Source organism: Vannielia litorea (assembly GCF_019801175.1).
Taxonomy (GTDB): domain Bacteria; phylum Pseudomonadota; class Alphaproteobacteria; order Rhodobacterales; family Rhodobacteraceae; genus Vannielia; species Vannielia litorea_B.
Genome location: NZ_JAHVJR010000001.1, coordinates 558,285 through 610,076, shown reverse-complemented (window position 1 = coordinate 610,076; position 51,792 = coordinate 558,285). Strand labels below are relative to the sequence as shown.

The following is a 51,792-nucleotide window of genomic DNA, read 5'->3' as shown; positions in this document are numbered from 1 at the left end:
AATCTGTGTGACCGCGCTTGTCATGCGTATTTGCATGAATGGTGAACGAAAACGGGGAATTCTATGCGGTCTCCGCATGGCCTATCTCGGGGTCAACGCAACCTCAGCCCTCGGGAGCCGCCCCATGCAAACCTCGATCCAACGCACCACAGGCGCTCTTTACCTCGGCGTCATCGCCCTTGGCCTCACCGCCGAGTTCGCCATCCGCATGCCATTGATATCATGGAGTGATCCCGCCGCGACATGGCAGGCCATCGCCGCCAACACCGGCCTCTTCCGCGCCGGGCTGCTGGCCGACAGCGCAATGATCGCGCTCGATATCGCCCTCGCCGTGCTGTTCTTCAGCCTGCTGCGCCGCGTCCAGCCCGAGTTGGCCCTCACCGCGATGGTTCTGCGCCTGATGCAAGCCGCCGTGATCGGCGCCAGCCTGCTGGCCAGCGTCGCGGCGCTCTCGCTGGTCAGCACCGGACCCGAGGCCCCCGAGGCGCTGATGGTCCTGCTGACCACCCACTCCATTGGCTATGACGTGGGCCTGCTCTTCTTCGGCGCCAACACGCTGATCACCGTATGGCTCCTCGCCCGCGCCGCGCTCGTGCCCCGCTGGCTGCCGCCCCTGCTGGGTCTGGCGGGCCTTACCTACCTCGCAGGCTCGCTCACCCGCCTCGCCGCACCGGAGCTTAATGCGCTGATGCAACCGGCCTACGGCGTCACGATCCTCGCGGAGTTGAGCCTTGCGCTGGTGTTCCTGCTCCGCCCGCAGCGGAGCGCTGCAACCGCCTGATGTCAGGCCGAAAAGCTGCCACCGAGCGCCGCAAGAAGCGCCCCCATGTCATCCGGCATGGGGGCGGCAAAATCCATCTCGGTGCCTTCCACCGGATGGGCAAAACCCAGCGAAGCCGCATGCAGCGCCTGCCGTGAAAACGCCCGCACCGCCTCCGCCGCCTCGGCCCCCACCGCACGCTCCGAGAGCTTGCGCCGCCCACCGTAAACCGGATCACCGATCAACCCGTGCCCGATGTGAGACATATGTGCCCGGATCTGATGCGTGCGCCCGGTTTCCAGCCGGCATTGCACCAGAGCCGCAACCTCCTGCAATCGCTCCACAACCTGCACCCGCGTCACCGCGTGGCGTCCGCCTGTGAAGCACACCGCCTGGCGCTGCCGGTCGGTCTTGTGGCGGGCGAGCTGGGTGGTGATCCGCAGCGTGCCGTCCGGCTCGAAATGGGTGCCCTTGATCCCGCGCAGCCGTGGCTCCGAGCCATCAGGGATTCCGTAGCAGAGCGCGAGGTAATGCCGCCGCGCGGTATGCGCCTCGAACTGTTCGGCCAGCCCGTGATGCGCGGCGTCGGACTTGGCGACCACCAGCAACCCACTGGTATCCTTGTCGATCCGGTGCACGATGCCCGGCCGTTTCTCGCCGCCCACGCCCGAAAGCTCGCCGCCAAAATGATGCAGCAAAGCATTCACCAGCGTGCCGCGCGGGCTGCCCGGCGCGGGGTGCACCACCATGCCCGCAGGCTTGTTGACCACCACGAGGTGCTCATCCTCGAAGGCGATCTCCAGCGGGATATCCTCGGCCACCATCTCCACCTCGGCGGCCTCGGGCACGGCGATTTCCACCTCGTCGCCCTCCGCCACCTTGGCCTTGGCGTCGGTCACCACTGCGCCGTTCACCCGCACCGCGCCCTCGGCCAGCAGACGCACCAAGCGTGAACGGCTCAGGCTCGCCTCGTCTGGCACATCGCGCGAAAGCGCCTTATCAATGCGCGGCGGCGGCGTGGGGCCGAGGGTGAATGTCACGAGAGAGGCGGCCATGGCGGCTCCGGATGAAAATGAACTGCCGGTGGACCTGAAGTGGCTCAAGCGGCTGGTGACAGGGCTGACGCTCACGATGATCGCAGGGATCGCCGTAATCGCCGCCCTGCTTATCATCCGCCTCTCCGGCCCGCAAAGCCCCTCTTTTCCTGAAGAAATAGCCTTGCCCCCGGGCGCGGAGGTGCAGGCCTACACCGCCGGACCGGGCTGGCACGCCGTGGTCACCACCGACGGGCGCATCCTGATCTACGCCGCAGACGGCACGCTACGGCAGGAGATTGAGGTCACGCCCTGAAGGGGTGCGGCGCTAGAGCCGGGTGAGATAGGTCTGAGAGACATAGCCCGTCATCGTCGGCGTCCGGTCCAACGCAACCTCGCACCAGCGCGTGCCGCCGATGCGCGAGCACTCCTTCACCCGCACCACCGTGCCATTGGGCAGCCCCGCCTTAATGGTGTAGCCGGTGCCCGGCCCCGCACGGAGCTTCAGCATATCGCCCTCTTCCACGCCCGATACCTCGTAACGCGCCTGCCCAACGGCGATCGGCCCCGCGCTTTCGCACGCCGCAAGCGTGCCTGCCACAAGGGCGCAGACCATGATTCTCAGCATGTTTTTCTCCTGCTTCTGCCTCGGCGCCCAGCTTAGGCGGCGGGCAGCAAAAGCGCCAGTTTACACGGGCGCGGAATGCCGGATCGGCGGGCATTTTCAACGGGTCTGAGGGAGTGGTACCACCTCCCCGGCTCGAACGGGGGACCTCCTGATCCACAATCAGGCGCTCTAACCAACTGAGCTAAGGCGGCACTCGGGGGTCGTTTAGCGCCCGTCCCGCACGATTGCAAGAGCCTCAGAGGTCAATCCTGTAGTCAACAACCACGGTATCCTGCCCGAATTCACGCTCCGGCCGGCTGCCCAGCTTTTCAAAGCCGGCACGTTCATAAAGACGGCAGGCCGCCTCGTGAGACTCGTGGGTCCAGAGCACCAGTTCGCGGTAGCCCTTGTCGCGGGCAAAATTCAGGCAGGCTTCCAGCAGCTTGCGCCCCAGCCCCAACCCGCGCGCCTCCGGCTCCAGAACGAACAGCCGCAACTGAGCAGTCTCCGCCCCGCGCGAGACGCAAAACACAGAGCCGAGCCTTCGCCCGTCGCCCCATGCGATCCAGCCGCGTTCACGGGCCGGGTCGTGGGTGCGGATGAACTCGGCCATGACCTCCGCCACCAGCGCCTCGAACGTCGCATCATAGCCCTCGTCGCGGGCATAGAGCGCACCGTGGCGCTCCACGATCCATCCTGCGTCCCCCGGTGCGAGGTCTTTCAATTCAACATGTTCCGCCGGTTGAAAGGCCTGCCGCACACGGGCCAATCCCTCGCCCAGCAAGGCGCGGGCATCGGGCTCCATCCGGCCCAGAAAGGCGCCAACGGCAGCGCGCGAGGCCTTGTCATGGCTGGCGGCCAGCGCCTGCCCTTCGGCGGTCAGTTCCAGAGTGCGGCGCCGTGCATCCTGCGGGTCGGGCTTGCGGGCAATCCAACCCTTCTTCTCAAAGCCTGCGAGCAGGCGCGAGAGGTAGCCCTCGTCGAGCCCCAGCAATTCTGCGATTTCGCGGGCGGTCGACAGCTCGCCATTGGCCAGTTCCCAGAGCACCCGCACCTCGGTGACCCCGAGCCCGGAGCCGAGGTAGCTCTGCCCCAGCAGTCCGAGGCGCTGGGTGTAGAACCGCGAGAAGCCGCGTAGCTGTTCGATGTCGTCCATATCCGACCCTCCGCCACAGAATTTCCGGCAGTTGCTTGCGTGGGTCAAGGATTATCCCCCCTTGCCTCACCCCGAGGTGCAGGCTAGCTGACGGACCACCGCAGCCGGAGAGACACCCATGGGCATCAACAGCGAGAGCGACTTCGCCGCCAACCTTCAGATCGGGCCGACCGATCAGGGCATGGTGCGGATCTACATTCAGGGCGACGGCGTGGATATCCCGATGGACTTCGACCCCGAAGAGGCCCTCGAGATCGCCGAAGAGCTGAAAAGCGCGGCCCAGCGCGCAGCGGCCATGGTCGCGGGCGGCAAGAAGAAGCGTTAAAGCAGCCCCGAGGGGCGTGGGTCGCGCAGGGCCTGAAGCCGCAGCGCGGCGTGGCGGGCGAACTTTTGCAGCATCACCTTGCGCCGGGCGGCGGCCAGCTTGGTCTCCGGCCCCATGCGGATGATCTCTGCATCGTAAGGGTCCGCAATGATCAGGCCCGTCTCCACAGGCAGCAGCTCGGTCGGAAAATCCTGATCCACCGCCCAGAAGAAGCGGTCACACCACTCCAGATAGCCCTGCCACTTGTGATCGGCCATGTAGTCGGCCCGGCTCGACTTGCACTCGATCACCCAGACCTCTCCCTTCGGCCCGAGCGCCATTACGTCCACCCGCAATCCGCCCGTGGGCACCAGTTCTTCAACCGTCACGAACCCGTGGCTGAGCATGTGGCGGCACACCCCTCGGGCGAGCAACTGGCCGGGTTGCAACTCGGGCGTGGGCGATTCTGGTGAGAGCTCCATGTCACAAACATGAACAAACCAGAAACATCCTTCAAGCCCCCGGCGCAGCTTCACAATTTAAAACAAAAATTTGCCTCGATCTTGCCTCAAAACCCCGGCAGCCGGGCACTGATCGCCGCCGCAGGCCGCCATTGTTGACGCATCGCAAACAGTCGCCCGGTGATCGGGATGACAGGCCGCCACCGCTGCCCTAGTTTCGACACATGGGGCGCATTTCTATCATAACCATGTTCATCGCACTCGCTGCCGCGATCGCCATTCCGGCGCATGCGGCCAACGACGGTCTGGCCGACAAGTTCTGGAGCTGGCTCTTTTCCGAGGAAGCCCCGGCGGAAGTTGAGGCCACCGCCTCGGGCCGCCCGAAAGTGTGGACTTTGCACCCCTCCGACCGCACACGGCACCCCGAAGAGAGCTTTCGCGGCTCCAAGTGGAAGGGGCATCGCTACTTCCCCTTCCAGCGTGACTACGTGGTCTATGGCGGCGGCCCGTCCCGTGGCCTCTCGATTGGCACTACCACGCCCAATGGCGCGATCATCCGCCAAGGGCGCCCCTCGCTCTCGCGCGGGATCAAGCGCTCCTCGGTCAAGAGCAAGGTGCGCCGCGCCTTCCGCTGAAGGCCGTGCGCATCGAATTCACCGCACCCCCTTGCCAGCGCCCTGCCCCGGGCCTATCTCCGCTCGTGGCGGATCTGCTCTTCTCGTGTCGAGGCCCAATTCCAGTGGCCTTAAGCAATTCCATGGGAGTTGGCTCTGTCCGGGCCCTGGTCCGGTTACCCGACGCCCACCTGTATTTACAGGTCCCCGGGAATTCGAACGCCTTGCCGGTCGCTGCGGTCCCCGCCACCCATTCTTCTCATAACGGCCAAGTGAAGCGCCCCGCGCTTCCCCCCGGGCGCGGCGTGCCTATACTCCCCGGGTCACGGTGGAGGGTGCGATGAGCCGGAAGATAAGCAGGAGCGAGGCCCGCGGCCTTGCCTATTCCAAGGAACTTGAGGGCCACCTCGGCGCGCTCGACAGCTTCACGCCGACCGCGCTCGGCGTTCTCGCCACCGCCTCGGGCATCTACACCTACCTCGGCGTCTCTTCGCTGCTGGATAACAACGGTGCGATGACCTTCTTCGCTGCCGTGGCCTATTCCATCGCCGTCTCGGTCGGCATCTTCGTGTTCTGGTCCTTCCTCATGCGGCTGCTCCCGGCGGTGCGCACCGCCTCGGCGCGGATCGGGCTGCTGCTCTCGATGGGTCTTGGTTCGCTGGCCATCGTGGCCATGTCGTCCTGGCTTAACGCGGCGGCGCTTGCGGGCGCGGCGGCGGTGGAACAGCACCTCGCCAAGACGGTGCAGGATTATCAGGGCTCGCTGGAGCGCAGTTACCAGATCGCCACCGCAGGCCAAGGGCTGGAGCGCGATGTCGCCCGCGTGCGCCAGAGTTTTACCGACCTTTCCGAACAGGAGGCCACCGGCAACCTCTCGGGCCTCGCCGGTCGCGGTGCGGTGTTTCGGGTGCTGAACCAGAAGGCCGACGAGCTGAGCGGGCTGGAAGCCCAGATCGCCAGCCAGACCCCGCTGGTGGAAGAGCGATTTGCGCAGGGCAACGTAATCCTCAGCCGGATGCGGGCACTGACAGTCGAGACCGGGCCGGTCGAGGCACGCTCGGTCGAATTCTCCGAAGAGGCCGTGCGGCTGGCCGGGATCATCACCGAGCTGCGCCAGCTTTCGGTCGCGCCACTGGTGCAGCGCGCGGCACAGGATCTGTCACAATCGGTGGTGCTGCCCCAGCTCGATGGCCGCACCGAAGAAGATCGCATCGGCCAGGCCTCAACGCTGGAATCGGTGCTCGGCGTGCTCGGCCAGCGCGCTGAAACGCTGCGTTTGGCGGCCGAGGGCGTCATGGGCATGACCCCGCCCGCCGAGGTGGCCTATACCCCCGTCTCCGCCGCCGATGCGGTGATCCTCTACGCCGAGAACTTCGTGCCCAGCTGGGCCGGAGCCATCGCCATCGACCTGCTGCCTGCGGTGCTGGTGCTGATCCTCATGGTGGTGCAGGCCGCCATCCGCGCGGGCCGCGACCCGGTGGACCTTGGCGACCGTCTCACCATGGCAGAGCTGCGCGCCGCCCTCGTTGCCGCGCGGGACGTTGAGAACGCGATGGACGAGCGAGACGATGCGCCCGAGACGGAGGACGAAGAAGACGAGCCGCGCGCCGAAAACGTCGAGCCGCTGGAGAAACCGGCCAAGGGCTCCGGCCCACGGTCTGTCTGAGGGCTCGGCGATGGCGTTCACGGCAAAAACCGGCCTCAAGGCGATATTCGGGCTGCAGATCGGCATCGCGGTCGTGCTTCTGGGGCAGGACTTCTCGCTTGTCGCGCCGCAGATCCGCTGGCCCACCTCCGCCCCTGCCGTCTCCGACCCAGTGGCGCCCGGCGACCAGACCCGGCGGTTCGACCCCGATGAGGTGCGCCGCCCGACAATGCCCGGCATCCCAATGGAGGGCGCCGCGAACATGCCCAAGCGGCTGTTCTTCGAGGACCGGCCCGAGGGCGGCACGCGGATTGTCGGCGCGATCAAGGAGGGCGACGGGCCGCGATTTGCCGAATGGCTGGAGCGCCAGCCTGACCTGCCCGAAACGCTGTGGCTCCACTCCCCCGGCGGCTCGGTGGGCGATGCGCTGCAAATCGGGCGGTTGATCCGGGAGAAGGGGATCAACACCGCGATGGACGCGGGCGCCGTCTGCCTCTCCGCCTGCCCCTACATGCTGATGGCCGGCCCCGAGCGTCGGGTGCATGCCGAGGCCAAGGTGGGCGTGCATCAAAGCTACTATGGCCAGAGCACCGTGCTGCCCGCCTTTCTCGCAGTGGAAGACATCCAGCACAGCCAGGCCGAGGTGATCCGCTACCTGGGCGAGATGGGCATCGGGCTGGGGGTGATGGAACACGCGCTCTCGACCCCGCCGGATGAGATTTACATCCTGCTGCCGGAAGAGTTGGAAGAGTTCTCGATCGCGACCGAGATCACCGAAGGCTAGTGCCTAGCTGAAATCGTCGAACCCGCGCTGACGCGGGACTTCTCGCGGCTCTGGGCGCACCTGCACCGCCACGGTTTGCGGTTGCACGGCCATTCGCTTGCCGCCGCCCCTGCCTCGATCTTCCGGCTCAGCCATGCGCATGATTGCGATGCCGAACTGCACGCCCGAAAAGACGATGCCATTGAACATGAACAGCAGAAACACCGCCAAAGGCCCGGCGGAGGTGTGGGTGACGAGGTGCCAGAGGTTGCCCACGTTCAGCCAGAGCAGCCCTACCACGAAGAGCGCGGCGAGGGCAAAGCCGATCAGGACATGGCGGACATAGAGCGATACGAGCTTGGGCATTGGCAGGGCCTCCGGGGCGACGCGCGTCACATTCAAGATAACGCAACTGTGCCTAACAGCCAGTTAATTCCGCCCGGCCAGAATTCGCCCGTCCGCGTCAGAACTCCTCGGGCTTTGCCTCGCGGGCCATGTGGTCGAGCACCGCGTTCACGAACTTCGGCTCGCGGCCTTCGGGAAAGAAGGCCTTGGCGATATCCACGAACTCGACGATCACCACCTTGGGCGGCGTGTCGCTTTCAACCAGCTCGGCTCCGGCGGCGCGGAACAGCGCGCGCAGGGTCGGGTCGATCCGGTTGATCGGCCATTTGGCTACCAGCGCCCGGTCGGTCATCTGGTCGATCTTCGCCTGATGATTCACCGCATCGCCGACGAGCTTGCGGAACAGCGAAGGGTCGCCTTCCACCATCTCTTCGCCCTCAAAATACTCGGTGCCGAAGCGGTGATCCTCGAACTCGGTCTCCACCGCCTCGGCGGTTTGGCCGGAGGCTTCCATCTGAAAGAGCGCCTGCACGGCGTAGAGGCGTGCGGCGGATTTTTTCGTGCGTTTGTCGCTCATGCGGTCTTGGGTCCTCCGCCGTCACCGGCCAGCAGGATTTCGTTTTCAAGCGGCGAGCGGAAGCCCACGCCCCGCTCCGGCTTGCCAAAGCGGCGGGTCAGCGCGATCAGGTGCAGCGCGGCGGCAGCAGCCCCACCCCCTTTGTTCTGCCCCTCGACCTCGGCCCGCACCTCGGCCTGTTTGCGGTTTTCGACCGTCAGGATGCCATTGCCAATACAGGCCCCTTCCAGCCCCAGCAGCGTGATGGCGCGGGAGCTGTCGTTGCAGACGGTCTCGTAATGGGTCGTCTCGCCACGGATCACGCAGCCAAGCGCCACGAAGCCATCGAAGTTGCTCTGCCGGTGGGCGATGCGAATGGCGGTGGGCACCTCGAGCGCGCCGGGCACTTCGGCGATCTCGTGAAAGGCGCCGCAGGCCTCCAGCTCGGCTACGGCGCCGGCAACGAGGTTGTCGGCGATGTCCTTGTAGTAAGGCGCAACGACGATCAGCACCTTGGGCGCCACTTCAAACTCAGGCCGCGGCAAAACGTAATGGCTCTCGCTCCCGGCCATCAGCCTGCCTCCTCAATCCGGCGGGTGCCAACGATCTCCAGCCCGTAGGCATCGAGGCCAACGATCTTGGGCGTGGGGGAGTTGGTGAGCAGCTCCAGCTTGTGGATCCCCAGCGACGAAAGGATCTGCGCACCGAGGCCGTATTGCCGCAGCGTCTGCGGCGAGGCCTCCTCGGCGGCGGCGATCTTCATAGTCAGGTCGCGCAGCAGCACCACAACGCCCCGGCCCTCGGCGGCCACGGCCTCCATTGCTGCGCCAAACTCATGCGCCCGGCCTGCACCGGCGGTGCCGACCACATCGAGCATCGGGTCGAGCGCGTGCATCCGGGTGAGCACCGGTGCATCGCCGGAGATATCGCCCTTCACCAGCACGATATGTTCAGCACCCTGCACCTGGTCGGTGTAGATCTTCATCTGCCACTCGCCGCCGAAGGCAGAAGTGATGGTCTCTTCCTTCTTCACGGCAACGAGATTGTCGTGGCGGCGGCGGTAGGCGATGAGGTCCGAGATCGTGCCAATCTTCAGCCCGTGCCGCTGGGCAAAGCTGACCAGATCGGGCAGGCGCGACATGGTGCCATCTTCGTTCATGATCTCGCAGATCACGCCGGAGGGGTTGAGCCCCGCAAGGCGGCTCACATCCACCGCGGCCTCGGTATGACCGGCCCGCACAAGCACCCCGCCCTCGCGGGCGCGAAGCGGAAAGACGTGGCCCGGCGTGGCGATATCCTGCGCGCTTTTGGCGCTGTCGATGGCCACGGCCACGGTGCGGGCACGGTCGCCTGCGCTGATGCCGGTCGTCACGCCCTCGCGGGCTTCGATGCTGACGGTGAAGGCGGTCTCGTGCCGCGAGGAGTTCTGCGAGGCCATCAGCGGCAGGCCGAGCGCATCGATCCGGGGGCCGGGCAACGCAAGGCAGATCAGCCCGCGCCCGTGGGTCGCCATGAAGTTGATCGCATCGGGCGTGGCCATCTGCGCGGGGATCACGAGATCGCCCTCGTTCTCACGGTCTTCATGATCCACGAGGATGAACATCCGCCCGTTGCGGGCATCCTCAATGATCTCCTCAACCGAGGAGATCGCGTCTGTATAGTTGGTCGAAAGGTCGTTCATCGGGCCGCCCGTCTGGTTTGCGGCTCCATCTAGCCCGGTTGGGCCGGGTTGGAAAGAGTGGAAGGCCGGGGCGAGACGCGAGGTCGCGGGGGGTCAGGGGCCGAAGTATTGATCGGCAGAGACATGGCCTGCGAGGTTGGCAGTGGGGGCCCAATCTGCCTCCAGCGGGGTGTCGCCCACCAGAACCACCGCACCGGGCAGCAGGCCCGCGCCGTTCAGCATGCTGCGGATGCGGGCGCGGGTCTGGCCCCATGTCTCGCGCAGATCGGGCGCGGTTGCTGCCGGATCGAAATGTATCGCGTGCTCCGCCTCGATGCGCATGGCCAGCACCGCCGGGTCTTGTGGCGCATGAGCCAGCAACCCCCTGCCACAGCGGGCCAGATCCCGCAGTTTGGCCGCGCGCGCCTCGGGCATCTGCTGGCCCTCGCGGATCATCCTGAGTGCGTTGTTGGAGAACAGGATCGCCACGATGTCGCGGCCCGCCGAATGGTGCACGCGGGCGTAGGTTTTGAAATCCAGCCCAAGCTCGCCCGCCCGCTTCAGCCTGCGCTGGATCACCGGGAGCGGCAGGGAGGGCAGCAGTTCCGCCCGCGCCCGCTTCCAGGCATAGCCGCGCCAGCCCGCGCCCGGCTCCATCGTCGGGCCACCGTTGTGGCCGGGGCCGTAAATCGGGCGATCCGCCATCAACCAGCCTCCTGCAGCCGGGCCACATAACGCGCCATCGTGTCGACCTCGAGGTTCACCTCGTCGCCCTTGGCAACATCGCCCCATGTGGTCACGTCACGCGTGTGCGGGATGAGGTTGATGCCAAACTCCGCGCCCTCCACCTCGTTCACCGTCAGCGAGGTGCCGTTGAGCGCAACCGACCCTTTGGGCGCGATGAACTTCGCCAGCGCCTCGGGCGCGCGGAAGGTCAGGCGCAGGCTGTCGCCCTCATCGGCCATGCCCACCACCTCGGCCACGCCGTCCACATGGCCCGAAACGATATGCCCGCCCAGTTCGTCCCCCACCTTCAGCGCCCGCTCCAGATTGAGCCGCTTTCCCACCGGCCAGCCATTGGCCGGGATCGAGGTTTTCGAGACCGTCTCGGCCGAGACATCCACCTCGAACCAATCCGGCCCAAGCGCCACGACCGTCAGGCAGACACCGTCGCAGGCAATGCTGGCGCCAATGTCGATGCCGCCGGTGTCGTAGCTGGTGCCGATGCGCGCCCGCATGTCGCCGCGCATCTCCACTTTTTCCACCCGCCCGATGTCGGTGACGATGCCGGTAAACATGCCTCAATCCTTCTTCTTTTGACCCGAGTGCGCCTGCGCCCGGACATTCCGGTCTTAATTCTGCCGCAGGAATGGGTTAGGCCACAAGCAAGACCTGAGGAGATCGCGCCGCCGATGAGCGCCCTTGCCGCAGAAGATCGCCGCTTCCTGTTTCTTCAGGGGCCGCACGGGCCGTTCTTCCATCGGCTCGGCAAGATGCTGCGCGCGGCGGGCTGCGAGGTCTGGCGCGTGGGCTTCAACAAGGGGGATGAGGCCTTCTGGTTTCATTCCCGCAGCTTCATCCCCTATCGCGGCACCCCCGAAGATTGGCCTGCCCGCTTTGCCGAACTTTGCGATGAAAAGGGCATCACCGATATCGCGCTCTACGGCGACACCCGCGGCATCCACGCCGAGGCGGTGCGCATCGCCAAGGAACGAGCGATCACCGTGCATGTCTTCGAGGAGGGCTACCTGCGGCCCTATTGGGTGAGCTACGAGCGCGGCGGCTCGAACGGCCACTCGCGGCTGATGGACTTCTCGATCGAAGACATGCGCGCCGCACTGGCGATGTCGGATATCGACCTGCCCGATGCGCCCGCCAAATGGGGCGACATGCGCCACCATATCTTCTACGGCTTTCTCTACCACTACTTCGTGCTGCTCTGGAACCGGCCCTACCGCAACTTCCGCCCGCACCGCTCGCTGACGGTGGCGCAGGAATTCGGGCTTTATCTCAAGCGCTTGCTGCTTATGCCGGTGTTCTGGGCCGACCGGGTGCAGGCCACCTTCCGGATCAAGCACGGCGGCTTCCCCTATCACCTCGCGATCCTGCAACTGGAGCATGACGCCAGCTTTCAGAAGCACTCGCCGTTCAAGACAATGACCGAGTTTCTCGCGGTCACCATCGAAGGCTTTGCCGCAGGGGCACCGCGCCACCATCACCTCGTGTTCAAGGCCCATCCGCTGGAGGACGGCCGCGTGCCGATGCGGCGAGAGATCCGCAGGCTGGCAAAGGTGCATGGGGTGGCGGGCCGGGTGCATTACGTGCGTGGCGGCAAGCTGGCGCAGCTTCTCAACCACGCCCGCTCTGCGGTGACCGTCAACTCCACCGCCGCGCAGCAGGTGCTCTGGCGCGGGTTGCCACTGAAGGTCTTTGGCGATGCGGTCTACGCCAAGCCCGAGTTCGTCTCGGTCCAGCCTTTGCTTGAGTTTTTCTCGGCCCCGACACGGCCCGACAGCAAGGCCTATCGCGACTATCGCAGCTTTCTGCTGGAGACCTCGCAGATCGCCGGGGGCTTCTACTCGTCGCGCGGGCGCAGGCAGCTCTTGCGGCAGGTGGTGGACATGATGCTGGCTCCGGAAGACCCTTATGACGCGCTCGCACAAGGCAAAGCCGGACCGCGCCTTCAACTCCGGCTCGTGACCTGACGCAGCCCTTGAGGGTCGCTCGACCCACTTCCACTACATCTGCCAAATAGCCGGGATTCCTTGGAGAATCCGGTTCAGGGCTGAGCGCCAAAATCGCGACACATCGGCAACACACCCTTGCCCTTCGGCACAACCCCGCCGCCACCGTCCTTCCTTTTGACCCGCCCCGTCAGTAGGCTCGGCGCAAAACTTGAGGCAGAAATCCGTAAAGGAGCCCGAGCAGTGATACTCAAGACCTCCCCGCTGGCCCGCGCCGCGGCCGCTTTGGCCATGGTTGCCCTTGTCGCGTCCTGCGGCCTCCCCCGCAGCGGCCCGAACAAGCGCGAAATCTTCGCAGGCTCCGTGCTGAATGAGGGCGATGCGTTCGTGGTCGCGGTGAACAGCCGCGTCACCGCCGCGACCTCCGTGACCCCGGTGCTGGGCTTCTCCAAGGCCTTCCTCAACGCCGGTCGCATCGGCTCCGACACCATCCGCCCCGGCGATGTGCTCGGCCTCACGATCTGGGAAAACGTCGATGACGGGCTGCTGGCCAACGAGGGCCAGTCTGCGACCGTGCTCGAGGAAGTTCAGGTCGACAGTGCAGGTTTCATCTTTGTGCCCTACGCGGGCCGGATCAAGGCCTCCGGCAACACCCCGGAGCGCATCCGCCAGCTCATCACCGAAAAGCTCGACACCCAAACGCCCGATCCGCAAGTTATCGTCCGCCGTCTCGCCGGTGACGGGGCTGCCGTGTCGGTCGTGGGCGGCGTCAGCGCTCAGGGCGTCTACCCCATCGAGCGGCCCACCCGCACCCTTTCGGCCATGCTGGCCGCGGCGGGTGGCATTGCCATCGAGCAGGACGTGGCCCAGATCACCGTGATCCGCGGCAAGCACAAATGCACCATCTGGTGGGCGGATCTGTTCGAGAACCCCAAGTTCGACATCGCCCTGCGCGACGGCGACCGCATCCTCGTGGAAGAAGATACTCGGGCCTTCACCGCCCTCGGCGCAACCGGCACGCAAAACCGTATCCCCTTCACCACGCAGACTCTTTCGGCCATTGAAGCGATTGCCCAGGTGGGCGGCCTCAGCAGCAACCTTGCAGACCCGACCGGCGTGTTCGTGTTCCGCAACGAGCCCGAGGAAATTGCCCGGCAGGTGCTTGGCCGCACCGATATCACCGGCACCCAGCGCATGGTCTACGTGCTCGATCTGACCGAGCCGAACGGCATGTTCGAGGCGCGGGACTTCGTGATCCGCAATGACGATACTGTCTACGTCACCGAGGCGCCCTACGTGCAGTGGCAAAAGACCCTTTCGGCACTGACCGGGGCCGTGGGCACCGCCAACCAGCTCAACACCGCCGCTGGCAACTGACGGGGTCGGCATGGCCCCCGCGCCAGACGAAACCCAAGCCGCCGGAGCCTCTGCGCCCCGGCGGCTTTTCGTTTACTCGGGCGGGTTCGTCTTTCAGCGCCGCGTGAGGCGCATTCTGGAGTTGGCCGGCTGGGAGGTGAAGCTCGGCCTGCCCGGCGCGGATGACAGGATCGGCGTGTGGGGCCGCTCGCCCTATGCCGTCCGTGGCGAGGCGATGGCGGAAAAGACCGGGGCCGCGCTGGTGCGGATCGAGGATGCGCTGTTGCGGTCGATCCATCCCGGACGCGCGGATGGTGAGCCGCCCATTGGACTTTTGATTGACGAACATGGCGTGCATTTCGACAGTGCCACGCCCTCGGGGCTGGAACGGCTGCTTGCCACCCACCCGCTCGACGATGGGGCGCTGATGGCCCGCGCGCGGCTGGCGATGGACCGGTTGAAGCAGGAACACCTCAGCAAATACAATGCCTTTGATCCTGACGCGGAGGTGCCGGCGCCGGGTTATGTGCTGGTCATCGACCAGACCCGGGGTGACGCCTCCATCGCCCATGGCAACGCCACAGAGGCGACCTTCCGCGAGATGCTCGCCTTTGCACAAATCGAACATCCGGGCGCCCGCATCCTGATCAAGACCCACCCCGAAACGGTTGCCGGGGCGCGCGAGGGGCATTTCGGGCCGGAGCAGGAGGATGACCGCACCAGGCTCTATTCCGATCCGGTCTCGCCTTGGGCGCTGCTGGAGGGGGCGGTGGCGGTCTATACCGTGACCTCCGGCATGGGGTTCGAGGCGATCATCGCAGGGCACAAGCCGCGCGTGTTCGGCCAGCCCTTCTATGGCGGATGGGAGCTGACCGCCGACGAGGCCCCCTGCCCGCGCCGCGAACGCAAGCTCACCCGCGCCCAGCTTTTTGCCGCGGCGATGATCCTTTACCCCACGTGGTACGACCCGTGGCGCGACCGTCTGGCCACGCTGGAGGAAGTGATGGACGGCCTCGGCGCACGCGCCCGCGCGTGGCGGGAAGACCGGCAGGGCGGCGTTGCCTACGGGATGCGGCTGTGGAAGCGCAAGCCGCTTCAGCGCATCTTTGGCGCGGAGAAGCCCTTGATCTTTAATGACAAACCCGAGGAGGCCGCCGCCCGCGCCAAGACGCTTGGCGCTCCGGTTCTGGCCTGGGCCGGGCGGGTGGACGAGGCGCTGGAGGCCGCGACGGCGCGGCAGCATGTGCCGCTGATCCGGGTCGAAGACGGGTTTCTTCGCTCGCGCGGGCTGGGGGCCGAGCTGGTGCCGCCCCTGAGCCTCGTGCGCGACGATCTGGGCATCTACTACGATCCCCGCACGCCCTCGCGGCTGGAGCATCTCATTGCCCGCGCGGCGCGGCAGGAGGCGCACCCCCGTGCGGCGGCGCTCATAGGGCGGCTGAAGGCGAAGGGGGTGAGCAAGTACAATCTTGGCTCCGCAGAGGTGCCCGAGTTGCCTGCAGGCCATCGGATACTTGTGCCGGGACAGGTGGAGGATGATGCCTCGATCCGCTTCGGCACCGGGGAAATCAATACCAACTTCAAACTCTTGCAGGCCACGCGTGAGGCAAACCCCGAAGCGGTGATCCTCTACAAGCCGCACCCGGACGTGGAGGCCGGGCTGCGTGCGGGACGGGTGGAAAGCCCGCTGGAGTTTGCCGACATTGTGCTGCCCGGCACCGACCCTGCGGCCCTGATCGAACGGGTCGACACTGTTTGGACGATGACCTCGGGCCTCGGGTTCGAGGCGTTGATCCGGGGCGTGCCGGTCACCACGCTGGGTGCGCCGTTCTATGCCGGATGGGGCCTCACTGAAGACAGGGGCAGCCCGCCCGAGCGGCGCGAGGCGCGGCCGTCGCTGGAGGCGATCGTTCAGGCCGTTCTTATTGATTATCCTCGGTATTTTGACCCGGTAACCGGCAGGGCCTGCCCGGTGGAAGTGGTGCTGGATCGGCTTGAAAGCGGCAATCTCCCCGGCCCCGGCTTTGGCAACAGGCTGCTCTCTAAATTGCAGGGATGGCTCGCGGGTTACGCGCACCTGTGGCGGTGACCTAGCGCTGCCGCGCCCAGATCGCGAGCAAGTCCGGCCCGATTTTGCGCGCCTCTTCAAGTACGTAGCGCCGCGCTTCACTTAGCGTGGCAAGGCCCAGCGGCCCGACGGAAGGCTGCCCCTCGGCCCCAAGCGCAAGCCCGGCGGTGAAGCCGGCGAGCCGATCGGCGAGGCCCGCCGAGATCAGCGAGGCCGCCAGCATGCCGCCGCCCTCGCACAGCACCCGTGTCAGCCCGCGATCACCGAGCGCCCGCAGCATTGCGGCGGGCTCGGGGTGCCGATCAAGCCCGAGCGGCACCTCGATCAGCTCCGCGCCGAGCGCCGCCCATGCGGCCTTGCGCGGCTCGGGCGCATCGGGGCCGTGGCAGAGCCAGACCGGCACCTCGCGGGCGGTACGGGCAAGCTGACCCTCGGTGGGCAACTCCAACCGGCGCGAGACGACGACGCGCACGGGCGGACGCCGCTGACCATAGCCGCGAAGGGTTAACGCCGGATCGTCGGCACGGGCGGTGCCTGCGCCGACGAGCACCGCATCGTGGCTGGCGCGCAGGCCCTGCACCGCTTGGCGGGCGGCGGGGCCGGTGATCCACTTGCTTTCGCCCGAGGCAGTGGCGATGCGGCCATCGAAAGAGCTGGCAAGCTTGAGGGTCAATTGCGGGCGGCCCTCGCGGATGCGCATCAGAAAACCGGCATGGGCCTTCTCCGCAGCCTCGGCCAGCACGTTGGTTTCACAGGAAATTCCGGCCTCGCGCAGACGCGCGTGGCCCTGGCCTGCGGTGCGTGGGTCGGGATCTTCGAGCGCGGTTACGACGCGGGCCACGCCTGCCTTGACCAAGGCATCAGCGCAGGGCGGGGTCTTGCCGTGGTGAGCGCAGGGCTCGAGGGTGACGTAGGCGGTGGCGCCGCGGGCGTCGAATACGGCTTGACCCAAAGCCATGACTTCGGCATGGGGCCGGCCGCCGGGCTGGGTCCAGCCTCGCCCGACAACGCGTTGATCTTTCACGAGAATGCAGCCGACCGCCGGGTTGGGCCAGACCTGCCCAAGGCCGCGTGCCCCAAGGCTCAGGGCACGCGCCATCCACCCGGCATCATCCGCGTGGCTCACTCCTCCGGATCACCCGGCATGACCGGCGGGCGCAGCTCCGAGACGAAACGGTCGAAATCATCCGCGGCCTGGAAGTTCTTGTAAACGCTCGCAAAACGCACGTAGGCCACGGTGTCGATCCGGGCGAGGCTCTCCATGACGATCTCGCCGATCACCTTGCTGTCGATATCGGTCTCGCCCATGCTCTCGAGCCGCCGGACGATACCGGAGATCATCTGGTCGATCCGCTCCGGGTCGATCGGGCGTTTTTGCAAAGCGATCCGGATCGAGCGTTCGAGCTTGTCGCGGTCGAAGTCCTCACGGCGGCCGGAGGATTTTATGACAACGAGATCACGCAGTTGGACGCGTTCGTAAGTGGTGAAACGTCCACCGCAGGCGGGGCAGAACCGACGCCGCCGGATGGCGACATGGTCTTCCGCGGGCCTGCTGTCTTTCACCTGTGTATCGACATTTCCGCAAAACGGGCAGCGCATTCCTGTCCCCTTCTTCTCTGCCTCTGTGGGGTTATGCTCCCCATTTATCCACAGGCACTATAGGGCAGCCCCTAGGGTTTGGGTAGCCTAAACCTGCCACCCCCATATGCTGCCGAGCGCACGCAGCATCGAGGCGTGTTAACCGAGTCACAACTGATGCACATCCGATGCACATTCCATGCATACCGCAGTGCAGCATGACCTGCGCATTAACCATTAACGCAGGGTTAAGAAGGCTGCTCAATCTGGCGCGAAATGGGCGGCGACCTCGCGGCGGTGCGGCGCGGTGCGATGCTCGAACAGGTAGATGCCCTGCCACGTGCCCAGCCGCATCCGGCCGCCCTGCACCGGGATCTGTAGCGAGACCGGCAACAGCGCGGCCTTGAGGTGGGCGGGCATGTCATCCGGCCCTTCAAGCACGTGGGTGAGGTAGCTCATCGAATAGTCGTCTGCGGGGGGCACGAGGCGGTGGAAGAACTCGGTCAGATCCACCCGCACATCGGGGTCTGCATTTTCCTGGATCAGCAGCGAGCAGGAGGTGTGGCGGACAAGCAGGGTCAAAAGCCCGTCTCCGGCGCCCTCGAGCCAACGGGCGACCTCCCCGGTGAACATCGTGAGGCCGGGGCCGCGGGTGCCTATGGTGAAGGTGGTCTGCATGGGCGGAAGGATGCGCGGGCGGCAAGCGCATGGCAAGCGGCGGCGGAAATCGCGGCGCGGCGCGTTAGATAGTGATACCTGCCAGCAAGGAGACAGCCATGCCCGCCCTCAGCCGCCGCCAGATGCTCACCACCCTCGCCGCCCTGCCGCTCTCGGCGCTCGCCACCCGCGCCGCGCTGGCGCAGGAGGCGGGGCTGATCACCGGCAATGTCTGCCTCATCCAGCGGGCGACGACCGAGGGGCCGTATTACATCGACCCCGGATTGATCCGCGCCGATGTGACCGAGGGGTTGCCCGGCCTGCCACTGGCGCTCGCCCTTCAGGTGGTGGATGCCGACTGCCGCCCGATGGAGGGCGCGCGGGTGGACATTTGGCATTGCGATGCCACCGGGCGCTACTCGGGGTATGCGCGGGAGAACACGGCGGGCGAGACCTTTATGCGGGGCACGCAGGTGACAGGCGCGGGCGGGGTGGCGCGGTTCAACACGATCTACCCGGGCTGGTACCGGGGCCGTGCGGTGCATGTGCATTACAAGGTGTGGCTCAACAGCCGCGAGGTGCTGACCTCGCAGTTGTTTTTACCGGAGGCGGTCACGGACCAAGTCTATGAGAAGGTCGCGGCCTATGGCGGGCGCGGCACGCGAGATCGCCGCAACGAGACCGACCGGATCGCGCAAGGCGCGGGGGACGGGGCCGTTGCGGCGGTGAAGAACGCGGACCGGGGGCTTCAGGCCAGCCTTGTGGCGGGGGTTGCCGCCTGAAGCCCGCCGGGCGCAGGTACGGTCAGGAGTTGGGGCGCGGGCGCGGCTCAGTCACGCAAGTGGCGACGGGAAGCTGCGGCTCTTCGATGGCGTCATGGGCCACGGTCTGGAGCGTTTCGGCTTCGGGCGCAAGCACGGGCGCGCCGGTGACCATTGCCAGCGTGGCTTGGCAGCGGGCCAGATCCTCGGGCGCCACGACAATTTCGACCACTTCGTCGGTCGGCATGCCGGGGTCGTCCGGGTAGTCGATGAAGGGACTCGCGGCCAGTGGGCTGGCCAGGGAGGTTGCGAGCAGGAGGGGAGCTATCTGTTTCATGTCGCAGAAGAAACGCCGCTTGGGCGCGGCAGGTTCCCTGCGATGGATGGGCTTCTTTCGTCACGCGGCGTCACGAGGGCGTCAGCGGTTGCTCTGAGGTTGCCCTGTCGGTGGCCGCTAGTCAGTGGCCGCAGCTCAGTGGCCAGTGTGCTCGCGGCACAGGGCCCGAGCGTGGGCGACGCTCACGGCCTCGCCTTGGCGCGAGGTCTTGAGGATCAGCCCGTGGTCGGGTGCCGCGCCCGGATCGAGGCGGAAGCCGACGGTCTCGCCGCCCTGCCCGGCGATCCGGCCCGAGCGCGGGGTGCTGACCACCACGGCATCGGACGGATCTGCCCCGAGCCGCTCGACGGCGTAGCTGGCCGCGGCGCAGAAGATGCCCGCGCTGCCCGCCCCGGCGATGGGCTGGACCACGAAGTTTTGCGGCCCGCCGTCAACGGTGTGGCCATTGGGCGCCAACCAGCTTGCGGCGAGCGCGGGCGTGGCGAGGAGGGTGGCGGCAAGAGCGGTGATTTGGGCGGCGCGGCGCATGGGCTGTCCTTTCGACGGTTGCGCCAAGAATACCCCAGAGGGGCGGCGGCGCACAGGGCACAATCGCGTCAGTGGCCCGAGGTCAGTTGCACTGTGACCACAGGTACCCGCCGAAGCAGAGGTTTTGCGCCGCCATCGCGGCATCGAGCGCGTCAAAGCTCACCTGCGCGCTGCCCGGATCGCAATCGAGCGTGGCGAGGGCAGAGTCGCCCTGCACCACCTCCACCCCCGCGCCGTTTGCGGTGGACCAGAGGGCATAGCCTGTTTTGCCGTTCCAGAAGACGGCGGTGGCCTGCCCTGAGGGGTGCTCGGCGGCGGGGGTGTACTCAAGCATGTGGAGCGGCGTGGTGAGTGCAAGTTCGGGGGCCGCGCCGGAGGGGCCGAAGCTGTAATGCGCGCCGTTGGGGCCGAAGCATCCGGCAACCGCCTTGGCCCCACCGCCCGTGGTGCAGGCGAGGAAGGGTGTGGCCCCGACCGGGCAGGCGGAGGCCGCGGGCGCCGCGCAGGCCTGCCAGCGAAAATCTTCCCAGCACTGGCCAATGGCGGTTTTGGCCTCGTAGAGCCCTTCGAAGTTGGCGCGGATGGTGCCCGGGTCACACTCCAGATCGGCGAGGGTTTCGTCGCCCCGGGTCACGGTGACTCCGGCGGCGGGTGGGTCGCCATCCGGGGTTCGGTCAATCCGGTGCCAGACGGAGTATTGCACATCGCCGTTCAGGAAGTTCGCCTCTTCCCAGATCAAATTGCTCACGCCGGCCCAAGGGATGAAATCCAGCTCCGCGAGCGGCACCGAAAGAGCCAGTTCGGGGGTGCCGCCCTCCGGACCGTATTGGTAGCCCGCGTTGCCCGGCCCCCAGCAGGCGCGCATCTCCTTGGCGCCGCCCCCGGTCTTGCACATCAGAAAGCTCTCGGCGGCGGTGATACAGTCGGCCACGGCGGGGGTGGCGGCAAAAAACAGGGCGGGCAGAACGGCAGAAAGGCGGGGCATGGCGGGCTCTCGAAATGGCAGATGGTCAATGGGGCGGGTTTGAACGCGGCCAGTGTCGGGCAGAGCGCGGGGGCCGGTCAAGCCGGGGCGAGCCAGCCAGTATAGCGGATCAGCAGCGCGCCGCCCGGCAGGCGGGCGCCGATGTCGAAGGTGAAGCGGCCCTGCGCGTCCACCCCTTCGCGGGAAATGGAGCGCGGGGCGAGCCAGCCGGGTATGGGCAGGCCGAAGGCGCGGGTGCTGTCGATGGCGATGGAGATGCCCTCCGGGTCGGCGGTGAGCCGAAGCGCCACGGTGATCGCGCCGATCCTCTCCACCGGGCCGGGGGCGATATGCGAGCGCATCTCGTGGGTGCCAAAGCGGCGGACCCACGCCTCGCCCTGCCCTTCGGGCGCGATTTCCACCGTGACTGGCCCCCGGCCCGCGGGCGGGAAGTGCCCGAGCGCCAGCCCGAGACGGGCCAGCGGGTGGCTGCCGCGGGTGACCTCCGCCTGCCCCGCCCAGCGCCCCGGCCCGGCATGGAGCGCCTGCACGGCGGGCGGCAGGCGGGTGAAATCGGCTCCGAGAGCTTCGGCGAAGGGGGAGGTCATGGTGCCTCCATGAAGCGGGCGCGAACCTCGGGCGTGGGCAGGTAGCAGGTGTCGCGGCGGCCAAAGAGGCGAAAACGGTTGCGGGCGATCAGCCGGTAGAGCGGGCGTTTGACCGGACCGGGGAGCCAGCGACAGACGGCCAGCGCCCGCCACGGCCAGCCGAGTGCCGCCATCGCGGCGGCGAAGGCATCGAGGTGGGTGTGGATGCGGCCGCCGGTGAGGACGAGGTTGGTCTCGTAATCGTCCAGCGGCATGTTCAGTGCCGCATAGAGCGCCTGCCCGAGGGGCGATTGCGCGGTGGCGAAGCGGAAGCGGGCCTGCCGGTCGTGCTTCAGCATGAAGCGGAAGAACCCGGTGCAGAGGACGCAATCGCCATCGAAGACGATGAGATCGGTCCCTTTCAGACGGGCAGCCAGAGGCGCGGGCAGATCCTGCACCCGGCTCATGGCGCAAGGTCCGCCATGCGGGCGCGGAAGGCGCCATCGTGTGCGTCGATCCAGCGCAGCAGGGCCTGCCTGCGGGGCCATGCCGGTTGGGCCATGCGCGAGAGCCAGACCCCGTTAATCGCCGCCATGCCACGGGCCTGCGCCAGCGCGCGGGGGCGTGGCAGAATGCGTGCGCCCCAGACCGCGCGGAAGTGGTCCAGTTCTTCAGGCGAGGTGAAGAGATACTCCGCCGCGCCATCCTCTACCCGCCAGACAAGCCGCTCCGCCGCGCCGGCGAGGCGTGGGCGGGGCGGGTCGTAGCGGGTGGCCTCGAACCACGGGCAAGTGCCGCCCGAAGCGGTGCAGGGGCGGTGGACCATGAAGGTCAGCCGGGTGGCGAAGGGCTCGGCCCGGAGGAGAAATTCGGCGCGGCGGGCCATGGCGCGAGCCTTGCGCGAAGGCCCCTGCCGGTCAAGCGGCGGCGGCGAGCCACTCGCCGCTTGCCTCGCTGCACCCGGCGGTTAATATCGCGCCGATATGGGCAACGCAGCAGCCACATGGACCTGATCACACTCGCCCCGCCCTGGGACGCCATCTTTGCGCTGGCCGTCGTGGGCGCGATGTTTCTCCTATTCATTCGCGAGAGTTACCCGCCCGAGGTGGTGGCCATCCTCGGCGTGGCGGTGCTGATGCTGTCGGGCGTGCTGCCCTACACCCAGGCCCGCGCGGTGCTGGCCAACCCGGCGCCCTGGACCATTGCGGCGATGTTCCTCGTGATGGGGGCGCTGGTGCGCACCGGCGCGCTCGACTGGTTCACCCAGGTGGCCGACCGAAACGCCAGCACCCGGCCCGCGCTGGCGGTGGGGGCGATGATCGCCTTCGTGGTGGTGGCCTCGGCCTTTGTCAGCAACACGCCGGTGGTGGTGGTGATGATCCCGGTCTTCGTGCAACTCGCCCGCACGATGAACCTTTCGGCCTCCAAGCTGCTGATTCCGCTCAGCTATGCCGCCATTCTCGGCGGCACGCTCACCCTCATCGGCACCTCCACCAACCTGCTGGTCGATGGTGTGGCCCGCGCCAACGGGCTGGACCCTTTCGGGATTTTCGAGGTCACGCCGCTGGCGGTGATCCTCGTGGCATGGGGCATGCTCTACCTGCGCTTCATCGCGCCCCGCATCCTGCCCGACCGTGCCAGCATGGCGAACCTGCTCTCGGGCGGAGACTCGGCGCGGCGCAAGTTCTTCACCGAGGTCGCCCTGCCGGAAGACAGCCCGCTGATCGGGCAAAAGCCCGGCGAGGTGGATGCCTTCAAGCGCGAGGGCGTGCGCTTGGTCGACGTGCTGCGCGGCGATGCCTCGCTGCGGCGGAACATGGGCGATGTGGTGCTGGAGGCGGGCGACCGGGTGGTGCTGCGCAGCCAGATGTCGGAGCTGCTGAGCCTGCAGGAGAGCAAGCAGGTGCGCATGGTCGACAAGCTGTCGTCGGTCGAGACGACGACGGTGGAGGTGCTGATCACGCCGGGCGCCCGGATGGTGGGCCGCAGCCTCGGCACCCTGCGTCTGCGTCGCCGCTACGGTGTGTATCCGCTGGCCGTACATCGGCGGAACCAGAACATCGGGCGACAGCTGGATGACCTCGTGGTGCGGGTGGGCGACACGCTGCTGCTGGAAGGATCGCCCGCCGACATTCAGCGCCTTGCTGACGACATGGATCTCGTTGACGTGGCCGCCCCCACGGGCCGCGCTTTTCGCCGCCAGAAAGCGCCGATCGCCATCATCGCGCTGTTGGGCATCGTCGGCCTTGCCGCCTTTGGCATCGCGCCGATCCTTGCGCTCTCGATTTTTGCGGTGGCGCTGGTCTTCGGCACCCGCTGCATTGACGCCGATGAGGCCTTCTCATTTGTCGATGGTCGCCTGCTGGCGCTAATCTTCTCGATGCTCGCGGTCGGGGCCGCGCTGGAAGAGAGCGGCGCGGTCAAGCTCATCGTCACCGCCATCGCCCCGGCGCTGGAGACGTTGCCGCCCTTCTTCATCGTCTGGGCGATCTACCTGCTGACCTCGGTGCTCACCGAGCTGGTCTCCAACAACGCGGTGGCGGTGGTGGTCACCCCCATCGCCATCGGTCTGGCCGCCGCGCTGGGGTATGACCCGCGCCCGCTGGTCATCGCCGTGATGGTGGCCGCCTCCGCCAGCTTCGCCACGCCGATCGGCTACCAGACGAACATGCTGGTCTACGGGCCGGGCGGCTACCGCTTTACCGACTTCATGAAAGTGGGCATCCCGCTGAACCTGACCATCGGGCTGCTGGCCTCGGCGCTGATCCCGCTGATCTGGCCCTTGACCTAAAGTTAGCTTTAGCTCCCATCAATAGGCCTCCATCCCGAATCGGAGGCCCCCATGCCCAACTCTTTCGCACCGCCCGCCCCGCTCACCAGCCAGTTCGACACTATTCCCTTGCCCCGCCCGCCTTGGGCGACCCGCCGGGGCAAATGACCGCCTCTGCGCATTTTCTTGCTGCAAATATTCCCACGGGGGTGTGAACCCCCCACTCCTGCCCCCTCCACTCTTCCCAAGGCCCGCAACCGGGCGTAAAGCGTGACTCATGCATACGATTCCTCTCCGTGAGGCCCACCGCCTCCCGCGTTGGCGCCAGCCGATGGTGCTGCTGTTCCTGATGGCGGTGGCCATGCCGCTGGCCTTCGCCACCTGGACAGCGCTGCTGAACAACTTCGTCATCGAGGTCGCGGGCTTTGACGGGCAGGACATTGGCTGGCTGCATACGGTGCGCGAAGTGCCGGGCTTTCTGGCCGTGGGGGTGATCGCGCTGATCATCTTCATTCGCGAGCAGGTGCTTGGTCTGATCTCGCTGGCGCTGCTGGGTGTGGCCACCGCGCTCACCGCGCAGTTCCCCAGCATGGGCGGCATCCTGACGATCACCATGCTCAGCTCCATCGGGTTCCACTATTTCGAGACCGTCAACCAGTCGCTCCAGTTGCAGTTTCTCAAGATCGAACGGGCGCCGCAGATGCTGGGCTGGCTGCTGGCGGCGGGCTCGGCCTCGACGCTGGTGGCCTATGGGGTGATCATGCTGACGTGGGAGGCGATCTCGCTCTCCTACGCCACGGTCTATTGGGTCTCGGGTGGGCTTTGTGCTGCCATCGCGCTGTTCTGCCTCGTCGCCTTTCCGCGCTTCGAGGGCGAGCACCGGCAGAACACCCGCCTCGTGCTACGCCGTCGCTACTGGCTCTACTACGCGCTGCAGTTCTTTGCCGGGGCGCGGCGGCAGATCTTCGTCGTGTTCGCGGGCTTCATGATGGTCGAGCGCTTCGGCTTCGACGTGCATGAGGTCACGGCGCTGTTCCTGATCAACCTCGTCGCCAACATGATCTTCGCCCCGCTGATGGGGCGTCTGGTGGGCAAATGGGGCGAGCGCAATGCACTGGTGTTCGAATACACCGGCCTCGTGGCCGTGTTCTCGCTCTACGGCGGGATCTACTGGTTTGGCTGGGGCGTGGTGCTGGCCTCGGCACTCTATGTCATCGACCATCTGTTCTTTGCCCTCGCGCTTGCGCTCAAGACCTACTTCCAGAAGATCGCGGACCCGGCCGATATTGCCCCCACCGCGGCGGTGGCCTTTACCATCAACCACATTGCCGCCGTTTTCCTGCCGGCGCTGCTGGGCTACCTATGGGTGATCTCGCCGGGCGCTGTCTTTACCCTCGCGGCGGGCATCGCCTGCGGCTCGCTGTGCCTTGCCCTGCTGATCCCGCGCCACCCGGCGCCGGGCAACGAGACGCGGTTTTCCGCCGCGTTGCCCTTGCCCGCAGAGTAACGATCGCGGCAAAAGACATGAACTCGGGGGCGATGATGCTATATCATCGGACCATTAACCCCAGGAGGGAGGCGAGCATGTTCGGATTCGGACGCGACAAGACGCAGATGGTGGGCGAAGGCGAGGCCCTGCCGGGGCGCATTGCGCCCATTCCCACTGCAAAGACCCATCAGCTCACCGGTGCACCGCTGACCAAGACGGTGCCGCCCGGGCAGGAGGCGGCCATGTTCGGCATGGGCTGCTTCTGGGGTGTGGAGCGCCTGTTCTGGCAGATTCCCGGCGTGGAGCTGACAATGGTGGGCTACGCGGGCGGATTCACGCCCAATGCCACCTATGAGGAGGTCTGCACCGGCCAGACCGGCCACAACGAGGTGGTGCGCCTGCATTTTGAACCGGCGCGGGTGAGCTACGACGAGCTACTCACCGCCTTCTGGGAGGGCCACAACCCGACCCAGGGGATGCGGCAGGGCAATGATCGGGGCACGCAGTATCGCTCGGGCATATACGTGTTCAGCGACGCGCAGAAGGCCGCCGCGCTGGCCTCCAAGGAGGCCTACCAGCGGGCGCTGGATGCCAAGGGGTTGGGCAAGATCACCACCGAGATCCTGATGGCCCCGGACTTCTACTTTGCCGAGGATTACCACCAGCAGTACCTCGCCAAGAACCCGAATGGTTACTGCGGGCTCGGCGGCACCGGCGTGAGCTGCCCGGTGGGCCTTGGCGCCAGATGAATGCCCTGCCCGGCGTCGACGACGGCGCCTGGTACAATTGCATGACAGATGAGTTGGGCGCGCTGCGGGATGCGGCGCGCCTTGCCTGTCATGAGCATGCCACCATCGACCCGGCCCAGCGCGGCGCCTGTGCGCCGCGTCTGCACGCGATCCTTGGTGCAATCGGCGAAGGCTGCTTCATCGAGGCGCCCTTTCACGTGGCCTATGGCGTGAACCTGCATCTTGAGGCGGGTGTCTACATCAATGCCTTCTGCACCGTGCTCGACACCGCCCGTGTGACCATCGGCGCACGCTCGATGCTCGGGCCGGGGGTGCATATCTACTGCGCGGACCATCACCATGAGGTCGAAGGCCGAAAGAAAGGGCTGGAGCGGGCGCTGCCGGTGACGGTGGGCCGCGAGGTCTGGATCGGGGGCCATGCCACGCTGCTGCCGGGCGTCACGGTTGGCGATGGCGCGATCATCGCCGCGGGGGCTGTGGTGACGCGCGATGTGCCGCCCGGCGCCACGGTGGCGGGCGTTCCGGCGCGGGTGGCCCGCTTGGCCGGAGGCGATGACGCCGCCTAGGGCGAGTGAGCCCGCCCCGACCACCCTTGACCGCACCCGGCAATCCTCCTACCCGGCAGGCAACCAAAGCCGGAGCCGCGCCCATGCCCACCTATACCGCCCTGACCACGCTTGAAGGCAAACCCGCCGCCGAGGCGCTCGGCGAAGCGCTCGAGCGGCTGGAGCCTGCGCCTACCGGGGTTGGCGTGTTCGAGGTGGAGGATGACAGCGGCCTATGGGAAGTGGGCGGCTATTTTACCGAAAGCCCCGATGAGGCCGGGCTGGCCGTACTGGCCGCCGCCTTCAGTGCCAAACCCTTCACCATTTCCGAGCTGCCCGAGACGGATTGGGTCGCCCATGTGCGCCGCGAGCTGGCCCCTGTGGAGGCCGGGCGCTTCTATGTTTATGGCTCTCATGACGCCGAGACCGTGCCGGAGGGCGCCGAGCCGCTGCTGATCGAGGCGGCAATGGCCTTCGGCACCGGCCACCACGGCACCACGCTGGGCTGCCTGCGCGCCTTTGATCGGCTGCTCGAGGGCGGCCTTGCCCCCTGCCCCGTGGCCGATGTGGGCTGCGGCACCGCTGTGCTCGCGATGGCCGCCGCCCGGGTCTGGGAGGTGCCGATCATCGCCTCCGACATCGACCCGGTGGCGGTTGAGGTGGCCGAGGCCAACCTCGCGGCCAACGGGCTGACTGGCAAGGTCAGCTGTATCGAGGCGACCGGGCTCGATCACCCGGTGCTGTCAGGCGCCGCCCCCTTTGGCCTCATCTTCGCCAACATTCTGAAAGGCCCGCTGATCGGCCTCGCACCCGATATCGCCAAGGCTCTCGCGCCCGGCGGCCATGCGATTCTCTCCGGGCTGCTGAACGATCAGGCCCCTGATGTGACGGAGGCTTACGTGGCGGAAGGCCTTACTGTCGCGAACGCCGAGACAATTGGCGACTGGACGACCCTCTGTCTGCAAAAATCCTGACGTCACGCCCAATTTCCGCCCAAATCATGGCGCACCTTCTGCATCAAGGCGGGGGCCTGAGCGACCACACTTTCGGACGGAGAGACCCTTGGCCGACCCAACCATGCAGAATTTCGCCGGACGCATTCGCCGGATCGAAAAAATCCACCGCAGAGGCGGTGGTTTCGAGGCCACGGGCACCCTTGGCCAGAGCTTTTACACCCGCTCCAAGCGCGTCAAGCGCCCGGTGCTGCGGCCCGCGCTGACGGTGCTGACGGTGTTCCTCTGCTTCAAGGCGCTGACGCTGGCCCATCTCGGCACCGCCGATTACACCGCCCGCCTCGACGGGCTGCGGACCGGCAACAATGTGCAGAAGGTTGGCGCCCACCTGATGGCGATCGACCCGATCACCCAGGCTGCTGCCGCCGGGATCAAGCCGCTGCTGCGCTGAACGGTAAAGACCTCGTTTCCAGACATTTGCGGGTGCGTCGTGAAGAGCGGCGCACCCGTTTGCTTTCAGGGGCAGCGCGCCGCCTAGCCCATGCCCCGCAGCAGCCCGGCAATATGCTCGGGCCATTCACGCTCGCCCACCGAGGCGGCCCGCACCAGCCCGTCAAAGTGCCCGGTGATGGCCTGCACTCGCTCCCGGTCTCGGAAGGCGAGGTAGGAGGAGCCGAGGTAGAGCACCGCCAAGAGCGGGCCAAACACGGTGACCGGGGCCGAGAACATCCGCCGCTGGTCGAAGAGGCAGATGCGGAGCTGGGGGTAGAACTGCCGGTGCAGCTCGGCCATCCAACCCAGTTGCTCGCGCCGCAGCGCCTCGGGCAGACCGGCGTAATAGCCGGTGCCGCTGGCGAAGGCCTGCATCTCGTCGAGCGGCATGGCGATTTCATAGTCGCTGCCCGAGCCGCGCATCCAATCGAGCCGGTCCTGCGCCGCGCCGATGGCCTGCGCCGTGGTCTTGCCGAGGTGCGGGGCATATTCCCAGTGCAGCATCTCGGGGGTCTTCAGCATGTCGGGCAGAGTCGCGGGGACATGGCGGATCTTGTAGCCCGCCGCCTCGCGGTGCCATGCAAAGATCTGGTCGTCGATCAGCGCACGCTCGGCCTGGGTGATCGAAAGCGCAGCGCGGGCCAGCTGGGCAGCCCGTTCGGGACGGTCGGAGAGGCCGAGCAGCCAGTCGGCGCTGACCCCGAGCGCCCCGGCAAGATCGCCCAAGAGCTGCGCGCCGGGCAGGCGGGGCGCCTCGCTGCGCAGCAGTTGGGAGAGGGTCGAGCGGCTCACGCCCACGGCCCGGGCCAGCGCGGATTGGCTCATGCCCGCCTCCGCCAGCGCCTCGCCGACACGGGCGCGGAAGAGCGTGGCGCGGGTGCGCTTGTCGATCATCGTATCCATATGTTTATAAATATCAACATCGCTCGAAGATGTTAACAAGAGATCATCTCCCGCACCGCGCCGCCCGCGCGTAACAGGAAGGGGACTGCGCCCTGCGCCCCATCCGGAGACCTCTGTGAACGACCCCCGCCGCGCCGCCGGCACGGAATGGCCCACCCTCGCCCTGCTCGCCTGCTGCTATGGCACCTTCGCCCTCGGCACGAGCGCCGTGGCCGAGGTAGCGCTGCCGCTGGGCATGGTGCTCACCACCCTCGCCCTCGTGCTGCATTCGTCGCTGAGCCACGAGCTGATCCACGGCCACCCCTTCCGCTCCGCCCGAGCCAACGCGGCGCTTGTCTTTCCCGCGCTCGGCCTCTTCATCCCCTACCTGCGGTTCCGCGACACCCATCTTGCCCACCACCAGGACAGCCTGCTGACAGACCCCTACGATGATCCCGAGAGCAACTATCTCGACGCGGGCGACTGGGCCCGGTTGCCGCGCTGGCGGCGGGCGCTGCTGAGGGTGAACAACACGCTCGCCGGGCGCATCCTGCTGGGGCCGCTGCTGGGGCAGATCGCCTTCATGGTTACCGACTGGCGAGTGATCCGCGCGGGCGACCAAAGGGTTGCACTGGGGTGGGCGCTGCATGCCGCGGGGCTGGTGCCGGTGGCGCTCTGGCTGGCCGTGGCGCAGATGCCGCCTCCCGCCTACATCGCCTGTGCCTATGCCGCGCTGTCGATCCTGAAGATCCGCACCTTTCTCGAACATCAGGCCCACGCCCGCGCCCGGGGCCGGACCGTGGTGATCGAGGACCGGGGGCTGCTGGCGTTTCTCTTTCTCAACAACAACCTGCACGTGGTCCACCACATGCACCCGCGCACGCCGTGGTATCGCTTGCCCCGGCTCTACTTTGCCAACCCGGCGCGCTACCTGAGCCGCAATGAGGGCTACCGCTACCGCTCCTATGGCGAGGTGTTCCGGCGCTATTTCTTCAAGGCGAAAGACCCGGTGGCCCATCCGCTCTGGCAAAGGCAGGAGCCGCCCGCGCCCTGAGCCTTCCCATTCCCGCCTTGCCGTGATCCATAAGCGGCATGGACTGGCTCTGGATCCCTTTCGCCCTCGCCGCTGCGCTCATTCAGGCGATGCGCTTCATGGTGCAAAAGCAGATGGCGCAGGCCGGGCTAAGCGCGACCGGGGCAACATGGGCGCGGTTTCTCTACTCGCTGCCGATGATCTGGGCCGCGCTCTGGCTGATGGTCACCCTGCGCGGCATGGCGCTGCCCGAACTGGGCGAGCGCTTCTGGCTCTGGGCGGCAGTGGGCGGCAGCTCGCAGATCCTCGCGACGGTCTTCACCGTGATGCTCTTTGCCCGCCGCAACTTTGCCGTGGGGATCACCCTGCGCAAATCCGAGGTGCTGCTCACCGCCGCCGTGGGCTGGGCGCTGCTGGGCGAGGTGCCGGGCTGGGGCGGGTTTGCGGCGATGGTGGTGGGGATGGTGGCGATCCTGATGCTCTCCGGCACCGGCGGCAAGTTGCGGCTCGATGCGCCCTCGGCCAGCCTCGGCCTCGGCGCGGGGCTGTTCTTTGCCTTCTCCGGGGTGGGCTACCGCGCCGCCACGCTCGAGGTGGCGAGCGACGATATATTGCTGCGCCCTGCCCTTGCCCTCGGCTGCGTGGTCATCCTGCAAAACGCGCTGATGCTCGGCTGGCTGCTGGTGCGCGACCGCGCCGAGATCACCCGCGTCCTCGCCGCATGGCGCCCCGGCCTTGCGGTGGGCCTCACCTCCTTCGGCGGCAGCTTCTGCTGGTTCGCCGCCTTCGCGCTGCAAACCGCCTCGGTGGTCTTTGCGCTGGGGCAGGTCGAGGTTCTGTTCTCGATGGTGATCGGCGCCCGCGTCTTCTCCGAAAAGCTCTCGGGTCGCGAACTTGCGGGCATCGCCCTGCTGGTCGCCTCGGTCATCGCGCTGGTCGCCGCAACGCACTGAGCCTGTTCATTTTCTTGCTCAAAATATCCCGGGGGTGTGGGGGCAGCGCCCCCACTCCTGCCCTCTCGGTCAGCGCAGCCGCCTGATCCCGGCCACGAGGTCGTCATTCTTCACGAAGGGCACCCCGTCGGGCGGCGCGTCATGGCCGGTCAGTTCCGCCACCTCGCCCAGCACCACCTCGGTGATGAACGGCAGATCGAAGCTGCGGGCACGGGTCAGCGGGATCCATTGCAGCAGCGTCAGCTCGTCTTCGGCGCGCGAAAAATCATCCGCATCGCCCGCCACCCGGCTGGCGGGGGCGAGGAAGAAACGGGCGTCGAACCGGCGGGGGCGGCCGGGCGGGGTGACGGCGCGGTAGACAAAGCGCAGCCCTTCGGCAGAGGGCAGGTGGCCGGTGGCGGCGAAGCCGCGCCAGCCCTGCGGGGCCGCGCCGGGCCATGTGCCGGGCACGCCGAGGATCAGGCCGGTCTCTTCCCAGAGTTCGCGCACGGCAGCGGCCAGAAAGGCTGTTACCTGCCCTTCGCCCGCTTCCAGCGCCAGCCGCGCCGCGCAGAGCGGGTCGGGGCCGGTGGCGAAGGGCACGGTCGCATCCACCGCATCCACCGCGCCGCCGGGAAAGACGAACTTGTTGGGCATGAAGGCGGCGCTGGCGCCGCGCTGGCCCATCAGCACCTCGACCCCTTCCGCGCCCTCGCGGTAGAGGATGATCGTCGCCGCGTCGCGGAGTTGTGTCTTGTCCATGCGCCTCTCGCCCGGATCTGGCGGCTGAGGGAGCGGGCCGATCAGCCGCGCTCGCCGCCGAAGCCGTGCATCCGCTTGGCCCACTGCAGGCCGACCATCAGCCCTTTCAGCCGGGGCAGAAGGTAGAGCGAAAGCGCCACGCATCCAACCGTAAACCCGGTCGCGAGGATCAGCGGATCGGGCCGGAAGGCGGTGTAGACGTAGAGGATCAGCGGCGCGAGCAGGTGGCCCACGATCAGGATCGTCAGGTAGGCGGGGCCGTCATCTGCGCGCTGGTGGTGCAGATCTTCTTCGCAGACCGGGCAGGTATCGCGCACCTTGAGGTAGCCCGCCATCATCGGGCCATTGCCGCAGCAGGGGCAGCGGCGGCGCCAGCCTCGGATCATCGCGGTCTTCGCATCACGGTCTTCGATCATGGCCGGATCGGCCAGGGCACTCTCTGACGACATAGTCTGGGCTTCCATGGTTCGACTGCGGGGCTCTGCCCGTTCTGGCTCGGTGCTCACGCACGGCGCCTCGCTACGACCTAAGTAGCGCAAACCGCGCCGCAACGTCAGGGCGCGATGTGTCCTTGCGTCGGGATGTCGCAAAACCGGGGGCCGAAAATTTTTTTTGCCGGATTTTTTGCCGGGGCGCGACGGAAGCCCAGGCACCGCCCGTTTGAGAAGCATCAACGGGCCAGCACAACGGCCCGATGGCAAGAAACCCCGAGCACTCCTGAGGAGGATACACGATATGAAACGCGTTCTGCTTCTGACCACTCTCATCGCCACCGGCCTCGCCGTGGCTCCGATGGCCGAGGCCCGTGGCCCCAGCGGTGGCGGCATGGGCGGCATGGGCATGGGCCCCGGCGCCGACCCCACGCCCCCCAGCTTCACCGAGCTCGATACCAACGCCGATGGCGCCCTTTCCGCCGAAGAGCTGGCCGCCGGTGACGCGGTGCGCTTTGCCCGCGCCGACAGCAATGGCGACGGCGAGATCAGCGCCGAGGAGCTGGTGGCCGCACAGGAGGCCCGCGAGGCCGCCCGCCGCGCCCAGCGCGCCGAGCGGATGATCGAGCGGCTCGACGCCGACAACAACGGCACCGTCTCGGCCGAGGAATTCGCTGCAGGCCGTCCGGAGCAGGCGCAGGAGCGCCGCGCCGAGATGCTCGAAAACCTCTTCGAGCGGATGGACACCGATGGCGATGGCACGGTGACCGAACAGGAATTCGAAACGGCCATGGCCTTCCTCGCCCAGCGCGGCGAAGGACGTGGCATGCGGGACGGTGAGCGCATGCACAAGCGCGGCGAGCACCGTGACGGCAAAGGCCGTGGTGGCGACGGACATGGCCACTACCGCCGGAACTGACCGGCACGTTTCGATGCTTCCCTCCCCGCGTTTAGTGTCATCCCCTGAAACGCGCGGGGAGGGGGCCTTTCCGGTGCCCCTCGGCGGGGTGCCGGGCAGGCATTGAGAAGACCGAGAAGAGACTGTACTGACAGGCGATGCCCATGCCCCTCGATGCGCCACAGGAGCCGGACGACGAGGCGCTCCTGGCTCTTTTTGCCGGGGGCGACCGGGCGGCTGCCCGCACCCTCACGCTGCGGCTGACGCCGATGGTGCTGGGGCTGGCAACCCGCATGCTGACCGACCGCGCCGAGGCCGAGGACGTGGCGCAGGAGGCGATGATGCGCCTGTGGAAGATCGCGCCCGACTGGCGCACCGGCGAGGCCAAGGTGAGCACATGGCTCTACCAGGTGGCCCGCAACCTCTGCACCGACCGGCTGCGCAAGAAGCGTGGTCAGGCGCTCGACAGCATCCCCGAGCCCGAGGACGACCGGGCCGGCGTGGTGGAGCAGATGGAGGCCGAGGAGCGCGCGCAGGCGCTCTATGCCGCCCTCGCCGATCTGCCCGACCGGCAGAGCGAGGCGGTGCGGCTGCGGCACATCGAAGGCTTGGGCAATCCGGTGATTGCCCGGCAGATGGACATTTCCGTCGAGGCGGTCGAAAGTCTGATCGCCCGCGGCAAACGCGCACTTGCGGCCCGTCTGAGGGGCGCCCGCGCAGAACTGGGGTTGAGCGATGGCTGACCATGACAAAGAGCTGACCGCCTCCGAGGAGGCCCTGCTGGAGAGCTTCTTTTCCGCCGCACGGGCGGATGAGGGGACGCAGGCAGAGCCCTCGCCCGAGCTTCTGGCGCGGGTGCTGGAGGATGGCTACGGCGTGCAGGACGGGCTGGCCGCAGCGTCGGCCCCGGTGGCACCGGTTCGCGCCCCTGCCCCGCGCCGCAGCCTGCTTGCTGCCCTGCTGGCCGCAGTGGGCGGCGCCCCCGGTCTTGCGGGCCTCACCGCCGCGGCCCTCGTGGGCCTGTGGTTCGGCGCCCGCCCGCCCGAGGCGGTGGCCGGTGTGACCGCAGGCCTCTTCGGCACCGCTGCGGCCACCACCGACACCACCACCGATGATGACCTGCTGGGCTATGACATTGCCTATGCCGACCTGCTGACTGACGGCTGAGACCCGAGATGACCGACCTGCAACCGCCCCCGCCCGAAACCACCCCGCCCCGCCCGCGCCGCTGGCTGCGCGTGGTTCTGGTGCTGTCGCTCGCCGCCAACCTCGCCGTGGCCGGCCTCGTCTTTGGTGCATGGGTCAGCCATGACGGCAAGCGTGGCCCCGACGGGCCGCGCGGCGACAAGGATCGCATCGTGCGCGAGCTGGGCTTCGGCCCCTATGCCCGCGCCATCCCGCGCGAGGGCCGCGAGGGGATGAAAGCCGCCATCGAGGCCCGCCGCAGCGGGCTGCGCGCCAACCGCGACGCACTGCGCGGCGCCTTCGAGGCCACGCTCGCCACCCTGCGCGCCGAGCCCTTCGACCGCGCCGCCATGGCCGCGCAGATGGAGACCCAGCGCAGCGCCATCGCCGACAGCCAGAAGATCGGCCACGAGATACTGCTCGACCGGCTGGAGGCAATGAGCCCGGAGGAACGCGCCGAGTTTGCCGACCGGCTGGAGCGCGGGCTGGGCCGGGAGCCGGGCAAGAGGAAAAAGCGCGACTGATGACGGCGCGGCAGGCCGTGCCGCACGCCCCATCTGCTGGACTCGCGCCGCGCCCGGACCGATATATGGCCTATGTCGCTGCCACCCGGATTCCTTGACGAGTTGCGCACCCGCCTGTCGCTGTCTGACGTGGTGGGCCGCAAGGTCATGTGGGACCGGAAGAAATCGAACCAGGGCAAGGGCGACATGTGGGCGCCCTGCCCGTTCCACCATGAAAAGACCGCCAGCTTTCACGTCGATGACAAGCAGGGCTACTACTACTGCTTCGGCTGCCACGCGAAAGGCGATGCGATCAGCTTCGTGCGCGAGACCGAGAACGTGGGCTTCATGGAGGCGGTGGAGATTCTCGCCGGGGAAGCGGGCATGCAGATGCCGGCACGCGACCCGAGGGCACAGGAAAAGGCCGATGCCACGACCCGGCTGACCGGGGTGATGGAGCAGGCGGTTCAGTGGTTTCGCCTCCAGTTGAAAACCGGCGCAGGCGCTGCCGCGCGGGATTATCTTGCAGGTCGGGGGCTGGACGAGGCAGCGCAGGAGCGCTGGGGCCTCGGCTTTGCCCCGCCCGGCTGGGAAGGGCTGCGCGAGGCGCTTGGCGGCAAGGGCGTGAGCGTGGACGACATGCTCGCCTGCCGCCTTCTGCGCGAGAGCGACAAGGGACGTGCGCCCTATGACGCCTTCCGCAATCGCATCATGTTTCCGATCCGCGATATCCGCGGGCGCTGCATCGCCTTCGGGGGCCGCGCAATGGACCCGGCGGACAATGCCAAATACCTCAATAGTTCCGAAGGCCCGCTCTTCGACAAGGGCCGCGTGCTCTTCAACCACCAGCAGGCGCGGGGCGCGGTGGGCAAGGGGCAAACGCTGATCGTGGGCGAGGGCTACATGGATGTGATCGCGCTCAGCGAGGCGGGCTTCGGCGCCGCCGTTGCGCCACTGGGCACCGCGATCACCGAGGACCAGCTGCAACTGCTCTGGCGAATGTCGCCCGAGCCGGTGGTGGCGCTCGATGGCGACAAGGCCGGCCTGCGGGCCGCGATGCGGCTGATCGATATGGCCCTGCCCCAGATCGGGCCGGGCCGGAGCCTGCGCTTTGCGTTGCTGCCCGAGGGAAAGGACCCCGACGACCTGATCCGCGCCGAGGGGCCGCCCGCCATGCAGGCCGTGCTCGACCGGGCCGAGCCGCTGGTGGAGCTGCTCTGGCGGCGCGAGACCGAGGATCGCCCGCTCGACAGCCCCGAGCGGCGGGCCGCGCTGGATGCCTCGCTGCGGGCCGCGACCGGCTTGATTCAGGACCCGGACGTGCGGCGGCATTACGAGGAGGCCTTCAAGCAGCGGAAGTGGGAGCTCTTCAACCCGCGCCGGGCCGAAGCTTCCGCTCCTGCGCCCAAGGGCGCCCAGCGTCCGTGGCGGCCGCGCGGCGCAAAGCCCGAGGCGCTGCCCACGCCGTCGACCCGCAGTTCGGCGCTGGCGGCGGCGGGCAGCGAGATCGAGGAGCACCTGCGCGAAGCGGTGATCCTCGCCACCCTGCTCACCCACCCCGAGCTGGCCGATGAGTTCGCCCATGCGATCGAAGAGCTGGACTGGAAGGGCGAGGGCCATGCCGCCGTGGCGATGGCCTTCCTCAACCATGCCGATGCCGCCGACCCGCGCCGGGCGCTTGAAGAAGAATTCGGTGCCGCTGCCCTTGAAAAGCTGTTCACACCGGCACATGTCCGCATTGCGCCCTGCATCCGCAATCCCGGCGACATGGAGCTCGCTCGCATGTGCCTCGCCCAGGATTTCGCAATCCTCTCCGCCGATCGCGGGGCCGCGCGTGAGATCGCCGAGGCGATGCACCAGATCGATGGTCTGGCCGATGAGGGCCTGACCTGGCGTTTGGGGCAGGCTTCGGAAGCCCGGCACCGCGCTGCCAACAACCATGAGACCGACAAGGCCGACTATGACATCGCCCCAAACGGCGCCCGCCTCGACCGTTCAGAGCGCGCCAGCCTCGACGCCCTGCTTGAGCAGATCGGGCACCAGAAGCCGCGTGGCAGGCGAGATTGAGTCGAATTGTCGGCATTCCCGCCACAGGGCGCACGCCTTTCACATCAACTTTTATGGGGTTCTGCTGGAATCTCCGGTGATTCGCGCTATTGATTCGGGAACCCCGAATCGCGCGCTCGCCCGGACCGCCCGGAACGCCCTTCAGGAGAGCTAGATGGCCGCCAAGGACAACGACGACAACAAGCCCGACGACAGCGAAGCCGAGCCGATGCTCGACGTGAGCCAGGCGGCGGTCAAGAAGATGATCGCCGAGGCGCGCGAGCGCGGCTACATCACCTACGACCAGCTGAACCAGGTTCTGCCGCCCGATCAGGTCTCGTCCGACCAGATCGAGGATGTCATGTCGATGCTCTCCGAGATGGGCATTCAGGTGACCGAGGATGACGAGAACGAGGACGAGGATGACTCCAAGGGTTCGACCGCCGTTGTAGAGACCTCCTCATCGCGTGAAGTCGCCGTTTCCTCCAGCGAGACCGAAAAGCTCGACCGCACCGATGACCCGGTGCGCATGTACCTGCGCGAGATGGGCTCGGTCGAGCTGCTCTCGCGCGAGGGCGAGATCGCGATTGCCAAGCGCATCGAGGCCGGCCGCAACACGATGATCGCGGGCCTCTGCGAAAGCCCCCTCACCTTTCAGGCCATCACCATCTGGCGCGAGGAACTTCTGAACGAAGACATCCTGCTGCGCGACGTGATCGACCTTGAAACCACCTTCGGCCGCGGCGTCGACGGGGATGAGGACGAAGACGAAGAGGTGGCCGAGGCCACCCCCTCGTCGGACGAGGAGAAGAAGGAAGAGAAGCAGGAGCTCGACGCTGACGGCAACCCGATTGCCAGCGACGACGACGATGACGAGGACGACGAGCAGGCCAACATGTCGCTCGCCGCAATGGAAGCCGCGCTCAAGCCGCGCGTGCTCGAAATGCTCGACGGCATCGCCCGCGACTACACCGAGCTGGCCGAGATGCAGGACCAGCGGATGTCGGCCACGCTCAATGAGGATGGCTCCTTCTCCGAGAAGGCCGAGAAGAAATACCAGAAGCTGCGCGGCGAGATCGTGCTGCTGGTGAACGAGCTTCACCTGCACAACAACCGGATCGAGGCGCTGATCGACCAGCTCTACGGCATCAACCGCCGGATCATGTCGATCGACTCGGCGATGGTGAAGCTGGCCGACGTGGCCCGCATCAACCGCCGCGAGTTCATCGACGAATACCGCGGCTATGAGCTGGACCCGACCTGGATGGACCGGATGGCCGAGAAGTCGGGCCGGGGCTGGCAGGCGCTGTTCGAGCGCAGCACCGACAAGGTCGCCGAGTTGCGGCAGGACATGGCTCAGGTCGGCCAGTACGTGGGCGTCGACATCCCCGAATTCCGCCGCATTGTGCAGCAGGTTCAGAAGGGCGAGAAAGAGGCCCGCCAGGCCAAGAAGGAGATGGTCGAGGCCAACCTCCGTCTGGTGATCTCGATTGCCAAGAAATACACCAACCGCGGCCTGCAATTCCTTGATCTCATTCAGGAAGGCAACATCGGCCTGATGAAGGCCGTCGACAAGTTCGAGTATCGCCGCGGCTACAAGTTCTCGACCTACGCGACATGGTGGATCCGTCAGGCGATCACCCGGTCGATCGCCGACCAGGCCCGCACGATCCGTATTCCGGTCCACATGATCGAGACGATCAACAAGCTGGTCCGGACCGGCCGCCAGATGCTCCACGAGATCGGCCGCGAGCCGACGCCGGAGGAATTGGCCGAGAAGCTGCAGATGCCGCTCGAGAAAGTCCGCAAGGTGATGAAGATCGCCAAGGAGCCGATCTCGCTCGAAACGCCGATTGGCGACGAGGAAGATTCACAGCTCGGCGATTTTATCGAAGACAAGAACGCCGTGCTGCCGCTGGATTCCGCCATTCAGGAGAACCTGAAGGAAACCACCACGCGGGTGCTCGCCTCGCTCACCCCCCGCGAAGAGCGGGTGCTGCGCATGCGCTTCGGCATCGGGATGAACACCGACCACACGCTCGAGGAAGTCGGCCAGCAGTTCTCGGTGACCCGCGAACGGATCCGCCAGATCGAGGCGAAGGCGCTCAGGAAGCTGAAGCACCCGAGCCGGTCGCGGAAGCTGCGGAGTTTCCTGGATCAGTGAGGGTTGAGCAGCCTTTCGGTGCGAAAGGCAGCCTGAAATGGATACAGCGGGCCGTCGAGAGACGGCCCGATTTGATTCAGCCTCCCGGGCTATCAGGCCCAGTCGAGTGGTTGTCCCCGCGCCAACAGGATGGCTGGGCTGAATACCGTGACGAGGCCTTCCTCAAGCTCCTCGGACTTGAGGCCCATACCGAGGCTCTCAAGGCATTCTGGCCCCGCCGTGGCCCGCAATGGGATGCATTGGGCCGGCACGGCAGGCGTGTAATCCTCGTCGAAGCGAAGGCGCACATAGGCGAATTCCTTACCCCTGCCACCCAAGCTTCCGGCAATTCCCGCGAGCAAATTGCAGCCGCTTTCAGGCATGTCCAAGAACGTGAGCGGATTGACCCGCCTTGCGACTGGATGAGGTGCTTCTACCAGTTGGCGAACCGGCTCGCTTTCCTGTCGTTCCTCAGGCAGCGGGGGATTGATGCTCTTCTACTTCTCGTCGGCTTCGTCGGTGATGAAGAACGCAACGGCCCCACATCGGCAGAGGCGTGGCAGGCCGCAGAAGCGACGGCGTTCTACGCATTGGGCTTGCCGGCCTCGCACGCATTGCGGCGAGCCGTTGTGTCCATCCATCCGAGGGTTCAAGATCTGTCATGAGCTGCTGCTCGTCTCTTACTTGAGCGGCAAGCGGTTGGTCGAGCAAGCGATAGGGAATTCCAAGACGATGGAATAGGCGGGCGTTACGGGGTCGCCGCCCTTGTTTGGGACCACCACGCTCCATGGCGATCCGCCAACAAGGCAAACTTCAGGCAGAACAACGGGCATGCCAATGATTGTCGAGACCCTCTTATGCGAGCACAGGAATTCCTCATCCACTGAAGGCAACTTTCCCGGCTAGCGGCTCGCCGGATCAACCGGCAGCACCGGCTCGTCCATAGGGTGTCTGCGACGACACTCACCATCATCGCCTGCCGCTATCACTACCGCTGACCATCCCCTCTTGACCCCTCCTCCATTTCCCGCCACCCACGGGGCGTGAAAGGAGCCCCCATGCGCACCGTGCTCATCGACTATGACAGCGGCAACCTGCATTCCGCCGAGAAGGCGTTTCAGCGCATGGCCGCGGAGACAGGCGCGGGCGAGGTCATCGTCACGCCCCATGCCGAAGAGGTCGCCAAGGCCGACCGGATCGTGCTGCCGGGCGATGGCGCGTACCCCTCCTGCCGCGCGGCGCTGGCCGCCCGGCCCGGCATGATCGAGGCGATCACGGAGCATGTGGAGGCCAGGGGCCGCCCCTTCATGGGCATCTGCATCGGGATGCAGATGATGTCGACACTGGGGCGCGAGCATGAGGATACGCCGGGCTTTGGCTGGGTGCCGGGCGAGGTGGTGCCGATCACTCCCGCCGACCCGGCGCTGAAGGTGCCGCATATGGGCTGGAATGACCTCGTGCTCGAAGGCAGCCACCCCTGCCTCGAGGGCATCGCCACCGGCGACCATGCATATTTCGTCCACAGCTACCACCTGCGCCCCGAGCACGCCGCCCAGAGGCTCGCCTATGCCGATTATGCCGGCGAAGTCACCGCCATCGTCGGCGAAGGCACCCGCTTCGGCACCCAGTTCCACCCGGAAAAGAGCCAGCAGACCGGGCTTCGGATTATCGCCAACTTCCTCACCTGGGCGCCATGACGGCGGCCATCGGCTGGTCGTCGGGCAAGGATGCCTGCATGGCGCTGATCCGGGCGCGGGCGGCGGGCTACGATGTGACGACCGCGTTGACGACGCTGAACGAAGCCTTCGACCGCGTGGCCATGCACGGCACCCGCGCCGCGATCCTCCGCGCGCAGGCCGAGGCCGCCGGGCTGGAGCTGCTGGAGGTGCCGCTGCCCTGGCCCTGCACCAACGAGATTTACGAGGCGCGGATGGCCGAGGCGGTCGAGGCGCTGAAGGCGAAGGGGATCACCCAGATGATCTTCGGCGACCTCTTTCTCGAAGATGTGCGCGATTACCGGATCGCCCAGCTTGAGGGCACCGGCATCGCCCCGGTCTTCCCGCTCTGGGGCGAAGACACTGCCACGCTGGCTCGTGAGGTGGCCGAAAGCTTCGACACCCGCATCGTCACCCTCGATCCATCGAAACTGCCCGAGGCGCTCGCGGGCCGCAGGCTCGACGCCGCGCTGCTCTTGGAGTTGCCCGATGGCGTGGACCCCTGCGGCGAGAATGGCGAATTCCACACCTGCGTGCTGGATGCCCCCTGCTTCCGCACACCGGTTCCGGCCACGCGGGGCGAAACGGTCACCCGCGATGGTTTCGTCTATTCCGATCTCGTTCTGACGGGCACCTGAGCGGCGCCGCGCGGCCTATTTCAGCCGCGTCCAGGTCTGATCCATGCAGATCGGCCCGGCGCAGCCCTTCACCAGCATCTTGTTGCCGTTCACGACCATCTGCGCGCCGTAGTCGCGCTTCATCACCGGCACATAGGCGCGGCCCTCGTAGGTGTTTCCGCCCGCAGGCGTCATATCCCAGAACACGCGCTTGCCCACGTTGGGCGATTTGATCGGCTGGCCGGAAGCGTTGAAGGCCTTCACGATGGTGCCGCAGACGGCAGCGCCGCATTTCACGGCTCGCACATGGGCCACGTTGCCCCGCTTGTCGGGGCCGGTCAGCCACGTGCCTTCAGGCGTCGCGGCCTGCGCGGCCCCGCCCATGAGCGCCAGAACGGCGCCCGCAATCGTCAGTCTTGTAAATGTCATCACCGGTATCACTCCTTCTGGCGACACTGGCTCGCTTCGCTGGATCACAGCAACGGCAAAGCATAGTCGCCCTATGAGGGTAACGGTGACGCGGTGCAAGAGGTTCCTGCGGCACCCCGCCCGATCGGCGGTGCACCGCAGAAAGGAAGGGTTATTTTACCTTCTTCCAGGTGCCGCCGTCGCGGCAGATGCCGAGCACGCAGCCAGACACCTTCAGCGTGGAGCCCGAGAGCACCAGCTTGGAGTTGTAGGTCTTGCCGCGGTCGGGCGAGTAGACCTTGCCCTTGTACTGCCCGCCGCCCGAGGGCTGCGTCTGCGAGATGATCTGGCGGCCCACGTTCTCGGATTTGATCTCCTTGCCGCCCGGCCCATAGGCCTTGATCAGCGTGCCGCAGAGCCCGCCGCCGCAGGGCTTCACCTGCACCAGACCGGAGTTGCCGTTGTCATCCTTGGCAGTGCGCCACAGGCCCTCGAGCGGGTCCGCCGCCCAGGCCGGGGCCGCCACCAGCAGAGCCGCCGCCATCATTGCAATCTTGCGCATGGTTCTCCTCCCATTCGATACGCTGGCCGCATCCTCGCGCTCCCGCCCTGCCCCGCGCAACTGTAACGTTGGGTCGGGTCCGATCACATCTCTCAAGCCTGTTCATTTTCTTGGCTCTAGGTATCTCCGGGGGGCGCCACTGTGGCGCCACTGGTTCGAGCCCAGTGGCGACGGGGCTGCCCCCACTCCTGCAGGCTCCACCCGGCGCACCGCCAAAAGCGGGGCCGCGCATGGCACGGCGGAGTGGGCGGGCGGGAGCCTTGCCATGCGCGGCCCCTTCCCTTCCCCCGCCCCGCATGGCAAACCCCGCGCCAAAAGGAGCCGCGCCCATGATCCTCTACCCCGCCATCGACCTGAAAGACGGCCACGCCGTGCGGCTCCTGCGCGGCGACATGGAGAAGTCGACCACCTTCAATGAAGACCCGGCGGCGCAGGCGATGGAGTTCGTGAACGCGGGCTGCGAATGGCTTCACCTCGTCGATCTCAACGGCGCCTTTGCCGGTGAGCCGGTCAATGCCGCTCCGGTCGAGGCGATCCTCAAGGCCACCAAGACCCCGGCACAGCTCGGTGGCGGTATCCGCGACATGGCCACCATCGAGCGCTGGCTCTCAAAGGGCCTTGCCCGCGTGATCCTCGGCACCGTTGCGGTGGAAAACCCCGCGCTGGTGCGTGAGGCGGCTGCCGCCTTCCCCGGCCAGGTCGCCGTTGGGATCGACGCGCGGCACGGCATGGTCGCCACCAAGGGCTGGGCCGAGGAGACCGATGTGAACGCCACCGATCTCGCCAAATCCTTCGAGGATGCCGGCGTCGCGGCGATCATCTACACCGACATCAACCGCGATGGCGCCATGCAAGGCCCCAACGTGGAGGCGACTGATGCGCTGGCGCGTGCCGTCTCTATCCCCGTCATCGCCTCGGGTGGCGTCTCCTCGCTGGCCGACCTCACGGCGCTGAAGGCCAAGGGCAGCATCGCCGGGGCAATCTCGGGCCGGGCGCTCTATGATGGTGCGCTCGACCTTTCCGAGGCGCTGGCCACCCTCCGCGCCTGACCCCCGCATTATATTGCACAATTCCCACCGGACCCGCGACCTTAGTCGCGCATTCGCAAGTTAACCCTAGGGAATCCACCCGACTCATGCACTAAATTGCACCACGCAGGCACGCCGCAGGGAGAGGAGGCCCGGCTGCGTGCTCCCGCATGACCAAGGGTAGGACTCCAATGAAACCGATCTTCACCCAGGCTCTCGCCCGGGGCGACCGCCTCATGGCGCTGCAATCCGGCCTCGTTCACGGGCGGCTCGGACGCCGCCGGTTCATCCAGCTTGCGCTCGCTGCAGGCGCCTCGCTCGCCTCTGCCGAGGCCTGGGCGCAGGACCTGGGCGATGCAGCGATCACCCAGCGCTACAACGCGCAGAACATCGCAGGCCGCTACGATTACATCGTCGTCGGTTCCGGCTCCGGCGGCGCGGTGGTGGCCGGACGGCTCGCTGCCGAGACTGACGCCTCGGTGCTGGTGCTCGAGGCCGGCGGCACCGACCAGATCGACGCCGTGCTGAACCCGCTGATGTGGCCCACCAACATCCGCTCCGAGCGTGACTGGGGCTACAGTGCCGAGCCCTCCGAGCATGTTAACGGGCGCTCGCTGATCCTGCCGATGGGCAAGGTGGTGGGCGGCGGCAGCTCGATCAACGTGATGATCTGGGCGCGCGGCCACAAGAACGACTTCGATTTCTGGGCCAGCGAGACTGGCGATGACGCATGGTCCTATGAGAACGTGCTGGAGATCTACAAGCGCATCGAAGATTGGCAGGGCGCGCCGGATGACACCCGCCGTGGCACCGGTGGCCGCCTCTGGGTAACCGATGTGCGCGATGTGAACCCGATCGCCCCTGCCTTTGTCGAGGCCTGCGGCACCGCGGGCATCCCCGGCTACGCCGACATGAACGGCGAGATGATGGAGGGAGAGGGCGGCGCAGCCCTCGCCAACGTGCGGATCAAGGACGGCATGCGCCGCAACATCCCCTCGGACTATCTGTGGGAGACCCTGAAACGCCCCAACATCACCCTGCTCACCGGGGCCACGGTGCAGAAGCTCACGCTGAACGGCACCACCGTCACCGGCCTGACCTTCGAGAAGGATGGCGAGAGCTTCGAGGTGGAGGCCGGCCATACCGTGCTTTCGGCTGGCGCCATCAACACGCCGAAGATCCTGATGCAATCGGGGATCGGCCCTGCAGATCACCTCGCCGAGCATGGCATCGCGGTGGCGCATGACTTGCCCGGCGTCGGCCAGAACTTTCAGGATCATATCCTCGCCGCTGGCTGCGTGTGGGAATACACCACGCCGCTGCCGCCGGGCAATTCCGCCGCCGAGGCGACCTTCTTCTGGAAGTCGGGTTCCTCACTCGACACGCCCGATCTCCAGCCGTTCCAGATCGAGGTGCCCTATGCCTCCGAGGTCCACGGCTCGGCCTACGCCCCGCCCGCCGGAAGCTGGACCATCGCCCCCGGCATCGTCCGCCCGCAGAGCACCGGCGAGGTGCGGCTGACCGGGCCAAACCCGAGCGATCCGGTGCAGATCGACGGCGGCTTCCTGAAAGAACCGGCAGACCTGAAAGCGCTGACAACCTGCATCGAGCTCTGCCGCGAGATCGGTAATTCCGGCCCGCTCGCGGAGTTCGTAAAGCGCGAGGTCATGCCCGGCCCGATCACCGGGGCCGAGCTTGATGACTTCGCCCGCAACGCGGCGGGCACCTACTTTCACGAAAGCTGCACCTGCAAGATGGGGACCGATGAGATGTCGGTCGTCTCCGGCAGCCTCGCGGTTCACGGGGTCGAAGGGCTCTCTATCGCCGATGCCTCGGCCATGCCGCGCGTGTCGACCGGCAACACGATGGCCTCCACGGTGGTTATCGGCGAGCGGATGGCCGACATCCTCATTGGCTGACCTGAGGGGCGCGGGGCCCTGCCCTGCGCCCGTTCAGCCGCCCGCCGCCGCGCCGGTGAGCTTTTTGAGCGCGCCTTCCATCTGGACGATCACCTCGAGGTCATCGTCCACGCCGACCTCGTCCAGCATCTCCTCGGGGTCTTCGTATGAGAGTTTTACCGCGCCCTGCGCGTCCTCCCAGACCAGCACCTTCATCGGCAGCACCAGCCCGGCCATCGGCGAGGACTGGATCGCGGGCGTGCCCAGCGTGGGGTTGCCGAAGATCACAAGCTCCATCGGCGCCAGCTCCATGCCCGCACTCTCGGCGCCGCCTGCATGGTCGACACGGGCAAATACCGTGGCTCCCGCACCCTCGATCGCGGCGACAAGCCGGTCGGCCACCTCGGCCACGCTGCCGGTCGCCTCCACGTTGATGATGTCGTCATCCGCCAGCGCGGGCGTGGCGGCAAGGGTCAGGGCAAGGGCGGCAATCGCGTGTTTCATGGCAGTCTCTCCGGGTTGGAACATGCAAGCTCAACCGCAGAATGCCTGCCCCGTTCCACGGGTCCATGAACGCCGCATCACATCTGCGCCAGCCAGAGCCGCACCTTCAGCCCGCCATGCGCCACATGCGGGCCGGGCGGCTCCCACGGCAGGCCGGTGGCGCGTGCCAGCTTCTCGTCGGAGGTAACCATCGCGACGCGCCAGCCCTCGAAGCGCTCTTTCATCACCTTGCCGAAGCTGCCGTAGAGCCCGAAGAGCGGCCCCTTGTTGCCGATCCTGCTGCCGTAGGGCGGGTTGCAGATCACCAGCCCCGGGGCGCAATCTGGCCGCTCAAGTGCGCTCACCGAGGCCTCCTCGAAGTGGCTGGCCACCCCGGCCCGCGCGGCGTTCTCCCGGCTCATCCGCACCGCGCCTGCGTCCCGGTCCGAGCCCATCACCGGCCCCTCGCCCCGCGCCACCGGCGCCCGTGCCTTCAGCGCGGCAAAACCCTCGGCGTCGAAGCCCGGGAACTGCTCGAAAGCAAAGCCCCTGCCCCGTCCTGGCGCCAGCCCGGCGGCGATTTCCGCCGCCTCGATGCAGAAGGTGCCCGAGCCGCACATCGGGTCCAGTACCGGCTCGCGGCCCGCGTATCCGGCGGCTCGCAGAAAGCCCGCTGCCATCGTCTCGCGCATCGGGGCGGCATTCACCGCCTGCTTGAAGCCGCGACGGTGCAGCGCCTCGCCCGAACTGTCCACGCTCACTACGCAGGTGTTCTGCTCAATCCGCACCAGCACCCGCAGGCCTTCCGGGTCCACCACCGCCCCCGCGCGGCCGAGCGCCTGCTCCAGCCGGCCTTTCACCGCACCCGCGTGGTAGAGCTTGGAGTGCTTGGTCGCCGCCTCTGCCCGCACAGATTGGCCCGGCGCGAGCACCGAGGGCCAATCCACCGCATCCAGCCCGGTTTCCAGCGCCCGAAAGCTCATGGCCCGAAAGCTGGCCAGCCGCACCAGCACCCGCCCCGGCACCCGCAGCACAAGGTTGGCGCGCCAGACCTCGGACCACGCGCCCCGGCAGGCCACGCCGCCCGGCACCACGCGGGCCTTGGCGAAGCCCTGCTCCCGGGCCTCTGCGGCGGCCACCTCCTCCAGCCCCGGCGCGACCACCAGGAAGATCTCCAGTTTTTCCATGCCCCCAGCTACCGCCCCGCGCTTCCCTCCGCCAGCAAAACCGGATATCGCAGCCCCATGCTGAAGACCCGCATCATCCCCTGCCTCGACGTGGCCGATGGCCGCGTGGTCAAGGGCGTCAACTTCGTCGACCTCGTGGATGCCGGCGACCCGGTGGAATCGGCCCGCGCCTACGATGCCGCAGGCGCCGATGAGCTCTGCTTTCTCGACATCCACGCCACCCATGAGAACCGCGGCACCATGTATGATCTGGCGACGCGGACCGCCGAGCAGTGCTTCATGCCGCTCACCATCGGCGGCGGCGTGCGGACCCATGAGGATGTGCGCAAGCTGCTGCTCTCGGGGGCCGACAAGGTGAGCTTCAATTCCGCCGCAGTGGCCGACCCGGATGTGATCACCGAGGCCGCCATGCGTTTTGGCTCGCAATGCATCGTCTGCGCGATTGATGCAAAAACGGTAGAGCCGGGCCGGTGGGAGATTTTCACCCACGGCGGCCGCCGCCCCACCGGCATCGATGCGGTGGAATTCGCCGTGATGATCGCCGAGAAGGGCGCCGGCGAGATCCTGCTGACCTCGATGGACCGGGATGGCACCAAGGCGGGCTTCAACCTGCCGCTCACCCGCGCCATCGCCGATGCGGTGCCGGTGCCGGTGATCGCCTCGGGGGGCGTCGGCACGCTCGATCACCTCGTCGAGGGGGTCACCGAGGGCCATGCCTCTGCCGTGCTCGCCGCCTCGATCTTCCACTTCGGCACCTACACCATCGGCGAGGCCAAGACGCACATGGCCGCCGCCGGCATTCCCGTGAGGATGACATGAGCCTGTCCGATCTCGCCGCGACCATCGAAGCCCGCAAATCCGCTGACCCCGAGTCGAGTTGGACGGCGAAGCTGCTGGCGAAAGGCCCGGAGAAGTGCGCCGAGAAGTTCGGCGAGGAAGCTGTCGAAGCAATTATCGAAGCGGTAAAGGGCGACCGCGCCAAGCTCACCGCCGAGGCCGCCGATGCACTCTACCACCTGCTGGTGATGTGCGCCGCCCGCGGCGTGACCCTGGCCGACATCGAAGCCGAACTCGCCTCACGCCAGAACCAATCGGGCATCTCGGAAAAGGCCTCTCGTTAGGCCCCGCCCGCCCCTCATTGGTCCTCTGAAAATCCCGGGGGTGTGGGGGCAGCGCCCCCCCCGGCTCTACGGCTCAGCCAAACACCACGCTCAAGGCAGACGCGCCGTCACCTCGATCTCGATCTTCATCGCCGGGCTGATCAGCCCCGCCTCGATCATCATCGCCGCGGGCCGGGCCTTGCCGAAGGCTTCAGCCAGCACCGGCCAGCAGGGCTCGAAATCTGCAGCGACCGGCAGAACGTAGTTCACCCGCACCACGTCATCCAGCGAGGCGCCCGCCTGCTCCAGCGCGCGGCGGATGGTTTCCAGCGTGTTCCGGCACTGCTCCACCACGCCCTCCGGCATCTCGCCCGTCTCCGGGTCCGCCCCGGTGCTGCCCGCCACGAAGACCCAGCCGTCGCAAACCACGGCGCGGCTGTAGCCGATCTTCTCCTCAAAAGGCCCGCCCGAGCTGATCAGGGTCCGTTTCATCGCTTTCTCCATGTGTGGGGCGCGCCTTCATGGCGCACCAAAAAAGAAAGGCCCCGCTCCCGCGAGGCCCTGTGAAGTGGGTGAACCCACCGTGATTCAGGCCGAGGCGTTCTCTGCCTTGCTGTCTTCGGAGTAGATGAAGAGCGGCTGGGCGTCGGAGGTTACGGCCTCCTCGTTCACCACCACCTCGTCCACTTCGCTCATGCCGGGCAGGTCGAACATGGTGTCGAGCAGGATGTCTTCCATGATCGAGCGCAGGCCACGCGCGCCGGTCTTGCGCTCGATGGCGCGTTTGGCGATGGCGCGGAGCGCGTCGTCGGTAAAGGTCAGCTCGGTGTCTTCCAACTCGAACAGGCGCTGGTACTGCTTCACCAGTGCGTTCTTGGGCTCGGTGAGGATGGTGACCAGCGCGTCTTCGTCCAGGTCTTCGAGCGTGGCGAGCACCGGCAGGCGGCCGACGAATTCGGGGATCAGGCCGAACTTCAGCAGGTCTTCCGGCTCCAGCTGGGTGAAGATCTCACCGATGCCGCGGCTGTCGTTGTCCTTCACATCGGCGCCAAAGCCGATGGCCGAACCCTTGCCGCGCTGGCTGATGATCTTGTCGAGCCCCGCGAAGGCGCCGCCACAGATGAACAGGATGTTCGTGGTGTCGACCTGCAGGAACTCCTGCTGTGGATGCTTGCGCCCGCCCTGCGGCGGCACGGAGGCCACGGTGCCCTCCATGATCTTCAGCAGCGCCTGCTGCACGCCTTCGCCCGACACGTCGCGGGTGATCGAGGGATTGTCGGACTTGCGGGTAATCTTGTCGACCTCGTCGATGTAGACGATGCCGCGCTGCGCCCGCTCCACGTTATACTCGGAGGCCTGCAGCAGCTTGAGGATGATGTTCTCCACGTCCTCGCCCACGTAACCGGCCTCGGTCAGCGTGGTGGCATCGGCCATGGTGAAGGGCACATCGAGGATGCGCGCCAGCGTCTGCGCCAGCAGGGTCTTGCCGCAGCCCGTCGGGCCGATCAGCAGAATGTTGGATTTGGCCAGCTCGATATCGCCGGTCTTGCCGGCGTGGTTGAGCCGCTTGTAGTGGTTGTGCACCGCCACGGAGAGCACGCGCTTGGCGTGGAACTGGCCGATCACGTAATCATCGAGAACTTCGCAAATCTCCTTGGGCGTGGGCACGCCGTCGGAGGATTTGAGGCCGGAGCTCTTGGTCTCTTCGCGGATGATGTCCATGCAGAGCTCGACGCATTCATCACAGATGAACACGGTTGGCCCTGCAATCAGCTTGCGCACCTCATGCTGGCTCTTTCCGCAGAAAGAGCAGTAGAGCGTGTTCTTGCTGTCACCACCTGAATTCGTCGCCATTCATAACCCCTCGGGCTGCTCTGCCCGTTTCTTGCGTTCTGCCCCGTATGCGCCCCGGATTTGGAGAATCCTAGGGCAGCACCCAACGGGACACAACGCCAAATTAAAGTGAACGACGCATGCTTTGCCGCAGCTTACTTGCTGCCGCTGTCGTCGCCGCCCTTGTCGCGGTTCTCCACGATCTCGTCGATCAGGCCCCAGTCCTTGGCTTCTTCGGGGCTCATGAAGTTGTCACGCTCCAGCGCGGCCTCGACCTTTTTCAGGGTCTGGCCGGTGTGCCTAACATAGATCTGGTTAAGCCGGTCTTTCAGCTTCTGGGTTTCCTGCGCGTGGATCATGATATCCGTCGCCTGGCCCTGGTAGCCACCGGAGGGCTGGTGCACCATGATGCGGCTGTTGGGCAGCGAAAAGCGCATGCCCGCCTCGCCCGCCGTCAGCAGCAGCGAGCCCATCGAGGCGGCCTGGCCGATGACCAGAGTGCTCACCTTGGGGCGGATGTACTGCATCGTGTCGTAGATCGAGAGGCCCGAAGTCACCACGCCGCCGGGGCTGTTGATGTACATCGAGATCTCTTTTTTCGGGTTCTCCGCCTCGAGGTGCAGCAGCTGCGCCACCACGAGCTGGCTCATGCCGTCATGCACCGGACCGTTCACGAAGACGATCCGCTCTTTCAGCAGGCGGGAGAAGATATCATAGGCCCGCTCGCCACGGCTGGTCTGCTCCACCACCATGGGGACAAGGTTCATGTAGGTTTCAACGGGATCGTTCATGACTCGGGCCTCGGCATCTTGGGCCCCCGCTCGGCGGGGCCGTGGTTGTCTGCCCCTTGTCTTAGTGCTGGCATGGGGGGGCTGCAAGTGCACCCCGCCCAAAGACCCCATAACCGTGAACAATTGGTTGAGACAGCGGCGCCCGTTGCCGCAAAGGCTTCAACTCTTCTGCTCGGCCAGCTCGTTCAGCAGGTCCAGCAGGGCATCCACCCGCTCGCGCCCGAAGGCGGCGTCGAGTTCGGCGAATATCCGGTTGCTCTCGCCCATGTGGCGGGCAATCAGCGCGCGGCCCTCATCGGTGATCGCCAGTTGCAGCTTGCGCCCGTCAGAGGGGTCTTTGGCGCGGGTGATCAGCCCGCGTTCTTCCAGAGATTGCATGATCCGGGTGAGGCTTGGGAGCAGAAGGCAGGCCTGATGTGCCAGCTCTTTGGGCTCCATCGTGCGATTCTCGTCGAGCACGCGGAGCACCCGCCATTGCTGCTCGGTCACCCCGGTCGAGGCCAGCATGCCCCGGAGCGGGGCCATCACGGCCTCCCGCGCGCGCAGCAGGGCAATTGGCAGGGACCGGGACGTATGGCGCATTGAACCCGCCCCCTCCCGAGTCCCTCCAGAAGACTTCGGACCATCGTTAGGCATATGATATGTATGACTTACGCAGGACGGTGCATCAAGCAGACTTATCGGCAGGTCACACCGGGCGCGCCAATAAAACTTGACACGCCCGCCGGCGTTACTTAACGAGTTAAAAAGTTTCGGGAGGACAGCTTGCCCCATATCCGCGTCGAATATTCCGCCAACCTCGAGCGCCACGCCGATGTGTCCGCGCTCTGCGAGGCGCTGCGTGTTGCCGGGTTGGAAACGGGTATTTTCCCGCTCGCGGGCATCCGGGTGCGGGCTGCCCGCTGCGACCACTACTCAATCGCCGATGGTGA

At 66.8% G+C, this 51,792-nt stretch carries 63 protein-coding genes, 1 tRNA gene and 1 pseudogene (1 of these 65 cut by a window edge); 33 read left to right on the top strand and 32 right to left on the bottom strand.

The window, feature by feature from the left end; all coding sequences use genetic code 11:
• Nucleotides 1-124 precede the first annotated feature (124 nt).
• Entirely contained in the window at nucleotides 125-781 is a 657-nt protein-coding gene (locus tag KUV38_RS03070; protein WP_222468640.1) for a DUF4386 domain-containing protein, read from the top strand.
• 2 nt (nucleotides 782-783) lie between these two features.
• Here the strand turns inward: KUV38_RS03070 and KUV38_RS03065 are convergent, their stop codons facing one another.
• Nucleotides 784-1,815: an RluA family pseudouridine synthase gene (locus tag KUV38_RS03065; protein WP_222468639.1), complete on the bottom strand. Its 1,032-nt coding sequence runs from the start codon at nucleotides 1,813-1,815 to the stop codon at nucleotides 784-786.
• Here KUV38_RS03065 and KUV38_RS03060 point away from each other — a divergent pair.
• Nucleotides 1,814-2,110 (top strand): DUF6476 family protein, encoded by a 297-nt coding sequence (locus KUV38_RS03060; protein WP_222468638.1) that lies wholly within the window; start codon nucleotides 1,814-1,816, stop codon nucleotides 2,108-2,110. The genes KUV38_RS03065 and KUV38_RS03060 overlap by 2 nt on opposite strands.
• Nucleotides 2,111-2,122: 12 nt before the next feature.
• Here the strand turns inward: KUV38_RS03060 and KUV38_RS03055 are convergent, their stop codons facing one another.
• The 3 genes from KUV38_RS03055 to KUV38_RS21080 all read right to left on the bottom strand — a co-directional run bounded on the left by KUV38_RS03055 (nucleotide 2,123) and on the right by KUV38_RS21080 (nucleotide 3,557).
• Nucleotides 2,123-2,422 (bottom strand): SH3 domain-containing protein, encoded by a 300-nt coding sequence (locus tag KUV38_RS03055; RefSeq protein ID WP_222468637.1) that lies wholly within the window; start codon nucleotides 2,420-2,422, stop codon nucleotides 2,123-2,125.
• 114 nt (nucleotides 2,423-2,536) lie between these two features.
• Nucleotides 2,537-2,613 (bottom strand) — tRNA-His (locus KUV38_RS03050).
• Between the two features lie 44 nt (nucleotides 2,614-2,657).
• Nucleotides 2,658-3,557, bottom strand: a complete 900-nt coding sequence (locus KUV38_RS21080) for a helix-turn-helix domain-containing GNAT family N-acetyltransferase (RefSeq protein WP_222468636.1) — start codon at nucleotides 3,555-3,557, stop codon at nucleotides 2,658-2,660.
• A 118-nt stretch (nucleotides 3,558-3,675) separates the two neighbouring features.
• Between KUV38_RS21080 and KUV38_RS03040 the strand changes: the two genes are divergently transcribed.
• Nucleotides 3,676-3,882: a DUF6324 family protein gene (locus tag KUV38_RS03040; protein ID WP_222468635.1), complete on the top strand. Its 207-nt coding sequence runs from the start codon at nucleotides 3,676-3,678 to the stop codon at nucleotides 3,880-3,882.
• Here KUV38_RS03040 and KUV38_RS03035 read toward each other — a convergent pair.
• Entirely contained in the window at nucleotides 3,879-4,343 is a 465-nt protein-coding gene (locus KUV38_RS03035; protein WP_222468634.1) for an MmcB family DNA repair protein, read from the bottom strand. The two genes, KUV38_RS03040 and KUV38_RS03035, sit on opposite strands and share 4 nt — an antisense overlap.
• Before the next feature lie 9 nt (nucleotides 4,344-4,352).
• Here KUV38_RS03035 and KUV38_RS20830 point away from each other — a divergent pair, with 9 nt between their 5' ends.
• The 4 genes from KUV38_RS20830 (at nucleotide 4,353) to KUV38_RS03020 (ending at nucleotide 7,365) form a co-directional block, all read left to right on the top strand.
• A complete protein-coding gene (locus tag KUV38_RS20830; protein WP_261385136.1) occupies nucleotides 4,353-4,481 on the top strand; it encodes a hypothetical protein in 129 nt (42 codons plus the stop codon).
• A 65-nt stretch (nucleotides 4,482-4,546) separates the two neighbouring features.
• A complete protein-coding gene (locus tag KUV38_RS03030) occupies nucleotides 4,547-4,957 on the top strand; it encodes a hypothetical protein (protein ID WP_222468633.1) in 411 nt (136 codons plus the stop codon).
• Nucleotides 4,958-5,276: 319 nt separating this feature from the next.
• Nucleotides 5,277-6,602 (top strand): hypothetical protein, encoded by a 1,326-nt coding sequence (locus KUV38_RS03025; protein WP_222468632.1) that lies wholly within the window; start codon nucleotides 5,277-5,279, stop codon nucleotides 6,600-6,602.
• Nucleotides 6,603-6,612: 10 nt separating this feature from the next.
• On the top strand, nucleotides 6,613-7,365 hold the full coding sequence (locus KUV38_RS03020; protein ID WP_222468631.1) for a hypothetical protein: 753 nt from the start codon (nucleotides 6,613-6,615) through the stop codon (nucleotides 7,363-7,365).
• Between the two features lie 3 nt (nucleotides 7,366-7,368).
• Here KUV38_RS03020 and KUV38_RS03015 read toward each other — a convergent pair whose 3' ends face one another.
• From KUV38_RS03015 to KUV38_RS02990, 6 genes are all read right to left on the bottom strand, one after another.
• Entirely contained in the window at nucleotides 7,369-7,710 is a 342-nt protein-coding gene (locus tag KUV38_RS03015) for a hypothetical protein (protein WP_222468630.1), read from the bottom strand.
• Between the two features lie 97 nt (nucleotides 7,711-7,807).
• Nucleotides 7,808-8,266, bottom strand: a complete 459-nt coding sequence (gene nusB, locus KUV38_RS03010) for a transcription antitermination factor NusB (protein ID WP_222468629.1) — start codon at nucleotides 8,264-8,266, stop codon at nucleotides 7,808-7,810.
• Nucleotides 8,263-8,817, bottom strand: coding sequence for a 6,7-dimethyl-8-ribityllumazine synthase (locus KUV38_RS03005; RefSeq protein WP_222468628.1), 555 nt, complete (start codon nucleotides 8,815-8,817; stop codon nucleotides 8,263-8,265). Before KUV38_RS03005 ends, nusB begins: the two co-directional genes overlap by 4 nt.
• Nucleotides 8,817-9,926, bottom strand: a complete 1,110-nt coding sequence (ribB, locus tag KUV38_RS03000; protein WP_222468627.1) for a 3,4-dihydroxy-2-butanone-4-phosphate synthase — start codon at nucleotides 9,924-9,926, stop codon at nucleotides 8,817-8,819. Before ribB ends, KUV38_RS03005 begins: the two co-directional genes overlap by 1 nt.
• Nucleotides 9,927-10,019: 93 nt before the next feature.
• Nucleotides 10,020-10,610 carry a hypothetical protein gene (locus KUV38_RS02995; protein WP_222468626.1) on the bottom strand — a complete coding sequence of 197 codons (591 nt, stop codon included), beginning with the start codon at nucleotides 10,608-10,610 and terminating at the stop codon, nucleotides 10,020-10,022.
• The gene (locus tag KUV38_RS02990; protein WP_222468625.1) at nucleotides 10,610-11,203 is read right to left on the bottom strand and encodes a riboflavin synthase; all 594 of its coding nucleotides are present in this window, start codon (nucleotides 11,201-11,203) and stop codon (nucleotides 10,610-10,612) included. The genes KUV38_RS02995 and KUV38_RS02990 overlap by 1 nt, the downstream gene beginning before the upstream one ends.
• Before the next feature lie 114 nt (nucleotides 11,204-11,317).
• On the opposite strand from KUV38_RS02990, the gene KUV38_RS02985 reads away from it, so the two are divergent.
• The 3 genes from KUV38_RS02985 (at nucleotide 11,318) to KUV38_RS02975 (ending at nucleotide 16,034) form a co-directional block, all read left to right on the top strand.
• Nucleotides 11,318-12,610, top strand: a complete 1,293-nt coding sequence (locus KUV38_RS02985) for a capsule biosynthesis protein (RefSeq protein ID WP_222468624.1) — start codon at nucleotides 11,318-11,320, stop codon at nucleotides 12,608-12,610.
• Nucleotides 12,611-12,832: 222 nt separating this feature from the next.
• Nucleotides 12,833-13,966, top strand: coding sequence for a polysaccharide biosynthesis/export family protein (locus tag KUV38_RS02980; protein ID WP_410001015.1), 1,134 nt, complete (start codon nucleotides 12,833-12,835; stop codon nucleotides 13,964-13,966).
• A 10-nt stretch (nucleotides 13,967-13,976) separates the two neighbouring features.
• Nucleotides 13,977-16,034, top strand: a complete 2,058-nt coding sequence (locus tag KUV38_RS02975) for a capsular polysaccharide biosynthesis protein (RefSeq protein WP_222468623.1) — start codon at nucleotides 13,977-13,979, stop codon at nucleotides 16,032-16,034.
• Nucleotide 16,035: 1 nt separating this feature from the next.
• Here the strand turns inward: KUV38_RS02975 and ribD are convergent, their stop codons facing one another.
• The 3 genes from ribD to KUV38_RS02960 form a co-directional block, all read right to left on the bottom strand.
• The gene (gene ribD / locus KUV38_RS02970; protein ID WP_222470940.1) at nucleotides 16,036-17,112 is read right to left on the bottom strand and encodes a bifunctional diaminohydroxyphosphoribosylaminopyrimidine deaminase/5-amino-6-(5-phosphoribosylamino)uracil reductase RibD; all 1,077 of its coding nucleotides are present in this window, start codon (nucleotides 17,110-17,112) and stop codon (nucleotides 16,036-16,038) included.
• Between the two features lie 23 nt (nucleotides 17,113-17,135).
• Nucleotides 17,136-17,612 carry a transcriptional regulator NrdR gene (nrdR, locus tag KUV38_RS02965; protein ID WP_222468622.1) on the bottom strand — a complete coding sequence of 159 codons (477 nt, stop codon included), beginning with the start codon at nucleotides 17,610-17,612 and terminating at the stop codon, nucleotides 17,136-17,138.
• 240 nt (nucleotides 17,613-17,852) lie between these two features.
• Nucleotides 17,853-18,269 carry a secondary thiamine-phosphate synthase enzyme YjbQ gene (locus KUV38_RS02960; protein ID WP_222468621.1) on the bottom strand — a complete coding sequence of 139 codons (417 nt, stop codon included), beginning with the start codon at nucleotides 18,267-18,269 and terminating at the stop codon, nucleotides 17,853-17,855.
• A 98-nt stretch (nucleotides 18,270-18,367) separates the two neighbouring features.
• Between KUV38_RS02960 and KUV38_RS02955 the strand changes: the two genes are divergently transcribed.
• Nucleotides 18,368-19,030 (top strand): protocatechuate dioxygenase, encoded by a 663-nt coding sequence (locus KUV38_RS02955; RefSeq protein WP_222468620.1) that lies wholly within the window; start codon nucleotides 18,368-18,370, stop codon nucleotides 19,028-19,030.
• A gap of 22 nt (nucleotides 19,031-19,052) precedes the next feature.
• Here KUV38_RS02955 and KUV38_RS02950 read toward each other — a convergent pair whose 3' ends face one another.
• The 6 genes from KUV38_RS02950 to KUV38_RS02925 all read right to left on the bottom strand — a co-directional run bounded on the left by KUV38_RS02950 (nucleotide 19,053) and on the right by KUV38_RS02925 (nucleotide 22,311).
• Nucleotides 19,053-19,346: a hypothetical protein gene (locus KUV38_RS02950; protein WP_222468619.1), complete on the bottom strand. Its 294-nt coding sequence runs from the start codon at nucleotides 19,344-19,346 to the stop codon at nucleotides 19,053-19,055.
• A 135-nt stretch (nucleotides 19,347-19,481) separates the two neighbouring features.
• Nucleotides 19,482-19,874 carry a hypothetical protein gene (locus tag KUV38_RS02945; RefSeq protein ID WP_222468618.1) on the bottom strand — a complete coding sequence of 131 codons (393 nt, stop codon included), beginning with the start codon at nucleotides 19,872-19,874 and terminating at the stop codon, nucleotides 19,482-19,484.
• 82 nt (nucleotides 19,875-19,956) lie between these two features.
• Nucleotides 19,957-20,859, bottom strand: a complete 903-nt coding sequence (locus KUV38_RS02940; protein WP_222468617.1) for a hypothetical protein — start codon at nucleotides 20,857-20,859, stop codon at nucleotides 19,957-19,959.
• Nucleotides 20,860-20,936: 77 nt separating this feature from the next.
• Nucleotides 20,937-21,446 (bottom strand): DUF4166 domain-containing protein, encoded by a 510-nt coding sequence (locus KUV38_RS02935; protein ID WP_222468616.1) that lies wholly within the window; start codon nucleotides 21,444-21,446, stop codon nucleotides 20,937-20,939.
• Nucleotides 21,443-21,892: a thiol-disulfide oxidoreductase DCC family protein gene (locus KUV38_RS02930; protein ID WP_222468615.1), complete on the bottom strand. Its 450-nt coding sequence runs from the start codon at nucleotides 21,890-21,892 to the stop codon at nucleotides 21,443-21,445. The genes KUV38_RS02935 and KUV38_RS02930 overlap by 4 nt, the downstream gene beginning before the upstream one ends.
• Entirely contained in the window at nucleotides 21,889-22,311 is a 423-nt protein-coding gene (locus KUV38_RS02925; RefSeq protein WP_222468614.1) for a hypothetical protein, read from the bottom strand. The genes KUV38_RS02930 and KUV38_RS02925 overlap by 4 nt, the downstream gene beginning before the upstream one ends.
• Before the next feature lie 117 nt (nucleotides 22,312-22,428).
• Between KUV38_RS02925 and KUV38_RS02920 the strand changes: the two genes are divergently transcribed.
• The 6 genes from KUV38_RS02920 to KUV38_RS02895 all read left to right on the top strand — a co-directional run bounded on the left by KUV38_RS02920 (nucleotide 22,429) and on the right by KUV38_RS02895 (nucleotide 28,382).
• The gene (locus KUV38_RS02920) at nucleotides 22,429-24,216 is read left to right on the top strand and encodes an SLC13 family permease (protein WP_222468613.1); all 1,788 of its coding nucleotides are present in this window, start codon (nucleotides 22,429-22,431) and stop codon (nucleotides 24,214-24,216) included.
• Between the two features lie 256 nt (nucleotides 24,217-24,472).
• Complete coding sequence (locus KUV38_RS02915) at nucleotides 24,473-25,702, top strand: MFS transporter (RefSeq protein WP_222468612.1); 1,230 nt, start codon at nucleotides 24,473-24,475, stop codon at nucleotides 25,700-25,702.
• Between the two features lie 77 nt (nucleotides 25,703-25,779).
• Nucleotides 25,780-26,433, top strand: coding sequence for a peptide-methionine (S)-S-oxide reductase MsrA (gene msrA / locus KUV38_RS02910; RefSeq protein WP_222468611.1), 654 nt, complete (start codon nucleotides 25,780-25,782; stop codon nucleotides 26,431-26,433).
• A gap of 41 nt (nucleotides 26,434-26,474) precedes the next feature.
• On the top strand, nucleotides 26,475-26,999 hold the full coding sequence (locus KUV38_RS02905) for a sugar O-acetyltransferase (protein WP_261385135.1): 525 nt from the start codon (nucleotides 26,475-26,477) through the stop codon (nucleotides 26,997-26,999).
• Nucleotides 27,000-27,082: 83 nt separating this feature from the next.
• The gene (locus KUV38_RS02900) at nucleotides 27,083-27,952 is read left to right on the top strand and encodes a 50S ribosomal protein L11 methyltransferase (RefSeq protein ID WP_222468609.1); all 870 of its coding nucleotides are present in this window, start codon (nucleotides 27,083-27,085) and stop codon (nucleotides 27,950-27,952) included.
• Nucleotides 27,953-28,040: 88 nt separating this feature from the next.
• Nucleotides 28,041-28,382, top strand: a complete 342-nt coding sequence (locus KUV38_RS02895) for a hypothetical protein (RefSeq protein ID WP_222468608.1) — start codon at nucleotides 28,041-28,043, stop codon at nucleotides 28,380-28,382.
• Between the two features lie 83 nt (nucleotides 28,383-28,465).
• Here the strand turns inward: KUV38_RS02895 and KUV38_RS02890 are convergent, their stop codons facing one another.
• Nucleotides 28,466-29,326, bottom strand: a complete 861-nt coding sequence (locus tag KUV38_RS02890) for a helix-turn-helix domain-containing protein (protein ID WP_222468607.1) — start codon at nucleotides 29,324-29,326, stop codon at nucleotides 28,466-28,468.
• 115 nt (nucleotides 29,327-29,441) lie between these two features.
• On the opposite strand from KUV38_RS02890, the gene KUV38_RS02885 reads away from it, so the two are divergent.
• Together KUV38_RS02885 and KUV38_RS02880 are read left to right on the top strand one after the other, a co-directional pair.
• Complete coding sequence (locus KUV38_RS02885) at nucleotides 29,442-30,359, top strand: fatty acid desaturase (protein WP_222468606.1); 918 nt, start codon at nucleotides 29,442-29,444, stop codon at nucleotides 30,357-30,359.
• A 38-nt stretch (nucleotides 30,360-30,397) separates the two neighbouring features.
• Nucleotides 30,398-31,291, top strand: coding sequence for a DMT family transporter (locus tag KUV38_RS02880; RefSeq protein ID WP_222468605.1), 894 nt, complete (start codon nucleotides 30,398-30,400; stop codon nucleotides 31,289-31,291).
• A gap of 69 nt (nucleotides 31,292-31,360) precedes the next feature.
• On the opposite strand, the gene KUV38_RS02875 is transcribed toward KUV38_RS02880, so the two are convergent.
• A complete protein-coding gene (locus KUV38_RS02875) occupies nucleotides 31,361-32,032 on the bottom strand; it encodes an NUDIX hydrolase (protein WP_222468604.1) in 672 nt (223 codons plus the stop codon).
• Between the two features lie 41 nt (nucleotides 32,033-32,073).
• Nucleotides 32,074-32,448, bottom strand: a complete 375-nt coding sequence (locus KUV38_RS02870; protein ID WP_222470939.1) for a DUF983 domain-containing protein — start codon at nucleotides 32,446-32,448, stop codon at nucleotides 32,074-32,076.
• A gap of 319 nt (nucleotides 32,449-32,767) precedes the next feature.
• Here KUV38_RS02870 and KUV38_RS02865 point away from each other — a divergent pair, with 319 nt between their 5' ends.
• From KUV38_RS02865 to rpoD, 6 genes are all read left to right on the top strand, one after another.
• Nucleotides 32,768-33,382, top strand: coding sequence for an EF-hand domain-containing protein (locus KUV38_RS02865; protein ID WP_222468603.1), 615 nt, complete (start codon nucleotides 32,768-32,770; stop codon nucleotides 33,380-33,382).
• Nucleotides 33,383-33,519: 137 nt separating this feature from the next.
• Complete coding sequence (locus KUV38_RS02860; protein WP_222468602.1) at nucleotides 33,520-34,104, top strand: RNA polymerase sigma factor; 585 nt, start codon at nucleotides 33,520-33,522, stop codon at nucleotides 34,102-34,104.
• Nucleotides 34,097-34,528: a hypothetical protein gene (locus KUV38_RS02855; RefSeq protein ID WP_222468601.1), complete on the top strand. Its 432-nt coding sequence runs from the start codon at nucleotides 34,097-34,099 to the stop codon at nucleotides 34,526-34,528. The genes KUV38_RS02860 and KUV38_RS02855 overlap by 8 nt, the downstream gene beginning before the upstream one ends.
• A gap of 8 nt (nucleotides 34,529-34,536) precedes the next feature.
• Nucleotides 34,537-35,070 (top strand): periplasmic heavy metal sensor, encoded by a 534-nt coding sequence (locus tag KUV38_RS02850; protein ID WP_222468600.1) that lies wholly within the window; start codon nucleotides 34,537-34,539, stop codon nucleotides 35,068-35,070.
• Between the two features lie 72 nt (nucleotides 35,071-35,142).
• On the top strand, nucleotides 35,143-37,116 hold the full coding sequence (gene dnaG / locus KUV38_RS02845) for a DNA primase (protein WP_222468599.1): 1,974 nt from the start codon (nucleotides 35,143-35,145) through the stop codon (nucleotides 37,114-37,116).
• 154 nt (nucleotides 37,117-37,270) lie between these two features.
• Nucleotides 37,271-39,259, top strand: coding sequence for an RNA polymerase sigma factor RpoD (rpoD, locus tag KUV38_RS02840; RefSeq protein ID WP_222468598.1), 1,989 nt, complete (start codon nucleotides 37,271-37,273; stop codon nucleotides 39,257-39,259).
• A 92-nt stretch (nucleotides 39,260-39,351) separates the two neighbouring features.
• On the opposite strand, the gene KUV38_RS02835 is transcribed toward rpoD, so the two are convergent.
• Nucleotides 39,352-39,546 (bottom strand): hypothetical protein, encoded by a 195-nt coding sequence (locus KUV38_RS02835; protein ID WP_222468597.1) that lies wholly within the window; start codon nucleotides 39,544-39,546, stop codon nucleotides 39,352-39,354.
• Between the two features lie 597 nt (nucleotides 39,547-40,143).
• Between KUV38_RS02835 and KUV38_RS21155 the strand changes: the two are divergent.
• The 3 genes and pseudogenes from KUV38_RS21155 to KUV38_RS02820 all read left to right on the top strand — a co-directional run.
• A pseudogene (locus KUV38_RS21155) lies at nucleotides 40,144-40,236 on the top strand (type II toxin-antitoxin system YoeB family toxin); the annotation flags it as partial.
• Between the two features lie 60 nt (nucleotides 40,237-40,296).
• Nucleotides 40,297-40,935, top strand: a complete 639-nt coding sequence (hisH, locus tag KUV38_RS02825) for an imidazole glycerol phosphate synthase subunit HisH (protein WP_222468596.1) — start codon at nucleotides 40,297-40,299, stop codon at nucleotides 40,933-40,935.
• Nucleotides 40,932-41,591, top strand: a complete 660-nt coding sequence (locus tag KUV38_RS02820; RefSeq protein WP_222468595.1) for an adenine nucleotide alpha hydrolase — start codon at nucleotides 40,932-40,934, stop codon at nucleotides 41,589-41,591. Before hisH ends, KUV38_RS02820 begins: the two co-directional genes overlap by 4 nt.
• A gap of 15 nt (nucleotides 41,592-41,606) precedes the next feature.
• Here the strand turns inward: KUV38_RS02820 and KUV38_RS02815 are convergent, their stop codons facing one another.
• Both KUV38_RS02815 and KUV38_RS02810 read right to left on the bottom strand, forming a co-directional pair.
• Complete coding sequence (locus KUV38_RS02815) at nucleotides 41,607-41,999, bottom strand: DUF2147 domain-containing protein (RefSeq protein ID WP_261384611.1); 393 nt, start codon at nucleotides 41,997-41,999, stop codon at nucleotides 41,607-41,609.
• Between the two features lie 151 nt (nucleotides 42,000-42,150).
• A complete protein-coding gene (locus KUV38_RS02810) occupies nucleotides 42,151-42,540 on the bottom strand; it encodes a DUF2147 domain-containing protein (protein ID WP_222468594.1) in 390 nt (129 codons plus the stop codon).
• Nucleotides 42,541-42,869: 329 nt separating this feature from the next.
• Here KUV38_RS02810 and hisA point away from each other — a divergent pair, with 329 nt between their 5' ends.
• Both hisA and KUV38_RS02800 read left to right on the top strand, forming a co-directional pair.
• Complete coding sequence (gene hisA / locus KUV38_RS02805; protein ID WP_222468593.1) at nucleotides 42,870-43,589, top strand: 1-(5-phosphoribosyl)-5-[(5-phosphoribosylamino)methylideneamino]imidazole-4-carboxamide isomerase; 720 nt, start codon at nucleotides 42,870-42,872, stop codon at nucleotides 43,587-43,589.
• A gap of 170 nt (nucleotides 43,590-43,759) precedes the next feature.
• Entirely contained in the window at nucleotides 43,760-45,487 is a 1,728-nt protein-coding gene (locus tag KUV38_RS02800) for a GMC family oxidoreductase (RefSeq protein WP_222468592.1), read from the top strand.
• A gap of 33 nt (nucleotides 45,488-45,520) precedes the next feature.
• Here KUV38_RS02800 and KUV38_RS02795 read toward each other — a convergent pair whose 3' ends face one another.
• A complete protein-coding gene (locus tag KUV38_RS02795) occupies nucleotides 45,521-45,970 on the bottom strand; it encodes a DUF302 domain-containing protein (protein ID WP_213548919.1) in 450 nt (149 codons plus the stop codon).
• A 77-nt stretch (nucleotides 45,971-46,047) separates the two neighbouring features.
• Nucleotides 46,048-47,136, bottom strand: coding sequence for a class I SAM-dependent RNA methyltransferase (locus tag KUV38_RS02790; protein ID WP_222468591.1), 1,089 nt, complete (start codon nucleotides 47,134-47,136; stop codon nucleotides 46,048-46,050).
• 57 nt (nucleotides 47,137-47,193) lie between these two features.
• Between KUV38_RS02790 and hisF the strand changes: the two genes are divergently transcribed.
• A complete protein-coding gene (gene hisF, locus KUV38_RS02785; protein WP_222468590.1) occupies nucleotides 47,194-47,955 on the top strand; it encodes an imidazole glycerol phosphate synthase subunit HisF in 762 nt (253 codons plus the stop codon).
• Complete coding sequence (locus KUV38_RS02780; RefSeq protein ID WP_222468589.1) at nucleotides 47,952-48,257, top strand: phosphoribosyl-ATP diphosphatase; 306 nt, start codon at nucleotides 47,952-47,954, stop codon at nucleotides 48,255-48,257. The genes hisF and KUV38_RS02780 overlap by 4 nt, the downstream gene beginning before the upstream one ends.
• A gap of 90 nt (nucleotides 48,258-48,347) precedes the next feature.
• On the opposite strand, the gene KUV38_RS02775 is transcribed toward KUV38_RS02780, so the two are convergent.
• The 4 genes from KUV38_RS02775 to hpaR form a co-directional block, all read right to left on the bottom strand.
• A complete protein-coding gene (locus KUV38_RS02775) occupies nucleotides 48,348-48,728 on the bottom strand; it encodes a RidA family protein (RefSeq protein ID WP_222468588.1) in 381 nt (126 codons plus the stop codon).
• Nucleotides 48,729-48,824: 96 nt separating this feature from the next.
• Nucleotides 48,825-50,090, bottom strand: coding sequence for an ATP-dependent Clp protease ATP-binding subunit ClpX (gene clpX, locus KUV38_RS02770; protein WP_222468587.1), 1,266 nt, complete (start codon nucleotides 50,088-50,090; stop codon nucleotides 48,825-48,827).
• Between the two features lie 134 nt (nucleotides 50,091-50,224).
• Nucleotides 50,225-50,860: an ATP-dependent Clp protease proteolytic subunit gene (locus KUV38_RS02765; protein WP_222468586.1), complete on the bottom strand. Its 636-nt coding sequence runs from the start codon at nucleotides 50,858-50,860 to the stop codon at nucleotides 50,225-50,227.
• A gap of 159 nt (nucleotides 50,861-51,019) precedes the next feature.
• Nucleotides 51,020-51,442, bottom strand: a complete 423-nt coding sequence (gene hpaR / locus KUV38_RS02760) for a homoprotocatechuate degradation operon regulator HpaR (RefSeq protein ID WP_222468585.1) — start codon at nucleotides 51,440-51,442, stop codon at nucleotides 51,020-51,022.
• A gap of 183 nt (nucleotides 51,443-51,625) precedes the next feature.
• On the opposite strand from hpaR, the gene KUV38_RS02755 reads away from it, so the two are divergent.
• Nucleotides 51,626-51,792: the beginning of a 5-carboxymethyl-2-hydroxymuconate Delta-isomerase gene (locus KUV38_RS02755; protein ID WP_222468584.1), read on the top strand. Its footprint extends 229 nt past the window's final position; 167 of the gene's 396 nt are visible here — the first part of the coding sequence; its start codon is at nucleotides 51,626-51,628; its stop codon lies beyond the right edge, outside the window.

Coding starts and splice junctions, on each gene's coding strand:
- KUV38_RS02940 (WP_222468617.1), bottom strand. CDS start 20,859: ATGCCCCGCCTTTCTGCCGTTCTGCCCGCCCTGTTTTTTGCCGCCACC.
- KUV38_RS02925 (WP_222468614.1), bottom strand. CDS start 22,311: ATGGCCCGCCGCGCCGAATTTCTCCTCCGGGCCGAGCCCTTCGCCACC.
- KUV38_RS20830 (WP_261385136.1), top strand. CDS start 4,353: ATGAACAAACCAGAAACATCCTTCAAGCCCCCGGCGCAGCTTCACAAT.
- dnaG (WP_222468599.1), top strand. CDS start 35,143: ATGTCGCTGCCACCCGGATTCCTTGACGAGTTGCGCACCCGCCTGTCG.
- KUV38_RS03060 (WP_222468638.1), top strand. CDS start 1,814: ATGGCGGCTCCGGATGAAAATGAACTGCCGGTGGACCTGAAGTGGCTC.
- KUV38_RS02880 (WP_222468605.1), top strand. CDS start 30,398: ATGGACTGGCTCTGGATCCCTTTCGCCCTCGCCGCTGCGCTCATTCAG.
- KUV38_RS03030 (WP_222468633.1), top strand. CDS start 4,547: ATGGGGCGCATTTCTATCATAACCATGTTCATCGCACTCGCTGCCGCG.
- KUV38_RS02990 (WP_222468625.1), bottom strand. CDS start 11,203: ATGTTTACCGGCATCGTCACCGACATCGGGCGGGTGGAAAAAGTGGAG.
- ribD (WP_222470940.1), bottom strand. CDS start 17,112: ATGGCGCGTGCCCTGAGCCTTGGGGCACGCGGCCTTGGGCAGGTCTGG.
- KUV38_RS02865 (WP_222468603.1), top strand. CDS start 32,768: ATGAAACGCGTTCTGCTTCTGACCACTCTCATCGCCACCGGCCTCGCC.
- KUV38_RS03005 (WP_222468628.1), bottom strand. CDS start 8,817: ATGGCCGGGAGCGAGAGCCATTACGTTTTGCCGCGGCCTGAGTTTGAA.
- KUV38_RS02920 (WP_222468613.1), top strand. CDS start 22,429: ATGGACCTGATCACACTCGCCCCGCCCTGGGACGCCATCTTTGCGCTG.
- KUV38_RS02905 (WP_261385135.1), top strand. CDS start 26,475: ATGACAGATGAGTTGGGCGCGCTGCGGGATGCGGCGCGCCTTGCCTGT.
- KUV38_RS02815 (WP_261384611.1), bottom strand. CDS start 41,999: ATGACATTTACAAGACTGACGATTGCGGGCGCCGTTCTGGCGCTCATG.
- KUV38_RS03025 (WP_222468632.1), top strand. CDS start 5,277: ATGAGCCGGAAGATAAGCAGGAGCGAGGCCCGCGGCCTTGCCTATTCC.
- hisA (WP_222468593.1), top strand. CDS start 42,870: ATGATCCTCTACCCCGCCATCGACCTGAAAGACGGCCACGCCGTGCGG.
- KUV38_RS02850 (WP_222468600.1), top strand. CDS start 34,537: ATGACCGACCTGCAACCGCCCCCGCCCGAAACCACCCCGCCCCGCCCG.
- KUV38_RS03065 (WP_222468639.1), bottom strand. CDS start 1,815: ATGGCCGCCTCTCTCGTGACATTCACCCTCGGCCCCACGCCGCCGCCG.
- KUV38_RS03020 (WP_222468631.1), top strand. CDS start 6,613: ATGGCGTTCACGGCAAAAACCGGCCTCAAGGCGATATTCGGGCTGCAG.
- KUV38_RS02800 (WP_222468592.1), top strand. CDS start 43,760: ATGAAACCGATCTTCACCCAGGCTCTCGCCCGGGGCGACCGCCTCATG.
- KUV38_RS02915 (WP_222468612.1), top strand. CDS start 24,473: ATGCATACGATTCCTCTCCGTGAGGCCCACCGCCTCCCGCGTTGGCGC.
- KUV38_RS02860 (WP_222468602.1), top strand. CDS start 33,520: ATGCCCATGCCCCTCGATGCGCCACAGGAGCCGGACGACGAGGCGCTC.
- KUV38_RS02765 (WP_222468586.1), bottom strand. CDS start 50,860: ATGAACGATCCCGTTGAAACCTACATGAACCTTGTCCCCATGGTGGTG.
- KUV38_RS02945 (WP_222468618.1), bottom strand. CDS start 19,874: ATGCGCCGCGCCGCCCAAATCACCGCTCTTGCCGCCACCCTCCTCGCC.
- KUV38_RS02890 (WP_222468607.1), bottom strand. CDS start 29,326: ATGGATACGATGATCGACAAGCGCACCCGCGCCACGCTCTTCCGCGCC.
- KUV38_RS02795 (WP_213548919.1), bottom strand. CDS start 45,970: ATGAAACACGCGATTGCCGCCCTTGCCCTGACCCTTGCCGCCACGCCC.
- KUV38_RS02855 (WP_222468601.1), top strand. CDS start 34,097: ATGGCTGACCATGACAAAGAGCTGACCGCCTCCGAGGAGGCCCTGCTG.
- KUV38_RS03040 (WP_222468635.1), top strand. CDS start 3,676: ATGGGCATCAACAGCGAGAGCGACTTCGCCGCCAACCTTCAGATCGGG.
- KUV38_RS21080 (WP_222468636.1), bottom strand. CDS start 3,557: ATGGACGACATCGAACAGCTACGCGGCTTCTCGCGGTTCTACACCCAG.
- KUV38_RS02930 (WP_222468615.1), bottom strand. CDS start 21,892: ATGAGCCGGGTGCAGGATCTGCCCGCGCCTCTGGCTGCCCGTCTGAAA.
- nrdR (WP_222468622.1), bottom strand. CDS start 17,612: ATGCGCTGCCCGTTTTGCGGAAATGTCGATACACAGGTGAAAGACAGC.
- KUV38_RS02955 (WP_222468620.1), top strand. CDS start 18,368: ATGCCCGCCCTCAGCCGCCGCCAGATGCTCACCACCCTCGCCGCCCTG.
- rpoD (WP_222468598.1), top strand. CDS start 37,271: ATGGCCGCCAAGGACAACGACGACAACAAGCCCGACGACAGCGAAGCC.
- KUV38_RS02995 (WP_222468626.1), bottom strand. CDS start 10,610: ATGGCGGATCGCCCGATTTACGGCCCCGGCCACAACGGTGGCCCGACG.
- KUV38_RS02900 (WP_222468609.1), top strand. CDS start 27,083: ATGCCCACCTATACCGCCCTGACCACGCTTGAAGGCAAACCCGCCGCC.
- KUV38_RS02810 (WP_222468594.1), bottom strand. CDS start 42,540: ATGCGCAAGATTGCAATGATGGCGGCGGCTCTGCTGGTGGCGGCCCCG.
- KUV38_RS02935 (WP_222468616.1), bottom strand. CDS start 21,446: ATGACCTCCCCCTTCGCCGAAGCTCTCGGAGCCGATTTCACCCGCCTG.
- ribB (WP_222468627.1), bottom strand. CDS start 9,926: ATGAACGACCTTTCGACCAACTATACAGACGCGATCTCCTCGGTTGAG.
- clpX (WP_222468587.1), bottom strand. CDS start 50,090: ATGGCGACGAATTCAGGTGGTGACAGCAAGAACACGCTCTACTGCTCT.
- KUV38_RS02960 (WP_222468621.1), bottom strand. CDS start 18,269: ATGCAGACCACCTTCACCATAGGCACCCGCGGCCCCGGCCTCACGATG.
- nusB (WP_222468629.1), bottom strand. CDS start 8,266: ATGAGCGACAAACGCACGAAAAAATCCGCCGCACGCCTCTACGCCGTG.
- KUV38_RS03015 (WP_222468630.1), bottom strand. CDS start 7,710: ATGCCCAAGCTCGTATCGCTCTATGTCCGCCATGTCCTGATCGGCTTT.
- KUV38_RS02875 (WP_222468604.1), bottom strand. CDS start 32,032: ATGGACAAGACACAACTCCGCGACGCGGCGACGATCATCCTCTACCGC.
- KUV38_RS03070 (WP_222468640.1), top strand. CDS start 125: ATGCAAACCTCGATCCAACGCACCACAGGCGCTCTTTACCTCGGCGTC.
- msrA (WP_222468611.1), top strand. CDS start 25,780: ATGTTCGGATTCGGACGCGACAAGACGCAGATGGTGGGCGAAGGCGAG.
- KUV38_RS03055 (WP_222468637.1), bottom strand. CDS start 2,422: ATGCTGAGAATCATGGTCTGCGCCCTTGTGGCAGGCACGCTTGCGGCG.
- KUV38_RS02950 (WP_222468619.1), bottom strand. CDS start 19,346: ATGAAACAGATAGCTCCCCTCCTGCTCGCAACCTCCCTGGCCAGCCCA.
- KUV38_RS02985 (WP_222468624.1), top strand. CDS start 11,318: ATGAGCGCCCTTGCCGCAGAAGATCGCCGCTTCCTGTTTCTTCAGGGG.
- KUV38_RS02870 (WP_222470939.1), bottom strand. CDS start 32,448: ATGATCGAAGACCGTGATGCGAAGACCGCGATGATCCGAGGCTGGCGC.
- KUV38_RS02775 (WP_222468588.1), bottom strand. CDS start 48,728: ATGAAACGGACCCTGATCAGCTCGGGCGGGCCTTTTGAGGAGAAGATC.
- KUV38_RS02975 (WP_222468623.1), top strand. CDS start 13,977: ATGGCCCCCGCGCCAGACGAAACCCAAGCCGCCGGAGCCTCTGCGCCC.
- hpaR (WP_222468585.1), bottom strand. CDS start 51,442: ATGCGCCATACGTCCCGGTCCCTGCCAATTGCCCTGCTGCGCGCGCGG.
- KUV38_RS02780 (WP_222468589.1), top strand. CDS start 47,952: ATGAGCCTGTCCGATCTCGCCGCGACCATCGAAGCCCGCAAATCCGCT.
- KUV38_RS02820 (WP_222468595.1), top strand. CDS start 40,932: ATGACGGCGGCCATCGGCTGGTCGTCGGGCAAGGATGCCTGCATGGCG.
- KUV38_RS03035 (WP_222468634.1), bottom strand. CDS start 4,343: ATGGAGCTCTCACCAGAATCGCCCACGCCCGAGTTGCAACCCGGCCAG.
- hisF (WP_222468590.1), top strand. CDS start 47,194: ATGCTGAAGACCCGCATCATCCCCTGCCTCGACGTGGCCGATGGCCGC.
- hisH (WP_222468596.1), top strand. CDS start 40,297: ATGCGCACCGTGCTCATCGACTATGACAGCGGCAACCTGCATTCCGCC.
- KUV38_RS02790 (WP_222468591.1), bottom strand. CDS start 47,136: ATGGAAAAACTGGAGATCTTCCTGGTGGTCGCGCCGGGGCTGGAGGAG.